Origin of the sequence: Microbacterium sp. MMO-113 (assembly GCF_037148555.1) — a bacterium.
Lineage (GTDB): Bacteria > Actinomycetota > Actinomycetes > Actinomycetales > Microbacteriaceae > Microbacterium.
On the sequence record NZ_JBBCTD010000003.1, the window covers coordinates 1 to 55,291 of the forward strand.

57 protein-coding genes and 1 riboswitch (1 of these 58 cut by a window edge) are annotated in these 55,291 nt (G+C 70.7%); of the genes, 9 read left to right on the top strand and 48 right to left on the bottom strand.

The window, feature by feature from the left end; genetic code table 11:
• Positions 1–447 precede the first annotated feature (447 nt).
• Entirely contained in the window at positions 448–1,782 is a 1,335-nt protein-coding gene (locus WFJ36_RS10535; protein ID WP_336643259.1) for a CoA transferase, read from the top strand.
• 39 nt (positions 1,783–1,821) lie between these two features.
• On the opposite strand, the gene WFJ36_RS10540 is transcribed toward WFJ36_RS10535, so the two are convergent.
• From WFJ36_RS10540 to WFJ36_RS10555, 4 genes are read right to left on the bottom strand one after another with little or no spacing between them, the layout of a single operon-like run.
• Positions 1,822–2,634 carry a DUF4184 family protein gene (locus WFJ36_RS10540; protein ID WP_292791864.1) on the bottom strand — a complete coding sequence of 271 codons (813 nt, stop codon included), beginning with the start codon at positions 2,632–2,634 and terminating at the stop codon, positions 1,822–1,824.
• Positions 2,635–2,646: 12 nt separating this feature from the next.
• Entirely contained in the window at positions 2,647–3,948 is a 1,302-nt protein-coding gene (tyrS, locus tag WFJ36_RS10545; protein ID WP_143049319.1) for a tyrosine--tRNA ligase, read from the bottom strand.
• Between the two features lie 52 nt (positions 3,949–4,000).
• The gene (locus tag WFJ36_RS10550) at positions 4,001–4,798 is read right to left on the bottom strand and encodes a hypothetical protein (RefSeq protein WP_071329726.1); all 798 of its coding nucleotides are present in this window, start codon (positions 4,796–4,798) and stop codon (positions 4,001–4,003) included.
• Positions 4,795–5,439 (bottom strand): SatD family protein, encoded by a 645-nt coding sequence (locus WFJ36_RS10555; RefSeq protein WP_292791874.1) that lies wholly within the window; start codon positions 5,437–5,439, stop codon positions 4,795–4,797. Before WFJ36_RS10555 ends, WFJ36_RS10550 begins: the two co-directional genes overlap by 4 nt.
• Before the next feature lie 74 nt (positions 5,440–5,513).
• On the opposite strand from WFJ36_RS10555, the gene WFJ36_RS10560 reads away from it, so the two are divergent.
• A complete protein-coding gene (locus WFJ36_RS10560) occupies positions 5,514–6,083 on the top strand; it encodes a DUF1349 domain-containing protein (RefSeq protein WP_336643260.1) in 570 nt (189 codons plus the stop codon).
• Between the two features lie 30 nt (positions 6,084–6,113).
• On the opposite strand, the gene argH is transcribed toward WFJ36_RS10560, so the two are convergent.
• From argH to infC, 22 genes are all read right to left on the bottom strand, one after another.
• Entirely contained in the window at positions 6,114–7,541 is a 1,428-nt protein-coding gene (argH, locus tag WFJ36_RS10565; RefSeq protein ID WP_336643261.1) for an argininosuccinate lyase, read from the bottom strand.
• Entirely contained in the window at positions 7,541–8,470 is a 930-nt protein-coding gene (argF, locus tag WFJ36_RS10570; protein ID WP_336643262.1) for an ornithine carbamoyltransferase, read from the bottom strand. Before argF ends, argH begins: the two co-directional genes overlap by 1 nt.
• On the bottom strand, positions 8,467–9,672 hold the full coding sequence (locus WFJ36_RS10575; protein WP_336643263.1) for an acetylornithine transaminase: 1,206 nt from the start codon (positions 9,670–9,672) through the stop codon (positions 8,467–8,469). Before WFJ36_RS10575 ends, argF begins: the two co-directional genes overlap by 4 nt.
• Entirely contained in the window at positions 9,669–10,586 is a 918-nt protein-coding gene (gene argB / locus WFJ36_RS10580; protein ID WP_292791888.1) for an acetylglutamate kinase, read from the bottom strand. Before argB ends, WFJ36_RS10575 begins: the two co-directional genes overlap by 4 nt.
• A complete protein-coding gene (argJ, locus tag WFJ36_RS10585) occupies positions 10,583–11,740 on the bottom strand; it encodes a bifunctional glutamate N-acetyltransferase/amino-acid acetyltransferase ArgJ (protein ID WP_336643264.1) in 1,158 nt (385 codons plus the stop codon). Before argJ ends, argB begins: the two co-directional genes overlap by 4 nt.
• Positions 11,737–12,798, bottom strand: coding sequence for an N-acetyl-gamma-glutamyl-phosphate reductase (gene argC / locus WFJ36_RS10590; protein ID WP_336643265.1), 1,062 nt, complete (start codon positions 12,796–12,798; stop codon positions 11,737–11,739). The genes argJ and argC overlap by 4 nt, the downstream gene beginning before the upstream one ends.
• 240 nt (positions 12,799–13,038) lie before the next feature.
• Positions 13,039–15,186, bottom strand: a complete 2,148-nt coding sequence (locus WFJ36_RS10595) for a bifunctional hydroxymethylpyrimidine kinase/phosphomethylpyrimidine kinase (RefSeq protein ID WP_336643266.1) — start codon at positions 15,184–15,186, stop codon at positions 13,039–13,041.
• Entirely contained in the window at positions 15,183–16,031 is an 849-nt protein-coding gene (gene thiM, locus WFJ36_RS10600; RefSeq protein WP_336643267.1) for a hydroxyethylthiazole kinase, read from the bottom strand. Before thiM ends, WFJ36_RS10595 begins: the two co-directional genes overlap by 4 nt.
• Positions 16,023–16,116: riboswitch (TPP riboswitch) on the bottom strand. (Overlaps the previous gene by 9 nt.)
• A 7-nt stretch (positions 16,117–16,123) precedes the next feature.
• Positions 16,124–17,095: an NAD-dependent epimerase/dehydratase family protein gene (locus WFJ36_RS10605; protein ID WP_336643268.1), complete on the bottom strand. Its 972-nt coding sequence runs from the start codon at positions 17,093–17,095 to the stop codon at positions 16,124–16,126.
• 237 nt (positions 17,096–17,332) lie between these two features.
• A complete protein-coding gene (gene pheT / locus WFJ36_RS10610; RefSeq protein ID WP_336643269.1) occupies positions 17,333–19,837 on the bottom strand; it encodes a phenylalanine--tRNA ligase subunit beta in 2,505 nt (834 codons plus the stop codon).
• Complete coding sequence (pheS, locus tag WFJ36_RS10615; protein WP_025105270.1) at positions 19,837–20,877, bottom strand: phenylalanine--tRNA ligase subunit alpha; 1,041 nt, start codon at positions 20,875–20,877, stop codon at positions 19,837–19,839. Before pheS ends, pheT begins: the two co-directional genes overlap by 1 nt.
• 49 nt (positions 20,878–20,926) lie before the next feature.
• Positions 20,927–21,853, bottom strand: coding sequence for an amino acid ABC transporter permease (locus WFJ36_RS10620; RefSeq protein ID WP_071329715.1), 927 nt, complete (start codon positions 21,851–21,853; stop codon positions 20,927–20,929).
• Complete coding sequence (locus WFJ36_RS10625) at positions 21,850–22,497, bottom strand: amino acid ABC transporter permease (RefSeq protein WP_336643270.1); 648 nt, start codon at positions 22,495–22,497, stop codon at positions 21,850–21,852. The genes WFJ36_RS10620 and WFJ36_RS10625 overlap by 4 nt, the downstream gene beginning before the upstream one ends.
• A gap of 84 nt (positions 22,498–22,581) precedes the next feature.
• Positions 22,582–23,496, bottom strand: a complete 915-nt coding sequence (locus tag WFJ36_RS10630) for a glutamate ABC transporter substrate-binding protein (RefSeq protein WP_025105273.1) — start codon at positions 23,494–23,496, stop codon at positions 22,582–22,584.
• A 46-nt stretch (positions 23,497–23,542) separates the two neighbouring features.
• Complete coding sequence (locus WFJ36_RS10635; RefSeq protein WP_025105274.1) at positions 23,543–24,289, bottom strand: amino acid ABC transporter ATP-binding protein; 747 nt, start codon at positions 24,287–24,289, stop codon at positions 23,543–23,545.
• A 261-nt stretch (positions 24,290–24,550) separates the two neighbouring features.
• Positions 24,551–25,516 carry a TAXI family TRAP transporter solute-binding subunit gene (locus WFJ36_RS10640; RefSeq protein ID WP_256209482.1) on the bottom strand — a complete coding sequence of 322 codons (966 nt, stop codon included), beginning with the start codon at positions 25,514–25,516 and terminating at the stop codon, positions 24,551–24,553.
• Complete coding sequence (locus WFJ36_RS10645) at positions 25,513–26,886, bottom strand: ATP-binding protein (protein WP_336643271.1); 1,374 nt, start codon at positions 26,884–26,886, stop codon at positions 25,513–25,515. Before WFJ36_RS10645 ends, WFJ36_RS10640 begins: the two co-directional genes overlap by 4 nt.
• Before the next feature lie 3 nt (positions 26,887–26,889).
• Entirely contained in the window at positions 26,890–27,561 is a 672-nt protein-coding gene (locus WFJ36_RS10650) for a response regulator transcription factor (protein ID WP_071329712.1), read from the bottom strand.
• 22 nt (positions 27,562–27,583) lie between these two features.
• Positions 27,584–28,396 (bottom strand): TrmH family RNA methyltransferase, encoded by an 813-nt coding sequence (locus tag WFJ36_RS10655; RefSeq protein WP_071329711.1) that lies wholly within the window; start codon positions 28,394–28,396, stop codon positions 27,584–27,586.
• An 88-nt stretch (positions 28,397–28,484) separates the two neighbouring features.
• A complete protein-coding gene (gene rplT, locus WFJ36_RS10660; protein WP_017202428.1) occupies positions 28,485–28,871 on the bottom strand; it encodes a 50S ribosomal protein L20 in 387 nt (128 codons plus the stop codon).
• Between the two features lie 32 nt (positions 28,872–28,903).
• Complete coding sequence (gene rpmI, locus WFJ36_RS10665) at positions 28,904–29,098, bottom strand: 50S ribosomal protein L35 (RefSeq protein ID WP_025105280.1); 195 nt, start codon at positions 29,096–29,098, stop codon at positions 28,904–28,906.
• A 72-nt stretch (positions 29,099–29,170) separates the two neighbouring features.
• Complete coding sequence (gene infC / locus WFJ36_RS10670) at positions 29,171–29,797, bottom strand: translation initiation factor IF-3 (RefSeq protein ID WP_292790134.1); 627 nt, start codon at positions 29,795–29,797, stop codon at positions 29,171–29,173.
• 232 nt (positions 29,798–30,029) lie between these two features.
• Between infC and WFJ36_RS10675 the strand changes: the two genes are divergently transcribed.
• Positions 30,030–30,428, top strand: coding sequence for a DUF1844 domain-containing protein (locus WFJ36_RS10675; RefSeq protein WP_025105282.1), 399 nt, complete (start codon positions 30,030–30,032; stop codon positions 30,426–30,428).
• An 18-nt stretch (positions 30,429–30,446) separates the two neighbouring features.
• On the opposite strand, the gene WFJ36_RS10680 is transcribed toward WFJ36_RS10675, so the two are convergent.
• The 6 genes from WFJ36_RS10680 to WFJ36_RS10705 form a co-directional block, all read right to left on the bottom strand.
• Positions 30,447–31,244, bottom strand: coding sequence for an SseB family protein (locus WFJ36_RS10680; RefSeq protein WP_071329709.1), 798 nt, complete (start codon positions 31,242–31,244; stop codon positions 30,447–30,449).
• Positions 31,228–31,974, bottom strand: a complete 747-nt coding sequence (priA, locus tag WFJ36_RS10685; protein WP_025105284.1) for a bifunctional 1-(5-phosphoribosyl)-5-((5-phosphoribosylamino)methylideneamino)imidazole-4-carboxamide isomerase/phosphoribosylanthranilate isomerase PriA — start codon at positions 31,972–31,974, stop codon at positions 31,228–31,230. The genes WFJ36_RS10680 and priA overlap by 17 nt, the downstream gene beginning before the upstream one ends.
• Before the next feature lie 112 nt (positions 31,975–32,086).
• Positions 32,087–32,722: an imidazole glycerol phosphate synthase subunit HisH gene (gene hisH, locus WFJ36_RS10690; protein ID WP_071329708.1), complete on the bottom strand. Its 636-nt coding sequence runs from the start codon at positions 32,720–32,722 to the stop codon at positions 32,087–32,089.
• The gene (gene hisB / locus WFJ36_RS10695; RefSeq protein ID WP_071329707.1) at positions 32,719–33,336 is read right to left on the bottom strand and encodes an imidazoleglycerol-phosphate dehydratase HisB; all 618 of its coding nucleotides are present in this window, start codon (positions 33,334–33,336) and stop codon (positions 32,719–32,721) included. Before hisB ends, hisH begins: the two co-directional genes overlap by 4 nt.
• Positions 33,333–34,427 (bottom strand): histidinol-phosphate transaminase, encoded by a 1,095-nt coding sequence (locus WFJ36_RS10700; protein WP_177173848.1) that lies wholly within the window; start codon positions 34,425–34,427, stop codon positions 33,333–33,335. Before WFJ36_RS10700 ends, hisB begins: the two co-directional genes overlap by 4 nt.
• Positions 34,428–34,506: 79 nt before the next feature.
• Positions 34,507–34,875, bottom strand: coding sequence for a LysM peptidoglycan-binding domain-containing protein (locus WFJ36_RS10705; RefSeq protein ID WP_071329705.1), 369 nt, complete (start codon positions 34,873–34,875; stop codon positions 34,507–34,509).
• Between the two features lie 283 nt (positions 34,876–35,158).
• Between WFJ36_RS10705 and lexA the strand changes: the two genes are divergently transcribed.
• Complete coding sequence (lexA, locus tag WFJ36_RS10710) at positions 35,159–35,845, top strand: transcriptional repressor LexA (RefSeq protein WP_025105289.1); 687 nt, start codon at positions 35,159–35,161, stop codon at positions 35,843–35,845.
• 79 nt (positions 35,846–35,924) lie between these two features.
• Here the strand turns inward: lexA and metE are convergent, their stop codons facing one another.
• Together metE and WFJ36_RS10720 are read right to left on the bottom strand one after the other, a co-directional pair.
• Positions 35,925–38,234, bottom strand: a complete 2,310-nt coding sequence (gene metE, locus WFJ36_RS10715; RefSeq protein WP_071329704.1) for a 5-methyltetrahydropteroyltriglutamate--homocysteine S-methyltransferase — start codon at positions 38,232–38,234, stop codon at positions 35,925–35,927.
• A gap of 21 nt (positions 38,235–38,255) precedes the next feature.
• Complete coding sequence (locus WFJ36_RS10720; RefSeq protein ID WP_336643272.1) at positions 38,256–39,203, bottom strand: methylenetetrahydrofolate reductase; 948 nt, start codon at positions 39,201–39,203, stop codon at positions 38,256–38,258.
• Positions 39,204–39,387: 184 nt separating this feature from the next.
• On the opposite strand from WFJ36_RS10720, the gene WFJ36_RS10725 reads away from it, so the two are divergent.
• Positions 39,388–41,250, top strand: coding sequence for a S9 family peptidase (locus WFJ36_RS10725; protein WP_336643273.1), 1,863 nt, complete (start codon positions 39,388–39,390; stop codon positions 41,248–41,250).
• A gap of 10 nt (positions 41,251–41,260) precedes the next feature.
• Here the strand turns inward: WFJ36_RS10725 and smpB are convergent, their stop codons facing one another.
• The 3 genes from smpB to ftsE all read right to left on the bottom strand — a co-directional run bounded on the left by smpB (position 41,261) and on the right by ftsE (position 43,811).
• Complete coding sequence (smpB, locus tag WFJ36_RS10730) at positions 41,261–41,737, bottom strand: SsrA-binding protein SmpB (protein WP_062636644.1); 477 nt, start codon at positions 41,735–41,737, stop codon at positions 41,261–41,263.
• Positions 41,738–41,805: 68 nt separating this feature from the next.
• On the bottom strand, positions 41,806–42,720 hold the full coding sequence (gene ftsX / locus WFJ36_RS10735; protein WP_071329701.1) for a permease-like cell division protein FtsX: 915 nt from the start codon (positions 42,718–42,720) through the stop codon (positions 41,806–41,808).
• Positions 42,717–43,811, bottom strand: coding sequence for a cell division ATP-binding protein FtsE (gene ftsE / locus WFJ36_RS10740; RefSeq protein WP_292789900.1), 1,095 nt, complete (start codon positions 43,809–43,811; stop codon positions 42,717–42,719). The genes ftsX and ftsE overlap by 4 nt, the downstream gene beginning before the upstream one ends.
• Before the next feature lie 176 nt (positions 43,812–43,987).
• Here ftsE and WFJ36_RS10745 point away from each other — a divergent pair, with 176 nt between their 5' ends.
• Positions 43,988–45,310, top strand: coding sequence for a DUF2510 domain-containing protein (locus WFJ36_RS10745; protein WP_336643274.1), 1,323 nt, complete (start codon positions 43,988–43,990; stop codon positions 45,308–45,310).
• 66 nt (positions 45,311–45,376) lie between these two features.
• Here the strand turns inward: WFJ36_RS10745 and prfB are convergent, their stop codons facing one another.
• A complete protein-coding gene (gene prfB / locus WFJ36_RS10750) occupies positions 45,377–46,486 on the bottom strand; it encodes a peptide chain release factor 2 (protein ID WP_025105296.1) in 1,110 nt (369 codons plus the stop codon).
• Between the two features lie 122 nt (positions 46,487–46,608).
• Here prfB and WFJ36_RS10755 point away from each other — a divergent pair, with 122 nt between their 5' ends.
• The gene (locus tag WFJ36_RS10755) at positions 46,609–47,850 is read left to right on the top strand and encodes an MFS transporter (RefSeq protein ID WP_336643484.1); all 1,242 of its coding nucleotides are present in this window, start codon (positions 46,609–46,611) and stop codon (positions 47,848–47,850) included.
• A 28-nt stretch (positions 47,851–47,878) separates the two neighbouring features.
• Here WFJ36_RS10755 and WFJ36_RS10760 read toward each other — a convergent pair whose 3' ends face one another.
• The 6 genes from WFJ36_RS10760 to WFJ36_RS10785 form a co-directional block, all read right to left on the bottom strand.
• Positions 47,879–48,277: a hypothetical protein gene (locus WFJ36_RS10760; protein WP_336643275.1), complete on the bottom strand. Its 399-nt coding sequence runs from the start codon at positions 48,275–48,277 to the stop codon at positions 47,879–47,881.
• Entirely contained in the window at positions 48,277–48,876 is a 600-nt protein-coding gene (locus WFJ36_RS10765) for a hypothetical protein (protein ID WP_292789904.1), read from the bottom strand. The genes WFJ36_RS10760 and WFJ36_RS10765 overlap by 1 nt, the downstream gene beginning before the upstream one ends.
• 682 nt (positions 48,877–49,558) lie before the next feature.
• A complete protein-coding gene (locus WFJ36_RS10770; RefSeq protein ID WP_336643276.1) occupies positions 49,559–49,987 on the bottom strand; it encodes a pilus assembly protein TadG-related protein in 429 nt (142 codons plus the stop codon).
• Between the two features lie 8 nt (positions 49,988–49,995).
• Complete coding sequence (locus WFJ36_RS10775) at positions 49,996–50,430, bottom strand: TadE family protein (RefSeq protein ID WP_336643277.1); 435 nt, start codon at positions 50,428–50,430, stop codon at positions 49,996–49,998.
• Entirely contained in the window at positions 50,420–50,803 is a 384-nt protein-coding gene (locus WFJ36_RS10780) for a TadE/TadG family type IV pilus assembly protein (protein WP_256209480.1), read from the bottom strand. The genes WFJ36_RS10775 and WFJ36_RS10780 overlap by 11 nt, the downstream gene beginning before the upstream one ends.
• 19 nt (positions 50,804–50,822) lie before the next feature.
• Positions 50,823–51,002: a hypothetical protein gene (locus WFJ36_RS10785; protein WP_071329738.1), complete on the bottom strand. Its 180-nt coding sequence runs from the start codon at positions 51,000–51,002 to the stop codon at positions 50,823–50,825.
• Positions 51,003–51,789: 787 nt separating this feature from the next.
• On the opposite strand from WFJ36_RS10785, the gene WFJ36_RS10790 reads away from it, so the two are divergent.
• On the top strand, positions 51,790–51,972 hold the full coding sequence (locus tag WFJ36_RS10790) for a hypothetical protein (protein ID WP_071329695.1): 183 nt from the start codon (positions 51,790–51,792) through the stop codon (positions 51,970–51,972).
• Positions 51,973–51,982: 10 nt separating this feature from the next.
• The gene (locus WFJ36_RS10795) at positions 51,983–52,255 is read left to right on the top strand and encodes a hypothetical protein (RefSeq protein WP_292789914.1); all 273 of its coding nucleotides are present in this window, start codon (positions 51,983–51,985) and stop codon (positions 52,253–52,255) included.
• A gap of 24 nt (positions 52,256–52,279) precedes the next feature.
• On the opposite strand, the gene WFJ36_RS10800 is transcribed toward WFJ36_RS10795, so the two are convergent.
• The 4 genes in view from WFJ36_RS10800 to WFJ36_RS10815 are tightly spaced (at most 40 nt apart) and all read right to left on the bottom strand, a layout consistent with a single transcriptional unit that may run on beyond the window.
• On the bottom strand, positions 52,280–52,576 hold the full coding sequence (locus WFJ36_RS10800) for a DUF7882 family protein (RefSeq protein WP_336643278.1): 297 nt from the start codon (positions 52,574–52,576) through the stop codon (positions 52,280–52,282).
• Between the two features lie 40 nt (positions 52,577–52,616).
• Positions 52,617–53,555, bottom strand: coding sequence for a type II secretion system F family protein (locus tag WFJ36_RS10805; protein ID WP_336643279.1), 939 nt, complete (start codon positions 53,553–53,555; stop codon positions 52,617–52,619).
• A complete protein-coding gene (locus WFJ36_RS10810) occupies positions 53,552–54,409 on the bottom strand; it encodes a type II secretion system F family protein (RefSeq protein WP_336643280.1) in 858 nt (285 codons plus the stop codon). The genes WFJ36_RS10805 and WFJ36_RS10810 overlap by 4 nt, the downstream gene beginning before the upstream one ends.
• Positions 54,406–55,291 carry the 3' portion of a CpaF family protein gene (locus WFJ36_RS10815; RefSeq protein ID WP_336643281.1) on the bottom strand. The gene runs 293 nt beyond the window's last position, so the window shows 886 of its 1,179 coding nt (coding positions 294–1,179); the start codon falls outside the window, past its right edge; the stop codon is at positions 54,406–54,408. The genes WFJ36_RS10810 and WFJ36_RS10815 overlap by 4 nt, the downstream gene beginning before the upstream one ends.

The following is a 55,291-nucleotide window of genomic DNA, read 5'->3' on the forward strand; positions in this document are numbered from 1 at the left end:
GACGAGGATAATTTGGCATTTGACAAGTGCACGCTGTTGAGTTCTCAAGGATCGGATGCTCCCACGACCCAGCCATCACAACCAGGCCCGCAGGGCAACTTCTCTATCTTAGCCATCCCGACCCGCTTGTCAAATCGGCGCGCCGTGCGGATCGTGGATCCGCTGCGCAGCCGGTGACAGCCGCAGAAGGGGTGGATCTCCCATCCTAGGGGCAAGCGCCGGATCTCTCAAGTGAGAGTGGATCGGGAGTGGTTCTCCGCTTGAGGGGGGTGAAGCTCGGGGCTTCTCCGCTTCCCTGTGGGGCGAACAAGTGATAAATTACGTGGATTCCGGGGGTCTGGCAAATCGGGCGCACCACCCCGGGCGTGTCGCATGTGCCGCTCGACGGGATTCTCCCGGGTCAGCCGTCGTTTCCGCCCGGATCGGTGCCGGAGTAGCATCGCGCCCATGCCCCCGCACGCTTCCTCTCACCCTGCCGACCTGCTGGCCAGTGTCTGGCGGGAGCTGGGCGCGGAGTCCTCATCCGCCCCCGCCCTCGCCGCCCTGCGCACCCTGGATGCCGTGCCGCTCCCGTCCCGCACCGCGACCGCAGAGCTGGCTCTCGCCAGCGTGGCCTCGGTCGTGCTCGCCGCCGGACTCGACCCGGCATCCATCGATCCCCGTCGAGTGGCCGTCGCCTATCGGAGCGACCGGTACCTGCGGGTCGACGGTGCTCCCCCGCCGGTGTGGGCGCCCCTCTCCGGATTCTGGGAAAGCGCAGACGGCTGGATCCGGACGCACGGCAACTACCCGCACCATGCTCGCGCGCTTCGCCGCGCGCTCGGCCTGACCGACACGGCGGGTCCGGAAGCGGTCGCCCGCGGGGTGGCGGCCCTGTCGAGCGAGGCGGCCGTCGACCGGATCTCCGAAGCCGGTGGTCTCGCCGTCACCGTGCGCCGCGAGGACCCGGACGTCGATCTCGCCCTGCGGAGCACTCCCCTCCTCGACGTCACGACCATCGAGCCCGCGGACGGACGGCGGGGCGAGCGACGCAGCCCGTCCCGCGGCGCCTCGGCGCGTATGCCCCTCGCCGGCCTCCGCGTCCTGGACCTCACGCGAGTGATCGCGGGGCCGGTGTGCACACGGACTCTCGCTCTTCTAGGTGCCGACGTGCTGCGTCTCGATCCGCCGCAGCTCCCCGAGCTCCCGTGGCAGCACCTCGACACCGGCCATGGCAAGCGCACGGCTCTTCTCGACGCCCGCTCCCCCGAACTGCACGCCCTCCTGGAGTCAGCGGATGCGATCGTGCTCGGATATCGTCCCGCTGCGCTGGATCGGCTGGGCCTCTCGCCCGACGCTCTCGTCGAGCAGCACCCTGGTCTCGTCGTCGCACAGCTCAGCGCGTGGGGCACCGATCACCCCGGCCGCGCCGGCTTCGACAGCCTCGTCCAGGCGGAGAGCGGAATCGCGATGATCGAGGGCGACGACGGACGGCCGGGCGCCCTCCCCGCCCAGGCGCTGGATCACAGCAGCGGATACCTCCTCGCCGCCGCTCTCACCCGGCTGCTCCGTTCGCGCGACGGGCGCTCGCGTATCGTGCGCACCTCGCTGCGCCGCGTCGCCGCCGAGCTGCTCGGGTTGCCGCGCACGACCGATGTCGTGCGCGCTCCGGAGATCGACGCGTCGGCGCATCTCGCGCGATTCGACGTGGACGGGGTCCCGGTCGTGACGGCGGCACCTGCGCTTCCCGGGCTGACCTTCGACGCCCCGCACGCCTGGGGTTCCGACGCACCGCGCTGGTGAACCGGGGCCCGCGCCGCGGGAGGCATCCGGGATACGGGATCAGCCGGCGGGGCGCGGCCGTCGCACGGCGAGGACCACGCAGAGGACCAGGGTGAGGACGCCCCACACCGCGCAGGCGGGCGGCAGCACGCGGTACGCGAGATGCTGCAGCGTGAAGTCGGCGGAGAGCGGACCGAACGCGAGCAGACCGCCGACCCACGCGACCACGAGGATCACCGGCAGCGAGAGCCACCAGGCGACCCGCACGAACGTCGGAAGGATCCGCGGCGCACCCGCTCGCGGTGTCGCACGCCGCAGCCACAGCGCCGCCCAGATCGCCAGGCCCAGCAGACCGAGGGCGCTGGAGGCATACTGCAGCCACTTGTATCCGTCGAACGGACCCCACGAGTCCGCGAGCGCGGGCACCAGATCGACGCCCCACCGCGACTCGTGCGTGAACGCATCCCAGAGGATGTGCGAGAGCACCCCCAGCATCGCCGAGACCAGGAGGAGGAACGGATACAGCGGTCGCGCGGCACGGTACCGCGAGCGGTCGTCACGGCTCAGGGCTTCGACCGCAGCCCGGACTCCGTTCGCCTCCCACCCGGCGGGCAACCGCACGGTCACCCATCCCGGCAGCAGTTCGAGGGTCGCCGGGCGCAGCAGGACGCGCCACAGCAGGAACAGCGCCAGCGCGAGCAACGACGTCCACACGACATTGACCGGATCGTGCAGGAACCCGTAGTTGAGGCCGACGTTGCGCAGGAACAGCGAGATGTCCGGTGTCATCGCTCCGATCGCGATCGCCGCGGGGACGAGCGGCGTGCGCATGAACGGCAGCGCGACGATCGCGTGACTCGGAGTGAACGGCATGCGCGGCCGGGGTCAGCCGAGGAAGACGCCGGCGAGCGTCTTCTTCCCGCGGCGGAGCACCGAGACGCCGCCGGGAAGCGTACCCTGCACGATCGCGGTGTCGTCCTCCACCCGCTCGCCGTCGAGGGAGACGCCGCCCTGCGCGATGGCGCGACGCGCCTCCGACAGACTCGACACCAGCCCGGTCGCGACGAGCGCGTCGACGACCGGGGTACCGGCGGCGACGGTCGCGTGGGGAAGCTCATCCAGGGCCGTGCGCAGGGTCGCCGCGTCGAGAGCGGTGAGGTCGCCCTGACCGAAGAGAGCCTCGGACGCCGCGATCACCGCCGCCGTCGCCTCCACGCCGTGCACCGTCGCGACGACCTCGAGCGCGAGGCGCTTCTGGGCGGCGCGGCGGAACGGCTCCGTCGCGACGAGCTCGGCGTACTCCTCGATCTCGGCCCTGGTCAGGAACGTGAACACCTTGAGGCGTTCGATCACGTCGGCATCGGCCGTGCTGAGCCAGAACTGGTAGAACGCGTACGGGCTCGTGAGCTCCGCGTCGATCCAGATCGCATTGCCCTCACTCTTGCCGAACTTCGTGCCGTCGCTGTTGGTGATCAACGGCGTGCCGATCGCGTGGACCGACGCCCCTTCGACCCGGTGGATGAGGTCGGTGCCGCTGGTGAGGTTGCCCCACTGGTCGGAGCCACCCGTCTGCAGCACGCAGTCGTACTGGCGGTAGAGCTCGAGGAAGTCGAGCCCCTGCAGGATCTGGTAGCTGAACTCGGTGTAGCTGATGCCGGCGTCGGAGTTCAGGCGCGCGGCCACCGCGTCCTTCTTCAGCATCGTGCCGACGCGGTAGTGCTTGCCGATCTCCCGCAGGAAGTCGATCGCCGAGAGCGGTGCGGTCCAGTCGAGGTTGTTCACCATGCGGGCGGCGTTGTCGCCCTCGAAGCTGAGGTACCGCTCGACCTGGCCGCGCAGACGATCGACCCATTCCGCCACCGTCTCGCGGGTGTTCAGCGTGCGCTCCGCAGTGGGCCGGGGATCGCCGATCAGGCCGGTGGAGCCGCCCACGAGACCGAGCGGCTTGTGCCCGGCGAGCTGAAGACGGCGGAGCAGGAGCAGCTGGACCAGGTGCCCGAGATGCAGACTCGGTGCCGTCGGGTCGAAGCCGCAGTAATACGTGACGGAGTCTCCCGCGAGCAGGGCGCGCAGCGCCTCTTGGTCGGTGGACACGTGGACGAGGCCACGCCACACGATCTCGTCCCACACGTTCTCGAACGTGGGGTCGATCGCCTGCGGCGCGGTCGTCAGAGCGGGAGTTGACACGCGCTCCAGGCTAGCAGCGCGCGACCGTCCCGCTGCGTCGCCGGCAGGGGTGTCAGCTGTGCGCCGCCCACCAGACGAGGAACGCGGCACCGAGACCGATCACCCAGCTCACGAGACTGCCGACGAGGAAGTACTCGGCACGGGCGCCGGTCTCCCCGTCGCGCGAGATCTCCGGGAACCGGACGATGCCCTTGGCGGCGAGCATGGCCGCGAGCACCGGGTACGCCGCGGCGAGCGTGAGGATCATCACGAGCACACGTTCCAGCGGGCCGATGAGTCTCCCGCCCTTGAAGCCGTGGCGCGGATCGGCCGGGGTGACCGCGGACACCGTGGCGGTCTCGCTGGCGTTCACTGCGGCGGACACGCGGTCCGACGACGCGTCGGGAAGAGACTCCGGAGCCGAGACCTCCGTCGGGCGCCAGGTGTGCTCGCCGTCGAGAGCAGCGCGGACGACGAGGTTGGCGGATTCGAGCAGGAAGACGCCGGCTCCGAGCGCGAGCACGACGAGGTCGAATGGGACCTCCCCGAAGGGCGAGCGGAGCGTCCAGATCTCACCGATGAGACCGCCGGTGTCGCGGGCTCCGCCCCAGAGCACGGCGCCGATGCTGAGCGCGGCCAACGCGACCGCGGGCCAGAATCCGGCCCTGGACGGCCCCACCTCCGGCATGCTCCAGACCCACAGTGCTCCGACGCCGAGCCCCAGGAGCGCGGGCAGCAGCGCGTCTCCGCCGATGCCGAGGAGGAGGATCACGGCCGCGGCGACGACGTACCCGACCCACCGTCGCGGCACGAACTGCCGGACGAGGTCGGTCGCGCCGACGGCGAGGAGGACGAAGCCCGCGAGGATCATGCGGACTCCCCCCGGAGCGCGGCCACTCCTTCGATGAGCGCGGCGGCTCCGGCGCTCCGCAGCGACTTGGACACGCTGGGCTGCGAGATGCCCTCCTCGGCAGCGAGCTCCTGCTGGGACCGGCCGATCAGCCGCCCGTACGTGAGGTGGCGCTCGCGCTCGCTCATCGCCCCGACGAGCTCGTCGCGCGCGAGCACGTAGGCGTTGGACACGGCGATCACGGTCTCCATGACCTCATCCTGACCCGGGGCTCCGACAATCCAGGTGCGGGTCCTCGGCACGGCGCGCTGTTCCCGTGCATGCACGGTCTCGATCGCCGCGCGGGCCGCGTACCAGCCGGGACCGTCGGCGAGCTCTCCGTGCACGGACGGCACGGGACGGACCTCGCCGATCCCGATGCCGAAGCGGAAGGCGAGCCCCTCGGGGAGCCGGAGCTGGACCATGAGGAGCGAGAGGAGCGCGTCGGGAAGCTCCCGGTAGACGCCCTGCTGCTCGTCCCCTACCGTGGGCGTGAGCGGCTGGACCGCCAGCGGGCGGTCCCGTTCGACCTGAGCGATGGTCTCGTCCAGCGCACGCTGTGCGGCGCTCCGGTCTCCGAGTTCTCGGGAACCCACGATGTCGGCGATCACGGCGATGACCATGGGATAACCGTAACACGAATATTCGTGAGTTATGCCTTTTATAGCTATAGATAGGAAATATGCTCGATTTACGCATGATCCCCTGGACCGACGGCACGTGGACCCACGCGCCCGCCACGACCCGCATCGACGGGCACCTCGACGCCACCGCCGTCGAAGGCAGCGACGCCTGGCGACACACCGCCTACGGCTTCGTCCACGACACCGAGCACGCGCTGCTCGCGCCGCTCGCGGTCGGCGAGGCCATCGAGGTGGCCTTCCGCGCGCCGTGGGAGGGGCAGTTCGACCAGGCGGGACTCTTCGTCCGCGCGGACGACGAGCACTGGATCAAAGCCGGGGTGGAGTTCGCCGACGGGCACCTCGGTCTGGGCGCCGTCGTGACCGCCGGCCGCTCGGACTGGTCGGTCGGCTACGTCGACGACTGGCGCGACAGCGAGATCACGGTCCGGGTCAGCCGCTGGTCGGACGCGATGATCGTGCGCGCCCGCGCGGACGACGGCCCCTGGCGCCTGGTCAGGGTCGCCCCCTTCGACGGCGACGCCGCCGTCTCCGCCGGGCCCTTCCTGGCCGCCCCCACCCGCGCCGGCCTCACCGTGCGCTTCCTCCGATGGGAGCGGTCGGCCGCCGACAGCGACCTGCACTGAGGTCGCACGCCCGGGCCGGCCGCCCCACGGCTACAGACCGAGCGCGTGTGCGGCCGCCTGGGCACGGGCGACGAGCTCGGCGCGCTGCTCGGCGACCCGCTCCGGAGCGGTTCCGCCGACACCCGTGCGCGACGCGACAGAGCCCTCGATCGTGAGCACCTCGCGGACCTCGGGGACGAGGTGCGGCGACACCGACAGCAGCAGCTCGTCGGAGGCGTCCTCCAGCCCGATCCCCTGCTCCTCGCAGGCACGGACGAGCGCGCCGGAGATCTCGTGGGCGTCGCGGAACGGCACGCGCCGCTTCACCAACCACTCGGCGACATCGGTGGCCAGTGAGAACCCCTGGGGGGCGAGCTCGGCCATGCGCTCCGTGTGGAAACGCAGCGTCGCGATCATCCCGGCGAACGCCGGCAGCACGACCTCGAGCGTCTGCACCGAATCGAAGACCGGCTCCTTGTCCTCCTGCAGATCACGGTTGTACGCGAGGGGCAGGCCCTTGAGGGTCGCCAGCAGGCCGGACAGGTTGCCGATGAGACGCCCGGACTTGCCGCGCGCGAGCTCGGCGATGTCCGGATTCTTCTTCTGCGGCATGATGCTGGAACCCGTGGAGTAGCCGTCGTCGAGGGTGACGAAGCCGAACTCGCGGGTGTTCCAGAGGATGATCTCCTCGGACAGGCGGGAGAGGTCGACCCCCGTCATCGCCGCGATGAACGCGAACTCCGCCACGACGTCCCGCGCGGCGGTGCCGTCGAGGGAGTTCTCCGCGGGACGGTCGAGACCCAGTTCGGTCGCGACGAGCGCGGGATCCAGGCCCAGGGTCGACCCCGCGAGCGCTCCCCCGCCGTACGGCGAGACGCCTGCGCGACGACGCCAGTCGACGAGGCGCTCGAGCTCGCGCACCAGCGGCCAGGCGTGGGCCTGGAGGTGATGGGCGAGCAGCACCGGCTGCGCGTGCTGGAGGTGCGTGCGACCGGGCAGGATCGCGTCGGGATGCGCCTCCGCCTGCGCCACGAGGGCATCGATCACGCGCAGCAGGTCGCGGGCGATCACCCGGGCGTGGTCGATCAGGTACATCCGCACGAGTGTGGCGATCTGGTCGTTCCGGCTGCGGCCGGCGCGGAGACGTCCGCCCAGCTCCGGCCCCAGCTCGGCGATCAGCGCCTGCTCGAGCGCGCCGTGCACGTCCTCGTCGGTGGGCTGCGGCTGCAGGGTGCCGTCGGCGACCTTGCGCGCCACGGCGTCGAGGCCCTCATGCATCCGGGAGGCCTCATCCGGTTCCAGGTAGCCCGCGGCGGCCAGCGCCGTGGCATGCGCGTGCGAACCGGCGATGTCGTACGGCGCGAGGATCCAGTCGAAGTGCGTCGAGCGGCTCAGCTCGACGAGCTCCGGCGACGGACCGGTGGCGAACCGCGCGCCCCAGAGCGCGCCCTCGTTGGTACCTTCGTGCGAGCCGGCCATCACGCGTCCTTCTTCCCGAGGAGCCAGACCAGCAGGGCTTTCTGGGCGTGCAGGCGGTTCTCCGCCTCGTCCCAGACCACGCTCTGCGGGCCGTCGATGACGGCGGAATCCACCTCGTAGCCGCGATCGGCGGGGAGGCAGTGGATGAAGATCGCGTCGTCGTGCGCGAGCTCCATGGTCTCGGGCGTGACCTTGTAGCCCCCGAGATCGCGGATCCGCGCGAGCTTCTCCTCCTCCTTGCCCATCGAGACCCAGGTGTCGGTGACGACGACGTCAGCGCCTGCGGCCGCCGCGACCGGGTCGGTGAAGAGCGTGATCGATCCCCCGGTCTCCCCGGCGCGACGGTCGGCCGCCTCGATGACGTCGGCGCGCGGTGCGTAGTCCTCCGGCGAGGCGATGCGCACGTGCATGCCGGCCGTGACGCCCGCGAGCGCGTAGGAGTGCGCCATGTTGCTCTGGCCGTCGCCGAAGAACGTCAGCGTGAGGCCCTTCAGGTCGCCCTTGTGCTCACGGATCGTCAGCAGATCGGCGAGGAGCTGGCAAGGGTGGAAGTCGTCGGACAGCGCGTTGATCACGGGGACCCGGGTGCCGGCGGCCATCTCCTCCAGGCCCGACTGCGCGTAGGTGCGCCACACGATCGCCGCGACCTGGCGCTCGAGAACCCGGGCCGTGTCGGACGGCGTCTCCTTCCCGCCGAGCTGGCTGCTCGCCGTGGAGATGATGAGCGGCGTACCGCCGAGGTCGGCGATCCCCACCGCGAACGAGACGCGCGTCCGGGTGGACGACTTGTCGAAGATCACGGCGACGGTCTGCGGTCCGGCGAGGCTCTTGTCCGCCCAGCGGTCCTTCTTGAGTTCGAGCGCGAGATCGAGGATCTCCGCCTGCTCGGCGGGCGTCAGATCGTCGTCGCGCAGCAGGTGGCGGGTCATGCGGGGACCTTTCCGGTGGCGGAGGAGTGGACGTCGGAGAGAGCGGCGGCGAATAGCTCGCGGAACTCCGCCAGCTCGGCATCGCCGATCGTCAGAGCCGGCGCGACGCGCACGGTCTCCGGGTTGGCGGCGTTGACGATGAGACCGCGCCCCTGGGCGGCGGCGACGACCGCACCCGCCACCGGCTCCGTGAGCGCGACACCGACGAGCAGTCCACGGCCGCGGACCCCGGCGATCAGCGGGGAGTCGATGCCGAGGATGATGTTCCGCAACTCAGCACCGCGTCGCGCGGCGTTGTCGACGAGGTCGGCACGCTCGATCTCGGCCAGCACCGCGTCCGCCACGGCCGTCGCGAGGGGGTTGCCGCCGAACGTGGAGCCGTGCGAGCCCGGCGTGAACAGGGCACTCGCAGCGCCGTAGGTGACGAGGGCGCCGATCGGGAATCCGCCGCCGATGCCCTTGGCGAGCGTGATCGCGTCAGGCGTGATGCCCTCGTGGCTGAACCCGAACCAGGCGCCGGTGCGGCCCGCGCCCGTCTGGATCTCGTCGACGATGAGCAGGGCGCCGTGCGCGAGGGTCAGCGAGCGCGCCGCGGCGAGGTAGCCCTCGGGGAGCTCGACGACGCCGGCCTCACCCTGGATCGGCTCCACGATGACCGCGGCGACACGGTCGTCCATCGCGGCCTCCAGCGCTTCGATCGTGGCCGGGATGTGCTCCACGCCTCCCGGCATCGGCGCGAACGGCGCGCGCATCGACTCCTTGGCGGTGAGGGCGAGCGAGCCCATCGTCCGGCCGTGGAAGCCGTTCTCCAGCGCGAGGATGCGCGGACGCTCCGCCCCGCCGTGCAGCCGGGCGAGCTTGAACGCGGCCTCGTTGGCCTCGGCACCGGAGTTCGAGAAGAAGACCCGACCGTCCAGCCCCGCTCCGGCCAGGCGCTTGAGCCGGGCGGCGAGCGCGAGCTGCGGCGGGGTCGCGAAGTAGTTGGAGACGTGCGCGAGGGTGGCGGCCTGCCGCGACACCGCCTCGACGAACACCGGGTGCGCGTGTCCGAGGGAGGTCACGGCGATGCCTGCGAGGAAGTCGAGGTAGCGTCGGTCTTCGGCGTCCCACAGGTACGAGCCCTCACCGCGGGTCAGCAGCGCGAGGCGCTCCCCCGCGTTGAGCACGAGATCACGTGCCGCGTCGTCCTGCCAGACGGTCATGCCGTCGCCCCTTTCTCTGCCAGGACCACTTCGGTCCCGATGCCCTTGCTGGTGAACAGTTCGACGAGCACCGAGTGCGGCACCCGTCCGTCGATGATCGCCGCCGCGTCGACGCCGCCCTCGACCGCATCGAGGCACGCGCGCATCTTCGGGATCATCCCCGACTCCAGCCGCGGCAGCATCTCGACGAGCGCGTCCGAGGTGAGGTGCGACACGAGCGAATCGCGGTTGGGCCAGTCGGCGTAGAGCCCCGGCACATCGGTGAGGATGACGAGCTTGCGCGCCCCGAGGGCCACGGCCAGGGCGGCCGCAGCGGCATCCGCGTTGACGTTGAGCGACTGACCCGGGTGGTCGAGGTCGGGCGCGATGCTCGACACGACGGGGATCCGTCCGGCTGCGAGGTGGTCGAGCACCGGCGTCGGGTCGACCTGGACCACGTCGCCCACGCGGCCGAGGTCCACCTCCTCGCCGTCGATCATGACACCGCGACGACGCCCGCCGAAGAGCCCGGCGTCCTCGCCGCTGAGCCCGGTGGCGATGGGGCCGTGCGAGTTGATCTTCGACACGAGCTGCGGGTTGACCTGACCGGTGAGCACCATCCGCACGACGCCGATCGCCTCGGTGTTGGTGACGCGGTACCCGCCCTTGAACTCGCTGGGGATCTCCAGCCGCTGCAGCATGTCGGAGATCTGCGGCCCGCCGCCGTGCACGACGACCGGCTGCACGCCGACATAGCGGAGGTACGCGATGTCCTGGGCGAAGGCCTCCTGCAGCTCGTCCGAGACCATGGCGTTCCCGCCGTACTTGACGACGACGATCTGGTCGCGGAACTTCTTCAGCCATGGCAGCGACTCGATGAGGGTGGTCGCCTTCTGCGCCGCGATGTCCGGCGTGGTGTCCTGGATGTCGGTCATGAGGCGTAGGCGCTGTTCTCGTGCACGTAGTCGTGGGTGAGGTCGTTCGTCAGCACCGTGGCGGTGGCCTCTCCGACCTTGAGGTCGATCATCAGGTGCGTAGCCCGCGGGGTCAGGTCGACCTCCTCGCGGGGGCGGTCCGGTCCGCCGGCGGTGCAGACGCAGACGCCGTTCATCCACACGTCGACGTCGTAGGGGTCGAACTGCGCGGCCGTCGTGCCGATCGCCGCAAGGACGCGGCCCCAGTTCGGGTCGTTGCCGAAGATGGCCGCCTTGAACAGGTTGTTGCGGGCGACCGAGCGGCCGACCTCGACGGCGTCCTGCTCGGAGACGGCGTGCTGCACCTCGATCGTGATGTCGTGGCTCGCCCCCTCCGCGTCGCCCTGCAGCTTGACCGCGAGCTCCTGGCAGAGCTCGGTGAGCGCCTCGGCGAAGTCGTCGAGATCGGGGACGACCTCGGAGGCGCCGTTGGCGAGCAGCGTCACCTGGTCGTTGGTCGACATGCAGCCGTCGGAGTCGAGGCGGTCGAACGTGCGTCCCGTCGCCCGGCGCAGGGCCTCATCGGCCTGGAGCGGTTCGAGCACGGCGTCGGTGGTGAGCACCACGAGCATCGTCGCCAGACCGGGGGCGAGCATGCCCGCGCCCTTCGCCATGCCGCCGATCGTCCAGCCGTCGCGGGTCACCACAGCGGTCTTCGCGACGGTGTCCGTGGTCATGATGGCGTGCGCGGCGCTCTCGCCGCCGTCGGCGCTCAGCTCGGCGATCGCCTGCGCGGTGCCCGCGAGGACCTTCTCGCGGAAGACCTCGTCGCCCGTCCCGATGAGCCCGGTGGAGCAGACGAGAACGTCGCCCGCGCTGATGCCGAGCAGCTCGGCCGCCTTCTCCGCGGTCTGGTGGGTGGTCTGGAACCCGAAGCTGCCGGTGAAGCAGTTCGCCCCGCCCGAGTTGAGGACGACGGCCTCGACCACGCGGTCCGCGACCGCCTGCTGGGACCAGATGATGGGGTTGGCCTTGGCGCGGTTGCTCGTGAAGACCGCGGCGCCGACCTTGCGGGGGCCGCGGTTGACCACGACGGCGACATCGGGCTTGCCGGTCGACTTGAGTCCGGCGGCGACCCCGGCCGCCTCGAATCCTGCGGGGGCGGTGACGCTCACGGGGCGACTCCGTTCACTGAGAGGGCGCGGGTCTCGGGAAGCCCCCGCGCGATGTTCATGGACTGGACGGCAGCTCCGGCGGTGCCCTTGACGAGGTTGTCGACGGCGGTGACCACCGTCACGCGGTTCGCGGCGCGGTCGATCGCGAGGCCCATGAGGGCCGTGTTCGCCCCGAGCACGTCGGCGGTGCGCGGGAAGCTCCCCTCCGGCAGCAGCTGGACGAAGGTCTCGTCGCCGTAGGCGCTCTCCCACGCCTGACGGATCTCGGCGTCGCTCACACCCTCGGCGATCGGCGCCGTGCACGTGGCGAGGATGCCACGCGACATCGGCACGAGGACCGGAGTGAACGAGATCCGGATGTCCTGGGCCCCTGAGTCTGTCGACGGGCGGGCGGCGGCGAGCGCCTGACGGATCTCCGGGATATGGCGGTGCGTGCCGCCGACGGCATAGGGGTTCGCGGAGCCGAGGATCTCGCTGGCGAGGAGGTTCGTCTTCAGGCTCTTGCCGGCCCCGGACGGGCCGACGGCCAGGACGGAGACGATGTCGCCCGGGTCGATCACACCGGCCGCGACACCGGGAGCGAGGCTCAGGCTCACCGTGGAGGCGTTGCACCCGGGCGCGGCGATCCGGGTCGCGCTGCGGAGCACCTCCCGCTGCTTGTCGCCTCCGACGAGGAGCTCGGGCACGCCGTACGTCCACGGCTCGTGGAACGCCCCGCCGTAGAACGCGTCCCACTCCGCGGACGAGGTGAGCCGGTGGTCGGCTCCTGCGTCGATCACCAGCGGGGTGTCGCCGAGGGCGTCGGTGTACTGCCCGGACTGGCCGTGCGGGAGGGCCAGGAACACGATGTCGTGTCCGGCGAGGACCTCCGGCGTGGTGTCCTGCAGCGTGAGGTGGGCGAGCGAGCGGAGGTGCGGCTGGTGGGCGACGAGAGGCTGTCCGGCATTCGAGTGCGCCGTGACGGTGCGGATCTCGACGTCGGGGTGAGCGGCCAGGAGGCGCAGGATCTCGCCGCCTGCGTAGCCGGAGGCGCCGGAGACGGCGACGGAATACGTCATGCTTCTACCTTAACGGTCGGGTCCTCGACGATCTCGGGACCGGGGGGCGGGGCCGGAGGCGGCGACACCGGCACTCGACCGCCGCGCGGACGCAGGCAGAAGGGCGGGGTCGCCTAGAATCGGCGGCCGCGACGTCGGCGCACGGCGATGACGCTCGGGACGAGCGTCGAAGGAGCGGTGGCGACCGAAGGCATGCGGCGACGATAGCGCGGGCGCGTTCGGCACCGCAAATCCGGGGCGTCACACGACAGCGCGGGCGACCGGTGCGGCGAAGAAGGCACGTTCGTGGGCGCTCGAGGCGAGGAAGGCGCGCCGCATCCGCTCCCGGCCGGCGTCGTCGGCCCTCGCGGCCGCGGCGGCGACGTGCGCGACGGCCTGCCGGGTGGCCTCCGCGAAGGCCGGATCCGCGTAGGTGGCGAGCCACGACGCGTAGGGATGCCGGGGGTCGCGGGGCGCCGCGCCGAACGCTCCGGCATGGAGCCGCTCCCCCAGGTCGGTGTAGAGCCAGAAGCACGGCAGCACGGCCGCGATCAGTGCGGCGTAGTCGCCGCCGAAGCCGACGGCCCGCAGATGGTCGAGGTAGGCGACCGTCGCCGGCGCGGGGTCCGTCGCGAAGGTGGCGCCACTCACGCCGGTCTCCGGTGTCAGCCACGACGCGTGCAGCTCCAGCTCGCCGCGGATCGCGCCGTGGGCGGCCTCAGCCCAGAACGCCTGCTCGTCGGGGGTCGGGGCGAGGCGCGTCGCCTCCGCGAGCACCCGGGCGTACTCGCGGAGGTAGAGGGCGTCCTGCGCGAGGTAGAAGACGAAGGCATCGCGGTCGAGAGTCCCCTCGGCGAGCGCGCGCACGAAGGGCAGCGCATCGATGTCGCGGCGGATCGCGGCGGTCTCCTCCCACCAGGCCGCAGCCACCTCCTCCGGCGTCGGCCGGGTCTCGGCCCCGCCGCGCGCCCAGAGCCCCGCGAGATGATGGATCGGGCCGTGTCCTCGCCCGACGTCCAGGTCGTCCGCCGCGCGGAGGGCCTCCCGCAGCCAGGCGCGCGCGGCGCGGACCGCGGACGCCGGATCGTCGCCCCTCGCCAGTCGTGTGGCCAGAGCCGCGGACAGCGAGCAGCCGGTCCCGTGGGTGTTCTCCGTCATGATGCGTGCCCCGGGGAACTCCGCGTGCTCTCCCGCCGCGGCATCGATCAGGGCGTCCGGCGCCTCGTCCCCCGGCAGGTGACCGCCCTTCACGAGCACCGCGGTCCCCGTGGCCGCCGACAGCTCCTGCGCCGCGGCGAGCGCGTCCGTCCAGTCGGCCACCTCGTGACCGACGAGCACCGCCAGCTCGGCGAGGTTCGGGGTGACCACGGTCGCCAGAGGCAGCAGGTCCCGGAGCTCCCGCTCGGCATCGGCCTGGAGCAGCCGGTCCCCCGAGGTCGCGATCATGACCGGGTCGAGCACGACGATCGGGGGCTGGGTGTCCCGGAGCCACGCGGCGACCGTCCGGATCACGTCGACGTCCGCGAGCATGCCGATCTTCACGGCGTCGATGCGGATGTCGTCGGCGACGGCGTCGAGCTGCGCGCGCAGGAACTCCGCGGGAGGGACGTGCACGGCACGGACGCCCTGCGTGTTCTGGGCGGTCAGGGCCGTGAGGGCGGCCATGCCGTAGCCCCCGTGCGCGGCGATCGCCTTGAGGTCGGCCTGGATGCCTGCGCCGCCGGACGGATCGCTGCCGGCGATGCTGAGCACATGCGGCACCGCCCGTCCGAGCCACCGCCGACGGAAGGCCGCGGCGGCGGCCCGCGGGTCGTCCGCCGCGCACAGCGCCGAGACCACCGCGATCCCGGCGGCACCGGCCGCGCGCAACGCCCCCGTGTCGTCGAGGTCCACCCCGCCGATCGCGACGCACGGCAGCGCACTGCGCGCGGCGAAGGCGGCGAAGCCGGCGATGCCGAGCGGGGCCGGGTGGTCGGGCTTCGTGCGCGTGGGGCGGATCACGCCGACCCCGAGGTAGTCGACCGTCCCCGGCGGCAGCGCGTTCACGGCATCGAGATGGGCAGGGGTGTTCGCGGTCAGCCCGATCAGGGCCTCCGAGCCGAGGAGCTCGCGCGCGCGGAGCACCGAGGCGTCCGCCTGGCCGAGGTGCACCCCGTCCACCCTGGCACCGCGGCGACGGGCCTCGACGGCCGCATCGAGGCGATCGTTCACGACGAGCAGCGCGCGACCGTCGATGGCAGCGGACAGAGCAAGGAGCTGGTCGACGGTCTCCTCGTCCGTCGCCTCCTTGTCGCGGAGCTGCACGATGCGGACCCCACCCGCCACGGCCTCGCGGACCGTCTCGACCACCCCGCGTACGCCGCACAGCGACCGATCGGTGACGAGGTAGAGGGACAGGTCGACGGTCATCGGGCCTCCTCCTCGACGCGGGCGCGGGCACGGAGGTCCCCCGGCGTCACGGCGGACAGGGCGTCGAGCAGTCCGACGGCGAAGCTGCCTGGTCCGCGGGAGGTCTCCGCCGCCTGCTCGGCCGCGACCGTGTAGACGAGGGTGGCTGCGGCCACCGCCGTCAGCGCGTCGGTCCCGGTACTGCGGGCCGCCCCGAGGAAGGCCGCCATCACGGCCCCCAGCGCGCAGCCGCCGCCGGTCACCCGCGTGAGCAGCTCGTGCCCGTTGGCGATGCGGATCACCCGTTCCCCGTCGGTGAGGAGGTCGACCGGACCGGAGACGGCGACCACGGAGCTGTGCCGGTCGGCGAGCTCCCGCGCCGCCGCTGCCGCCGCCTCGGTCCCGTACGTCGCGTCGACACCCCGGCCGCCGCTGCTGTGTCCGGCCAGCGCGAGGATCTCCGACGCGTTGCCGCGGAGGGCGGTGGGGCGCAGCGCGGCCAGCTCGTGGGCCAAGGCCGTCCGCACCGGGAGGGTGCCGATCGCGACGGGATCGAGCACCCACGGCGTGCCGGCGGCGCGCGCTCCCGCCACGGCCTCCCTGCTCGCCTCCCGCTGCTCGGGGGTCGGCGTCCCGAGATTGACGAGGAGCCCCGAGGCGGCAGCGGCGAACGGCTCGGCCTCGCCGACGATGTCGACCATGGCCGGCGCCGCCCCGAGCGCCAGCAGCACGTTGGCGGTGAACCCCGTCACCACGGCGTTCGTGACGCAGTGCGTCAACGGTGGCGTAGCCCTGACCTCCTCCCGCAGCCTTCCCGCCGTGACGGCGAGGTCGAGGACGGATTGCGGACGCACAGGATCGCTCATGGGCGACATCCCTTCGCTAGTACGAACTAGATCAGGTTCGACGGGTGTGATCTCAGCCGCGGATGCGGCACCCCGTGTCACTGCCTCGCAGTCTAGCGAGCGAGGGCGTCGAGCAACGCCCGCTCCTCCGTCCGTGTGAGCCCGGCGCGGCGCTCCCGGTCCACGCCCCGTTCGCGCTCGTCCGCCACGACGCGTTCCACCGTCTCGTCGAGGGGCCGGAGCCTGCCTCCGCCGCGCCGGTACCGCGCGTTCGAGCGGGTCATGAATCCGCTCATCTCGGGCGGCAGCCACAGCGGGAGCGAGCGCGGCCCCGCCCAGTACGCGACACCCTCCGCGACGAGATGCTCCTCCGTGCCGACGACGACCGGACCGGTGTGCCCGGTGGAAGCGCGCACCGTACGCAGCACGTCCTCCAGGTCGCGCACGTCGCCGATCGCGTTGACGGCACCGGTGACGGTGGCGGACACGACGAAGGCGGCGACGTCCTCGACATCGATGATCTGCGCCATGCGCCCGTCGAGCGGCGGGAGCAGAACCGGCTCGTCCAGGGCCCGGAGGAACGCCGCGGCCCAGTAGCCGAAGCGATCGCTGGGGTCGCCGTCGCCGACGATGAGGCCGGGACGGACGAGGAGCGCACGGTCGCCGAGGCTCTCCTGCACGGCGTCCTCCGCCGCGACCTTCTGCCGCGCGTAGTCGTCGTCCTCACCGGCCTGCGCCGCCGGGTGCCGCGGGGCCGACTCGTCGGTCCCGACCGTCTCGTCGTCGCGGTATACCGACATCGACGAGATGTACGTCCACCGGGCGGCACGGTCGCCGAGTGCGCGGACCGCCCCGGAGACGTGATCGACGCGGGAGGAGACGTCGACGACATGGTCCCAGTCGGTGCGCGAGACGACGTCATAGGCGTCCTCGTCGTCGCGGTCGGCGAGCACGAGGGTCGCTCCCGGTGGCGACGGCCGCCCGCCGCGGGCCAGGCAGGTCACGGTCGCCCCCGCCCCGAGCGCCTGCGCGGCGATGCGCCCCGACAGCCATCCGGTTCCCCCCAAGATCAGCACATCCGTCATGTGCCCATGTCATCAGGATCGACGACTCGGGGAAAGGGCCTCCGCTCAGAGCGGAGCGGCAGGACAGGCCATCACGCGAGCACAGGCCCTCACGCGAGCACAGGCCACCCCGCAATACAGCCCACCCCGCGAACACAGGCCATGACGCGAGCACAGGCCCCCGGCACTGCTGTCACCTGATGCCACGCGAACGCCTAATGCCGCGCGACCTCCCGAGGAACCCGCGCGGCATCAGGATCAGTCGCGGAGGGCGGCGCCGAAGCTCTCCGCGGCGACGGCGACGCCCGCCATCTTCGCCTCGGAGGCCTCCGCGGCGGTCAGCGTGCGGTCGTCGGCGCGGAAGCGCAGGGCGAACGTCAGCGACTTCGATCCCTCGGGCACGCCCTCGCCGCGGTAGTCGTCCACGAGCCGGACGGACTCCAGCAGCGCGCCAGCGCCCTCGGCGAGAGCCGCGCGGACCTCGCCCGCCGGCACCTCGGCCGGGAGCGTGAGCGAGACGTCCTGCGTCGCGGCCGGGAACGTGGAGAGCGTTGCTGCCACGATGCGTCCTCCGGCGAGCGCGAGCAGCCGGTCGAGGTCCAGCTCCAGCACGGTGGCGCGACCCGGCAGATCGGCATCCTCGGCGACGGCCGGATGAAGCTCGCCGACGTAGCCGACCTCCTCGCCCCCGGCGACCAGCGCACCGGTGCGTCCGGGGTGGAGTGCGGCGCGCTGTGTCTGCACGACGTCGATCTCGATGCCCGCGGCGGCCCCGATCACGCGGACCGCGTCGAGCGCCTCGACGAGCCCGGCGGCTTCGGCGGCACGACCCGGCTGACGCGGCGACACATTGCCGGTCAGCAGCACCGCGACGTGGCGCTCCTGCGGGGGGATGGAGGCGTCGAGCTCGGCGAGCACCTCATCGGACGGCCGGACACCCAGCGGCGGAACCTCGGCGGTGCCGTACTCCACGCCGGGCTCCGGGACGAACACGGCGCCTGTCTCGAACAGCGCAAGATCCGTGAGCCCGCGCGAGATGTTGCGGTGCGCGGTCTGCAGCAGACCGGGGATGAGCGAGCGCCGCAGGAACGGCACCTGCCCGTCGAGCGGGTTCGCGAGGCGGATGCTGGGCAGGTGCTCACCGGACGCGGAACCGTGCAGATCGTTCTGCGCCTCGGTCGTGAACGGGAACGCCGGAGTCTCGACGAACCCCGCGGCCGCGAGAGCGTTCGCCACGCGGCGACGCCCCTGCTGGTGGGCCGTGAGGCCGCGACCGGACGGCGGAGTCGGCAGCACCGCGGGGATGCGGTCGAGCCCGTGGATGCGGGCGACCTCCTCGGCGAGCGTCCACTTGTCGGTGAGGTCGGGGCGCCAGGTCGGCGGGATGACCGTCCAGCCGTTCTCCGCCGCGGTGACCTCCGCGCCGATCGTCGTGAGCGCGCCGGTGATCTCGTCGTCGGTGTAGTCGACGCCGATCAGCCCCTGCACGAAGCCGCGCGGGAGCTCGATCTCGGCGACGAAGACCTCGGCGAAGAGCGCGCCACCTTCCTCCGTGAGCGTGCCACCGGCGAGCTCGACCATGAGGTCGGCTGCGCGCCGGGCCGCGACGAAGGGGATCAGCGGGTCGACGCCCCGCTCGAAGCGCTTGGACGCCTCGCTCGGGAGCTTGTGCCGGCGGGCCGTGCGGGCGATGGTCGTCGCGTCGAAGGTCGCCGCCTCGATGAGCACGTTCCGCGTGGTGTCGCTCATCTCGGTGGTGCCGCCGCCCATGACACCGGCGAGGCCGATGGGACCGGAGTCGTCGGTGATGAGGAGGTCTTCGACGTGCAGCTTCCGCTCCACGCCGTCGAGCGTGGTCATCTTCTCCCCCGGCGTCGCGCGCCGGACGGTGATGCCGCCCGTGAGCTTGTCGAGGTCGTAGCCGTGCAGCGGCTGCCCGAGCTCGAGCATGACGTAGTTCGTGATGTCGATGAGCACACCCAGCGACCGCATGCCCGCGAGGCTCAGGCGCGCGATCATCCACGGCGGGGTGGGCCGCGACGGATCGACGTCGCGCACGACCCTGGTGACGAACTCGCTTGCGCCGACCCGGCCGCGCACCGGCGCCTGGTCGTCGACCACGGCCGTGTGTCCGGAACCGGGCTGCAGCTCGGCGAAGTCGCGCTCGGCGGGGTCGCGGAAGGCCGCCCCCGTGGCGTGGGAGTACTCACGGGCGACGCCGCGCACCGAGAAGGCGTAGCCGCGGTCCGGCGTGACGTTGATCTCCACCGCGACGTCGTCGAGACCGAGGAGCGCGATCGCGTCCGTGCCGACGGGGGCATCGATCCCGAGGTCGCTCAGCACGACGATGCCGTTGTGCTCGTCGCCGAGCCCCAGCTCGCGCGCGGAGGCGATCATGCCGTCGGAGACGTGACCGTAGGTCTTGCGGGCGGCGATGGGGAACGGCCCGGGAAGGACAGCGCCGGGCAGGGTCACGACGACCTTGTCGCCGACGCCGAAGTTGTGCGCGCCGCAGACGATCCCACGGACGCCGCCGTGCTCGGGACCGACGTCGACCTGGCACCAGTTGATGGTCTTGCCGTTCGACTGGGGCTCCGGCTCGACCGAGACGACCTGGCCGACCACCACGGGACCCGTGATGTCGAAGCGGTGCACGTCCTCCTCTTCGAAGCCGACGGTCACCAGCGCCGCGAGGACGTCCTCGGGCGTGGCCTCCGCTGCCAGATCGACGTACTCACGCAGCCACGAAAGCGGGACGCGCATCACACCACCATCCCGTACTGCTCGCTGAAACGGACGTCGCCCTCGGCCATGTCGCGCATGTCCTGCACATCGCTGCGGAACATCAGGCCCCGCTCGATGCCCATGCCGAACGCGAAGCCGCTGTACACCTCCGGGTCGATCCCGGCCGCGCGCAGCACGTTCGGGTTGACCATGCCGCAGCCGCCCCACTCGATCCAGCGCGCGCCGCCCTTGAAGGTCGGGTGCCACAGGTCGAGCTCGGCGGAGGGCTCGGTGAAGGGGAAGTAGTTCGTGCGGAAGCGGGTCTTGGCCTCCGGACCGAAGAGCTGCTTCGCGAAGTGGTCGAGCGTGCCCTTGAGGTGCGCCATCGTGATGCCCTTGTCGACGACCAGTCCCTCGAACTGCGTGAAGACCGGGAGGTGCGTGGCGTCGAACTCGTCCGTGCGGTACACGCGGCCCGGGCACAGCACGTAGATGGGGACCTCGCGGTTCAGCATCGACCGCACCTGCACCGGGCTCGTGTGCGTCCGCATGACGAGGTGGCGCGAGGTCGGGTCGACGTAGAAGGTGTCCTGCTCCTGGCGGGCGGGGTGATCGACGTCGAAGTTCAGGGCGTCGAAGTTGAACCACTCGTGCTCGAGCTCCGGCCCCTCTGCGATCTCCCACCCCATGCCGACGAAGATGTCCTCGACGTGGTCCTGCAGGAGAGCGAGCGGGTGCCGGGCGCCGACGCGCGTCCGCGACGGGACGGCGGTGATGTCGACGCGCTCGGCCTCCAGGCGCGCGGCGACCTCGGCGGCGGCCAGCTCGGCCTCCTTCGCCGCGAGCGCCTGGTTCACACGACCGCGGCCCTGGCCGACGAGCTTGCCGAATGCGGCCTTGTTCTCGGGGGCGACCTGGCGCATCGAGGCGTTCAGGACCGCGAGCGGCGATCCCTCCGCGACGTGCGCCGCACGGGCGGCTTTCAGCGCGGCGGTGTCGGCGGCCGCGTCGATCGCCGCGAGGGCGTCGGCGACAGCGGCTTCGACCGCTTCGGGGGTGATTTCCGGAGACTCTGACACGGGAGTCGAGTCTACCGGCGCGGGACGGGCGTCCCGCGCCGGTGGCGGCTCAGAGGCCGGAAGCGCCGGAGCTGTTGGCGTCGAACTTGCCCAGCCCGCGCTGCGCCACGATGAGCGACGTGTTCGTCTCCCCGTCGTGCTGGCGAGGGTCCGCCTCGTCCGGCCCGGCCTTGGCCGAGCGCTTCGCCCGACGCTGCATGCGGTAGGCGATGTAGGAGAGCACCAGACAGACCGCGACGTACATCGAGCCGCCGACGATCGCGGCGGGGATCAGCGGCGACCCGTAGGGCGCCTGGTTGCCGATCTGGTTGATGACGTACAGCAGCTCCTTGTACGTGATGATGAAGCCGAGCGCGGTGTCCTTCAGGGCCACCACGAGCTGCGCGATGATCACGGGCATCATCGCCCGGACGGCCTGCGGGATGAGGATGAAGTACATGACCCCGGTCTTGCGCAGACCGATCGCGTAACCGGCCTCCTTCTGTCCGCGCGGCAGCGACTCGATCCCCGCGCGCAGCACCTCCGCGAGCACGGAGCCGTTGTAGACGATGAGCGCGATGACCACCGCGTAGTACGGGGGCATCCTGATGCCGATCACGGGGAGGCCGTAGTACAGCAGCATCATGAGGATCAGGACGGGGATCGCCCGCATGATCTCGATGATCCACCGCACCGGCTCACGCACCCAGACGTGCTCGGAGAGGCGGCCGATGCCGAGGATGAAACCGAGGACCAGAGAGCCGACACCGGCGACGGCGAACGCGGAGAGCGTGCTGAGCAGCCCCTCCCCGAACCGCACCCAGACCGCCGAGTACGTGAAGATGTTCCACTTCTCCGCGGAGAACTGGCCGGTGGCGTAGAGGCGCCAGACCACCCAGCCGAGCACGGCGAGCACGACCAGGATCGTGACGGCACCGATGATCCGGTTGCGGGCGACCGCGCGGGGGCCCGGGACGTCGAACAGGACGGAACTCATCGCGCGATCCTCCACTTGTTCTCGAGTACGCGCTGCACCCAGCTCAGGAGCAGCACGAGCACGACGAAGATGACCATGACCCAGAGCAGCACGATGAGGGCGTTCTCGCCCCGCTCGCTGAGTGCCGCCCGGATCGTGCCGAGGTTCACCACCGAGAAGCCGGCGGCCACCGTGGTGTTCTTCATGAGGGCGATCAGGACGCTCATGAGCGGCGGGACCACGGACCGCGTGGCCTGGGGCAGCACGACGAAGCGCATGACCTGGCCGAAGTTGAGGCCGATCGCGCGTGCCGCCTCCGCCTGTCCGACCGGCACCGTGTTGATGCCGGCGCGGATCGCCTCCGCGACGTACGTGGCGGTGTAGATACCGAGCGCGATCGTCGCCAGCAGCAGGGAGTTGACCCGCTCCCCCATCAGGATCGGAAGGCAGAACGCGAAGAAGAACATCACCAGCGTGAGCGGGGTGTTCCGGATCCAGTTCACGTACACGGCGCCGACGCCGCGCGCGATCGGGACCGGGGACACGCGGGCCGCTCCGACGATGAGTCCGAGCACCACGGCGATGAGGCCACCGCCGAGGAACAGCGCGATGGTTCCCCACAGCGCTTCACCCCAGAGGTCGAGGTGGTCAGAGATCACTCCCACTGCTGTGCCTTTCGGTTCGTTTCCGCGTCAGGTCGACGCCGAGGAGGACGGGGGCGGCCGGTCGGACCGGCCGCCCCCGGGAGATCAACCGACCGGGTCGACCTCGGGCTGCTCGGCCTTCACACCGGAGGCGCCGAGATTGTTGTCGAAGATCTGCTGCCAGATGTCGCCACCGTCGGTGAGCTGCGTGTTGAAGTACTCGACGAGCGCGTCGTCGCCCTTCGCCACACCGATGCCGTAGCGCTCCTCGCTGAACGGCTCGCCCACGACCTTGAGGTTGTCGGGGTCCTGCGCGGCGTAGCCGATGAGGATGGCCTCGTCGGTGGTGACCGCGTCGACCTGACCGTTCTTGAGGTCCTCGACGCACTTGGAGTACGTGTCGTACTCCTTCGTCTTCACCTCGGGGTAGTTCTCCTTGATGTTCTGGATCGGCGTCGAACCCGTCGCCGAGCAGACCGTCGTCGAGGAGTCGAGGTCGTCGACGCTCGCGATGTCGCTGTCGGCGGCAACGAGGAGGCCCTGGCCGGTGACGAAGTAGGGACCGGCGAAGGCGATCTGCTCTTTGCGCTTGTCCGTGATGGAGTAGGTGCCGACGTAGTAGTCGATGTCACCGTTGACGATGGCCTGCTCGCGGTTCGCGGAGGCGATCGCCTGGAACTCGATCTTCTCCGGGTCGACGCCGAGGGATGCCGCCATCCAGCGGGCGATGTCGACGTCGAAGCCGGTCCGCTCGCCGGTCACGGGGTCGAGGTAGCCGAGACCGGGCTGGTCCTCCTTGACGCCCACCTTGACGGTGCCCGACGAGGAGATGCGGTCGAACGTGGGGCTCCCCTCGATCGTGACGTCCTCCTCGACGGTCCAGGGCGTGCTGCTCGAGGTGTCGCCCTCGTCGCTCCCCGAGGTGCCGGTGCTCGACGGCGTGCCGCTGTTGCAGGCCGTGAGCGCGAGCAGCGCCACCGTGGCGATCCCGAATCCGGCCAGTGTCCGTGTGCGTCGCATGTGCGTCTCCTTCGTGTGCTGTGCTGTGGGTGCTGGGTCTGGGAAGTCAGTGCGTGAGGAGCTTCGAGAGGAAGTCCTTGGCGCGGTCGCTCTTCGGGTTCGTGAAGAACTCCTCGGGCTTGGCCTCCTCGACGATCCGACCGTCCGCCATGAAGACGACGCGATCGGCCGCCTTGCGGGCGAAGCCCATCTCGTGGGTGACGACGATCATCGTCATGCCCTCCTGGGCGAGCTCGACCATGACGTCGAGGACCTCGTTGATCATCTCCGGGTCGAGGGCGCTCGTGGGCTCGTCGAAGAGCATCACCTTCGGCTGCATGGCGAGGGCCCGTGCGATCGCGACGCGCTGCTGCTGGCCGCCGGAGAGCTGCGCGGGAAGCTTGTTCGCCTGCTGGGCGACGCCGACGCGCTTGAGGAGCATCATCGCCTCGGCCTCAGCATCGGACTTCTTGAGTCCCCGGACCTTGATCGGGCCGAGCGTCACGTTCTCGAGGATCGTGAGGTGCGCGAAGAGGTTGAAGGACTGGAAGACCATGCCGACGTCGGCGCGCAGGTGCGCGAGTGCCTTGCCCTCCGCGGGCAGCTCCTTGCCGTCGATGCGGATCGAGCCGCTGGTGATGGTCTCCAGGCGGTTGATCGTGCGGCAGAGCGTCGACTTGCCCGAGCCGGAGGGGCCGATCACGACGACGACCTCCCCCGCGTTGACGGTGAGGTCGATGTCGCTGAGCGCCTGGAACTCGCCGTAGTGCTTCTGGACGTTCTCGACGACGACGAGCGGGGTTTCAGAGGTCATCATTTCTCCAAACTAGCCACGCGATGCGCGCGGTTCCAGGCACCACGGTGAGGTTTACATGTTCGTAATCACCTGATCGCGGGGCCAATGCATCTTCGCAAGGGCACCCCACGGCCCGCCCCCTCGGGCCGCGGGATCGCCCTGCTGCCACGCTCCCAGCGACAGCAGGCAGCAGGTGTCCGATCGTGTGCGATCGACCTCACCCTGGCAGAGCGCGCCGACGGCTGTCAGAGATCTTGAGGATTTCTTGAGGGGCGCAGGTCACCGGCGCAGATCGCGGTAGTACTGCTCCGCGCCCGGGTGCAGGGGGACCGGCCCGGTGAAGATCGCAGATCGTCGGTCCAGCAGGGCCGCCGCCGGGACGTCGGCGGCCAGCGTGGTGCGCGCGGCAAACAGGCCGGCGACGAGGTCATGCACCACGCCGGGCGGGGTGCTGCCGGCGGTGACGAGGTAGTTCGGCACCGCCAACGTCGTCACCGCGGCATCGAGGCCGTAGGTGCCTGCGGGCACATCGGCGGGTCGATACGCATGCGAGTAGCGCTCGTTGACCGCGTTCACCCAGTCCTGCTCGACCGGGAGCAGGCGCACGTCGATGGTCTCCGCGAGGTCCGCGATGCCGGGCGTCGGCAGCCCTCCCACCCAGAAGAAGCCGTCGATCTCGCCGCGCTCCATCGCGGCGATCGACCCGCCGAGGTCGAGCTGCGGATCGTCGATCACGTCGGCCGCGACGCCGGCCGCGTGGAGCACGCGGGTGGCGATCACGTTCACCCCCGAGTTCTCGGCCCCGAGAGAGATCGTCCGTCCGGAGAGGTCCGCGAGGTCTTCGACGGCCGAGTCGTCCCGCACGACGATCTGCAGGTACTCGTCGTAGAGACGGGCGACCGCCTGCACGTCCAGCGGCTCGGTGAACGCTCCCGTCCCCGCCACGGCATCGGCAGCCGCGTCGCCCTGCGCGAAGCCGAGGAGCGCCTCCCCCGCGCTCACGCGCAGCAGGTTGTCCACCGATCCCGCCGTCACCTCCGCCGTGAGGTCGACGTCGAGCCCACGCGACAGCTCTGTCGCGAGGTGGCTGCCGTAGTCGTGGTAGACACCGGTGGGGCTGCCCGCGGCGAGCACGGCGGCGGTCTCCGTCCAGTCCTCGGAACGCGGACTGCACGCGCTCACCGCGACCGCCGCCGTCACGAGCGCGAGCATCCCGGCGACGACGCGCCGCCCCCGCCGGCTCACGCTGCCGCCTCCGCGGGGAGGACGAGGGCCACGAGGAGCCCGCCGCCGTCGGCGCCGCACACCCTCAACTCGCCCCCGACCGTCGCGAGGAGGTCGGTCGCGATCGCCAGCCCGAGCCCGGTTCCCGGCATGTCACCGCTGTCCGCGCTCCGCCAGAAGCGGTCCGCCGCCGACGACGCGTCCTCCGGCGACAGCCCGGGACCGTGGTCGCGCACGGTGAGCTGGTATTCGTCGCCCTCGCGCTGCGCACCGACCTCGATAGACGAGCCCTCCGGCGAGTACTTCACCGCGTTGTCGATCGCGGCGTCGAGAGCACTCTCGACGATGGTGCGGTCGGTGATCGTCATGACCGACGGCTCCCCCGTCCGGCGCAGCACGATGGCCCGCTGGGCGGCCACCTCCTGCCATGCCTCGACTCGGCGGGCGGCCACGGCGGCGAGATCGACCGCCGACATGGTGGAGTCGGTGCGACCGCCGCGCGCGAGCCCGAGGAGCGTCTCTAGGATGCGGGTCATCCGCCGGCCCTCCTCCCTGGTCTCCTCCACGTCGTGGTCCCACTCGTGCCCCAGCCCTGTCGCGAGGTGCTCGACGCGCAGCAACAGCGCGTTGAGCGGATTCCGCAGCTCGTGCGAGGCGTTCAGCGCGAACTCCTGCTGCCGGGTCATGACGCGCTCGATCTCGTCGGCCATGCCGTTGAACACCCGCGTCATGCGCCGCAGCTCGGGCGGCCCGGTCCCCTCGGCCACCCGGGCGTCCATCTCCCCCCGCTCGATCGCCGCCATCGCCTCGTCGAGACGGCGCACCGGCGAGAGCACCCAGCGCGCGAGCCCCGCGACCAGGAGGATGCCGAGCGCGCTGAGCAGCACGACGATGAGAGCGAGCACGAGCGTCTGCCGCAGGATGACCGTCTGCGGCGTGTCCGTGCCACCCGTGACGAGCACCGCGCCGATCACATCCCCGTCGTCGAACACGGGTTCCACCAGTGCCGCATCGGACACGACCCACGGGGAGGACGTCGGTTGCTCGGCGCGGCGACCGGAGAGCGCCAACCGCACCCGCTGCGCATCCTCCTCCGACAGCACCGTGTCTCCGTGGTCACCGGCCGCCCAGGGGCTGCCGGTGAGATCGAACACGGTCACCTCGATCCCGTAGACCTCTTGGAAGCGGCGGACCTCGGCGTCCATCACCGCCGGACTCCCGGAGCGCAGCGCCTGTCGGGCGCTCGTCGCGAAGTACCCGAGGTCGCCGAGCTGCTCGGCGTAGAACGACTGCTGGACGCTGCGTGCCGCGCTCCACCCGGTCACGCCGCCGAGTGCGACGAGCACGATGATCAACGGCACGAGGAAGACGACGGTCAGGCGGCGGCGCACGCGTCAGGACCCCGCGAGCCGGTAGCCGACGCCACGCACGGTCTCGATGAACGCGCGATCGCCGCTCTTCTTCCGGATGGCGGCCACGTGCACCTCGAGGGAGTGGCCGAAGCCACGCCAATCGGTGTTCCAGACCTCGCGGATGAGGCGCTCCTTCGGCACCGCGACGCCCGGATACCGCGCGAGCACGCCCACGATGTCGAACTCCTTGCGGGTGAGCGCGAGCGGCACCCCGCCGACCTGCACCTCCCGCGCGACGAGGTCGATCTGCACCGCCCCGTCATGCAGCAGCACCCGGGTGTCCGGTTCCGTGCGCAGCGGCCGTGATCGCCGGGTGACTGCCTCGATCCGCGCCAGGAGCTCGTGCACGTCGTAGGGCTTCACCACGAAGTCGTCGGCACCGGCGCGCAGTCCCTTGATCCGCTCGGCGACCTGGTTGCGCGCGGTGACGATCACGATCGGGACGTCGGAGCGCCCGCGGATGCGGCGGCACAGATCGATCCCGTCGACGTCGGGCAGCCCGAGATCCAGCAGCACCACCTCGGTGTCCGCATCGAGGTGCTCCAGCGCCGCGGCCCCGTCGGCCGCATGCACGGTGGCGTAGCCCGAGCGCGCGAGGAAGGCCTGCAAGGCCCCCGCCACCCGCTCGTCATCCTCGACGATCAGTATCTGCATCCCGCGTCCCGTTCTTCGCCGGTCAGCCGGTGGAGGCCGCGCGTTGGGCGAACGCGCTCTCGTACAGGCAGACACTCGCCGCGGTGGCCAGGTTGAGCGATTCGGCGCGGCCGAAGATCGGCAACCGGAGGACACGGTCGGCCTGCGTCAGCGCCTCATCTTCGAGCCCGCGCGCCTCGTTGCCGAACAGCCAGGCGGTCGGCTCGCCCAGCACGCCGTCGGCGCGTGCCGCGAGGAGGTCGTCCCCCTTCACGTCCGCCGCGAGGATCTGCAGGCCCGCATCGTGTGCACGCCGGACGACCTCGTCGAGCTCACTGCCCACCGAGACCGGAAGGTGGAAGAGCGAGCCGGTCGTCGCCCGCACCACCTTGGGGTTGTATGGATCGACCGTGCGACCAGTGAGCACGACGGCATCGGCGCCGGCGGCGTCGGCGGCCCGGATGATGGTGCCGAGGTTGCCCGGGTCGCGCACCTCCTCGCAGATCGCGACGAGACGCGGTGCCGCATCGAAGATGTCCCGCACCGAGGTCGGCGTCTGACGGACGACCGCGACGAGCCCCTGCGGGGTCACCGTGTCGGCCATCGCGTGGAGGACGTCCTCGCTCACGTACTCGACGTCGACATCCGCCTCCGCGGCGACGGCTCGGATGTCCGCGTGCTTCTCCCACCCGTGCGGGGTCGCGAACAGCTCGACGATCGCTTCGGGACGGTACGTCAGCGCCTCACGGACGGACTGCGGACCTTCGAGCAGAAAAAGACCGGTCTCGGTGCGCGCGCTGCGCTTGGTCAGCTTGGCGACGGCACGGACTCGGGGGGAACGGGGGTTCTCCAGCACGAACTCAGTCTACGGTCAGCCCGACGCCGCCCGGATACGCGGAACGGGCGCCTTCCCGGAGGAAAGCGCCCGTTCGGAAGCGAGATGCTTACGCGGCCGACTTCGGCGCGTTGACGTCGGAGGGCAGAGCCTTCTTCGCCGTCTCGACCAGCGTCGTGAACGTCGCGGCGTCGTTCACCGCGAGGTCGGCGAGCATGCGACGGTCGACCGTGACACCCGCGAGGCCCAGCCCCTGGATGAAGCGGTTGTACGTCATGCCGTTCTGGCGGGCCGCAGCGTTGATGCGCTGGATCCACAGACGACGGAAGTCGCCCTTGCGCTTGCGGCGGTCCCGGTACGAGTAGACCAGGGAGTGGATGACCTGCTCCTTGGCCTTCCGGTAGAGGCGCGAACGCTGACCGCGGTAGCCGGAGGCGCGCTCGAGGATGACCCGACGCTTCTTGTGGGCGTTGACCGCCCGCTTGACTCTTGCCATTTTCCTGTGTTCCTATCCTGCGATCGGGCGCGTCAGCGACCGAGAAGCTTCTTCGCGACCTTGAAGTCCGCCTTCGCGAGCACCTGGTCCTGGTTCAGACGACGGGTGCGACGGCTCGACTTGTGCTCGAGGTTGTGGCGCATCCCGGCCTGCTGCTTCTTCAGCTTGCCGCTGCCGGTGATCTTGAAGCGCTTCTTAGCACCCGAGTGGGTCTTCTGCTTCGGCATCTTCTCTTCCTTCGTATGGCGCCTTCTCAGGCGACGGTGTCAACCCGCGGTGCGGGAGTTCTGGGGGCGGACCTACTCCGCCTTGGCGTCCGCGTCGTTCTTCGCCTCGCGCGCGGCCTGCTTGTTCGCGGCGCGCACGGCGTTCTGCTCCTGCTTCGCCTCGGACTTGCTCTTGTGCGGCGCGACGACCATCACCATGTTGCGGCCGTCGATGGTCGGGTTCGACTCGACCGTGCCGAACTCGGCGACGTCCTCGGCGAACTTGCGCAGCAGACGGACACCCTGCTCCGGGCGCGACTGCTCGCGACCGCGGAAGAGGATCATGGCCTTGACCTTGTCGCCGGCCTTGAGGAAGCCCTCGGCGCGCTTGAGCTTCGTCGTGTAGTCGTGCGCCTCGATCTTCAGACGGAAGCGGACTTCCTTGAGGATCGTGTTCGCCTGGTTGCGACGCGCTTCCTTTTCCTTCTGCGCGGCCTCGTACTTGAACTTGCCGTAGTCCATGATCTTGACGACGGGCGGCTTCGAGTTCGGGGCGACCTCGACGAGGTCGAGATCGGCTTCCTGGGCGAGACGCAGCGCTGCCTCGATGCGGACAACGCCGATCTGCTCACCCGCGGGGCCGACGAGGCGGACCTCGGGGACGCGGATGCGCTCATTGGTACGGGGATCGCTGATGCGGAGCTCCTTAGACGATGTGATTCGGCCACCGTGATGCGGTCTGCATCCCGGGCGAAATCGGAGTCGTCCCCCACCCGCCGGCGTTCAGATGCCGGCTTCGCACCCTGTCTACCGGCCTCTCATGACGAGCGGAGCCGGCGGAGCGCAAGACCCGGTAGCCTGGAACGGCAAGCGCGGGTGGGAAGTGAATCCTCTTTCGATCCGGAGCATGACGCTCCGGAGCCCGCCAAAGTCTAACAGAAAGCAAGGCGAAGTGACGAACCAGGCATCGGACGAGGCGGCCCGCGAGCGCGAGGAGCGATGGGCTCGGCAGGAGGAGGCAGCCTCCTCGGCCGTCCGTGACATCGCCGACGTCCCGGCCGTCGAGGTGATCACGACCGCCGCCGTGCACCTCATGAGCGCCGCGGCCGTGAAGCTCGGCCTGGCGGACGACCCCGACGCCGCGGCCCAGCTCGACCTCGATGAGGCGCGCAAGCTCATCAACGCCCTGGCAGGGCTCATCACCGCCGGCGCCCCGGAGATCAGCGACATGCACGCACGCTCACTGCGCGACGGCCTCCGTTCGCTGCAGCTCGCCTTCCGCGAGGCCTCGACCATCCCCGACCCGATCGGCAAGGGGCCGGGCGAGAAGTGGACCGGCCCCGTCACCTGATCCGGCCGAAGCTCCGCCTCAGCTGCTGCGGCGGAGTTTGACCGCCAGAGAGTCGGCGAGGACGGCGATGCGGTCGTCCGCGGCCCAGCGCTGGGCGAGCCGGGCGAGCACGGCATCCAGCACCTCGCGCTCCAGTCCGTCGACGAGCTCCAGCACCACGATGAGCTCGGGTCCGCGGAGCCGGGCGTCCGGGTCTCCCGACGCGACCGCAATGTCGATCACGGCGAGTTCGTGGGCGATGCTCTCCCGGAGGGCGGTGACGACCTCCGGAGAGAGGAAGCTCGGCTCCCACGCGTGCCCCTGCGCCACGGCCCAGACGGCGGGGCGGCGGATCACGAACTCGGTGTCGGACGTGGGGTCCAGCACGATGAGGTCGGTGTCCTCCGACGACGCGGCCAGGGCCGCGCGGACGGCCTCGACCGGGATCGGGCGTGCCGACGGATCCCAGCGCTGCATCGTCTCGACCGACGAGAACACCGGCTGGACGCGGCGTCCGTCCGGGGCGGCGACGGTGACGATCGAGAGCTCCTGCGTCTTGTCCACCGCCAGACCGCTGGGGGCCACCCCCTCCTCGCCCTTCTCGGCGATCAGGGGGACGAGCACCCGGGCGGAGCGGAACGCGTCGACGACCTCGGCCTGGCTTCCCTCCCCCGCGCGGAAACGGTGAAGCGCAGCGAGCAGAGCCGGGTCCGCCGAGCCGTCGTCCGCCGCATGCGGGTTCGACTCGAAGCTGCGGCCCTCCCAGGGCACCCCGGCGGAATCGGCCCGGTTGTGCGACTCGGGGCCGCAGGCGTGGGGGTCAGTCTCCGGCGACATCCAGGGCCTCCGCGAGCGTGAAGGCGCCCGCGTACAGAGCCTTGCCGACGATGGCTCCCTCGACGCCCAGGGGCACGAGGTCGCGCAGCGCGGCGATGTCGTCGAGGTTCGAGATGCCACCCGAGGCGACGACCGGCTTCGGCGTGCGCGAGGTCACCTCGCGCAGCAGCTCCAGGTTCGGGCCGCGCAGCGTGCCGTCCTTGGTCACATCGGTCACGACGTAGCGGCTGCAGCCGGCGTCCTCGAGGCGCTCGAGCACCTCCCAGAGGTCGCCGCCCTCCTTCGTCCAGCCGCGCGCGGCGAGCGTCGTGCCACGGACGTCGAGGCCGACGGCGATCGCCTCCCCGAAGCGGCTGATCACGTCGGCCGCCCACTCCGGGTTCTCCAGCGCGGCGGTGCCGAGGTTGATGCGGGCGGCACCGCTCTCCAGAGCTGCCTCCAGGCTCGCGTCGTCCCGGATGCCGCCGGAGAGCTCGACATTGACGTTCTTGAACTGCTTGATGACCTTGCGCAGGATCGGCGCGTTGCTCCCGCGACCGAACGCCGCGTCCAGATCGACGAGGTGGATCCAGGAGGCTCCCTGCGAGACCCACTCCCCGGCGGCGTCCAGCGGGTCGCCGTAGCTCGTCTCGGTCCCGGCCTCCCCCTGCGTGAGACGGACCGCCTTGCCGCCGGCGACGTCGACCGCGGGAAGGAGCGTGAGCGAAGGGGACTGCGCGAAGTCGTTCATGGGGTCCTTGGTTCGGGTGGGTCTGCGGCCCGAGAGGGCACGAGAGACGAGGGTAGTCCGCCGCGAGGCGCGGGACAAACCGCGTGACGCCGGGCGCCGACGCGGCTCGGGGTCAGAGGCTCTGCACCCAGTTCCGGAGCAGCCGGATGCCGGCGTCCCCGGACTTCTCCGGGTGGAACTGCGTCGCCGAGAGCGGGCCGTTCTCGACGGCCGCGAGGAAGGGGCCGCCGTAGTCCGCCCACGTGAGCACGGGCTGCGGGAACGGCGGGATCACGTCGAGCTCCCAGGACTGCGCGGCATAGGAGTGCACGAAGTAGAAGCGCTCCTGCTCGATGCCGCGGAACAGGACCGTGTCCTTCCCCGGCTCGACGGTGTTCCAGCCCATGTGCGGCAGCACGGACGCGTTGAGCTCCGTCACGGCGCCCGGCCACTCGCCGAGGCCCGCGGTGTCGTGCCCCCGCTCGACGCCGTGCTCGAAGAGCACCTGCATGCCGACGCAGATGCCGAGCACCGGTCGGCCGCCCGCGAGACGACGGCCGATGATCTCGTCGCCGCCGTGGGCGTGCAGAGCATCCCGCACCGCCTGGAAGGCCCCGACACCGGGCACCACGAACCCGTCTGCCTCAAGCGCCTCGGCGCGGTCGCGCGTGAGGACGGCGTCGGCTCCCGCGGCGACGAGGGCCTTGACCGCGGAGTGGACGTTGCCGGACTCGTAGTCGAAGACGGCGACCCGGGGCGCGGCACTCACAGCGCGCCCTTGGTGGACGGGATGCCGTCGACGAGGGGATCCAGGGCCTTCGCCTGCCGGAACGCCCGCGCGAACGCCTTGAACTCGGCCTCGGCGATGTGGTGCGGGTCGCGCCCGCTCAGCACCCGCACGTGCACGGTCAGCGCGGCGTTGACGGTGATGGCCTCGAAGACGTGCCGTACGAGCGATCCGGTGAAGTGCCCGCCGATCAGGTGGTGCTCGAAGCCTGCGGGCTCCCCCTCGTGCACGAGGTACGGGCGACCGGAGATGTCGACGACCGCCTGTGCGAGCGCCTCGTCCAGGGGCACGAGGGCGTCGCCGTACCGCGAGATGCCGGACTTGTCCCCCAGCGCTGCGAGGATCGCCTGGCCAAGCACGATCGAGACGTCCTCCACGGTGTGGTGGGCATCGATGTGGGTGTCCCCTGAGGCCCGCACGGTGAGATCCGTCAGCGAGTGCTTCGCGAACGCCGTGAGCATGTGGTCGAAGAACGGCACCGACGTGTCGATGCGGCTCGCACCGGTGCCGTCGAGGTTCAGCTCGACCTCGACGGTGGACTCCGACGTGCTGCGCACGCGGCTCGCGGTGCGTGCGGTGGGCGCGGGGATGGTCATGATGCCGATCCTATCGAGGCCAGGGCGTCCAGGAACGCCGTCGTCTCCGCCTCCGTGCCGGCGCTGACGCGCAGGTGGCCGGGGATGCCCACGTCGCGGACGAGCACGCCGCGATCGTACAGCTGCTGCCAGGTCGCCTGCGGATCCGCGACGCCTCCGAACAGCACGAAGTTGGACCACGAGAGGTGCGGCGTGTAGCCGAGCGCTTCGAGCGTCGCCGTGATGCGGTCCCGCTGCTCCACGATCTCCTGCACCATGCCGAGCATGACGTCGGCGTTGCGGAGAGCGGCGACGGCGGCCGCCTGCGTCAAGGCGCTCAGGTGGTACGGCAGCCGGACGAGGCGCAGCGCGTCGATGAACGCCGGATCGGCCGCGAGGTAGCCGACGCGGGCACCGGCGAAGGCGAACGCCTTGCTCATAGTGCGGGAGACGGCGAGCCGCGGCCGTCCTTCCAGGAGGGTGAGGGCCGACGCCGCATCCCGCGGCGCGAACTCCTGGTAGGCCTCGTCGACGATCACGACGCCGCGGGCCGCCTGGTACACGGCCTCCACCACGTCGAGCCCCAGCGGGGTGCCGGTCGGGTTGTTCGGCGAGCAGAGGATCACGATGTCGGGGTCCGCCGCGCGCACCTGCTCCGCCGCCTCCTCCGGGGTGACCGTGTAGTCGGGCTGACGGGTACCGGCGATCCAGGACGCGCCGGTCCCCTTCGCGATGAGCGGGTACATCGAGTACGTGGGAGCGAAGCCGAAGGCCGTGCGCCCCGGTCCGCCGAAGGCCTGGAAGATGTGCTGCAGCACCTCGTTGGATCCGTTGCCCGCCCAGATCTGCTCCGGCGTGAGGCCGTGACCCAGGTAGTCGGCGAACGCCTCCCGCAGCGTCGTGAACTCACGGTCCGGGTACCGGTTCACGTCTCGGATCGCCACGGCGATGTCGTCGAGGATGTCACTGGCGACGTCGTCGGGAACAGGATGCGTGTTCTCGTTGACGTTGAGGGCGACCGGCAGCGGGGCCTGAGGTGCGCCGTACGGGGTGAGTCCGCGCAGATCGTCGCGGAGCGGGAGATCGTTGAGGGAGAAGGTCACCCTTCCCATCTTAAGAGGAGCACGGAGCGCCGAGGTCATCGTGACGATCGGATGGTCACGGACCGGAGGCAGGACCTCGGGCTCCGCGTCAGTCGGTGTACCGTGCCGGGAGCGCGAGCTCCTGACCGACCTGGAGTTCACCGCCGCGCAGGAGGTTCATCCGGCTGATCTCGCCGATGACATCCCGCGGGTCGGCGTCGGGAGCGATGCTGCTCGCGATCGACCAGAGCGTGTCACCGGGCATGACCGTGACGGTCTCGACGGAGACGGCCGGTGCGTCTACACCGGAGGCGATCGCGCTGCCCCCGCCGATGGCGGCGAAGGCAATGCCCGCAGCGAGCGGGACGGAGGCGAGCGCGAGCAGGGTGCGGCGGCCGCGGGCCGTGATCCGCAGCCGGGTGGCCGGACGGGCCGGCGCCGGAAGGGCGGTCGCGGTGCTGAGGCTCATGCTGCTCATGTCTGCTCCTTACTGTCCCGGCGCCGGAGCCCGGGGAGGTTGGCGTAGCTTTCGCATCCGCGACTCGGCCGGGAGCCGTGGATGCGAAGCTACGTTCCGAAGATATCTTCGAGTTCGAACATCTGTCAAGCTGTCTTCGAAACCACGCCCCGCGAATCGGCCGACACGCTCGAACAGATCTTCCAGATCGGCGCTTTTCTCGGATACGGTTTCGATAAGGACACCCCACCACGGGCCACCGACATTCGAAGCGGCACGTCGGATCACGCAGTGAAGGAGCACCATGAGCGACACCTCAGCCCTCGAGTCCGAGGCGCCGCGCACCCGCCGTCGCAAGAGCCTCAGCCCGAAGCAGATGGCGATCCTCGAGGTCATCCAGGCCTCGATCGCGCAGAACGGCTATCCGCCGAGCATGCGCGAGATCGGCGACGCCGTCGGGCTCAAGTCGCTGTCCAGCGTCACCCACCAGCTCGGTCAGCTCGAGCTCAGCGGCTACCTGCGACGCGACCCGGGCAAGACGCGCGCCATGGAGGTCCTCATCGACCTGCCCGGCACCGGCGCGGAGAACCCGGCGGACGTGGCGACCCCCGTGGGCGATGCCGCCCTGGTCCCCCTGGTCGGGCGTATCGCCGCGGGCGTGCCGATCACGGCGGACCAGCAGGTCGAGGAGATCTTCCCGCTCCCCCGGCAGCTCGTCGGCAAGGGCGACCTCTTCATGCTCAAGGTCTCCGGGGAGTCGATGATCGACGCCGCCATCTGCGACGGCGACTGGGTCGTCGTGCGTTCGCAGAACACGGCGGAGAACGGCGAGATCGTGGCCGCCATGCTCGACGGCGAGGCGACCGTCAAGGTGCTGCGCCGTCGCGACGGCCACACGTGGCTGCTGCCCCGCAACTCCGCGTTCGAGCCGATCCTGGGCGACGAGGCGGTCGTGCTCGGCAAGGTCGTCGCGGTCATGCGCGCGGTCTGAGACGCCGTATCGTCGGAGACGACGACGAAGGCCCTCCCGGTGCGCCGGGAGGGCCTTCGTGTGTCCGGGGACGACCGCGTCAGGCGGTGACCACCACGTCCTCGCGCACCCGTCGGGTCGCCTCGACGATGTTCCGCAGCGACGCCGTGGTCTCGGCGTAGCCGCGGGTCTTCAGACCGCAGTCCGGGTTCACCCAGAGCTGCCGGAGCGGGATCTCGTCGACCGCACGCCGGAGCAGGGACTCGACCTCCTCCACGGTGGGCACGCGCGGCGAGTGGATGTCGTACACGCCGGGGCCGATGCCGTGGTCGAAGCCCACCTCGGCGATGTCCGCGACGACCTCCATGCGGCTCCGGGCCGCCTCGATGGAGGTCACGTCCGCGTCGAGCGCACGGATCGCGTCGATCACGACGCCGAACTCCGAGTAACAGAGGTGGGTGTGCACCTGCGTGGCCGGTGCCGCGCCGCCCGTGGCCAGTCGGAACGAGGCGACCGACCAGTCGAGGTACGCCGGCTGGTCGGCCTGCTTCAGCGGGAGCAGCTCCCGGAGCGCCGGCTCGTCGACCTGGATCACCTGGATGCCCGCGGCCTCCAGGTCGGCGATCTCATCGCGGAGCGCGAGCGCCACCTGGTTCGCGGTCACGCCCAGCGGCTGGTCGTCGCGGACGAAGGACCACGCGAGGATCGTGACGGGGCCCGTGAGCATCCCCTTCATGTGCTTCGCCGTGAGCGACTGGGCGTACGCCGACCAGGCGACCGTGATGGGCGCGGGACGCGAGACGTCGCCCCAGAGGATCGACGGGCGCGTGGCTCGCGAGCCGTACGACTGCACCCAGCCGTGCTGCGTGACCGCGAAGCCGTCGAGGTGCTCCGCGAAGTACTGCACCATGTCATTGCGCTCCGGCTCACCGTGCACGAGGACGTCGAGACCGAGGTCCTCCTGCAGGGAGACGACCGCGGCGACCTCACGGCGCAGGAACTCCTCGTAGTCGTCCTCGGGGATCTCGCCACGGAGGAACTGGGCGCGCGCGCGACGGATGTCGCCGGTCTGCGGGAAGGAGCCGATCGTCGTCAGGGGCAGCGCCGGCAGGCCGAGGGCGTTCTGCGCCTCCTCCCGCTCCTGGTACGGGGCTCGGGCGAAGTCGGCGTCGCTCAACGCACGGGCACGCACCTCGCCGTCGCGCACGCCGGGAGCGGTCAGGCGGTCCTGCAGCGCGGCGGTCGCGGCGTCCAGCTCGGCCGCGATCGCCGTGCGCCCTGCGGACAGGCCGCGGGCGAGAGTCACGACCTGCTGCACCTTCTGGTCCGCGAACGCGAGCCACGAGACGAGACGCTCGTCGAGCGCGGTCTCGTCGTCCACATCGTGCGGCACGTGCAGCAGCGAGGTCGAGGTCGATGCCGACACCGGGGCCCCGAGCGCACGGAGCGCCTCCAGAGAGTCGAACGCCGCGGAGAGGTCGCCACGCCAGATGTTGTGACCGTCGATCACACCGCCGACGAGGGTCTTGCCCTCGAGGCCCGGCACCGCGTCGGGCACGGTGCCGCGCACGAGATCCACGGCGATGGCCTCGACGGGGGCGGCGGCCACGGTCGCGAACGTCGCGCCGAGGCTCGCGTACGGCGCCGCGACGAGGATCGAGGGCCGCTCTTCGGCGTTCCCGAGCACCGCGAGCGCGCGCTCCGCGGCGGAGGCGAGCTGCGCGGGCGTCGCCGGCAGCGACTCACTCACGAGGGCGGGCTCGTCGAGCTGCACCCACTCGGCGCCCGCGGCGCGCAGACGGACGAGCAGATCGACGTAGACCGGCAGCACGTCCTCCAGCCGCGAGAGCGGCTCGAAGCCCTCCGGAGCGTCGTCCGACGCCTTCGCGAGCGCCAGCAGGGTGACCGGCCCGACGACCACGGGACGCGTGACGAAGCCGGCGGCGACGGCCTCGGCGACCTCGCGCACCAGGCGGTCGCTGGCGAGGGAGAACACCGTCTCCGGCCCGATCTCCGGCACGAGGTAGTGGTAGTTCGAGTCGAACCACTTCGTCATCTCCAGCGGCGCGCGCTCGCCCTCGCCCCGGGCGACGGTGAACAGCGCGGGCAGGCCGATCGTGCCGTCCGCCTCGCGGAGGTCGTCGAAGCGGGCGGGGATCGCGCCGACCGTGACGGCGGCGTCGAGGACCTGGTCGTAGAAGGAGAAGGACTCCGGGATGGACGAGTCCGTGCGGCCGAGGCCGAGCTCCGCCAGGCGCTCGCGGGTCGCCGCGCGCAGCTCCGCGGCCGTCCGCTCCAGCTCCTGCTCGTCGATGCGGCCGGCCCAGAACGCCTCGACGGCCTTCTTGAGCTCGCGGCGACGGCCGATGCGGGGGTAGCCGAGGATGGTGCCCTCGGGGAATGCGGTCATGGTGTTTCCTTTCGGCGGGGACTAGTGCCGGAGCGCCGGGACGATGCCGGCTTCGGCGAGGACGGTCAGGACGGTCTCGTGCTGGTTGAAGGCGTACAGATGCACGCCGGGGGCCCCGCCGGCGACGACGTCGGCGGCGAGGCGCGCGGCCCAGGAGATCCCGATCTCCCGGCGCCCTTCGGCGGTCGGCTCGACGTCGAGGGCGATTGCGAGCTCGCTGGGCAGGTCCTCCCCTGTCAGCTCCAGGACCCGAGCCAGCCGCGCCGGCGACGTGATCGGCATGATGCCGGGGAGGATCGGGATGGTGACGCCTCCGGCGCGGGCGCGCTCCACGAAGGCGAGGTAGTCATCGGGGTGGAAGAAGAGCTGCGTGATGGCGAAGGTCGCCCCCGCGGCCTGCTTGGCGAGCAGCGCCTCGACATCCTGCGTGCGGTGCGTGGCCCGGGGGTGTCCCTTCGGGAACGCGGCGACCGCGATGTCGACCTTCTGCCGCGGGGCCACGAGTGCGGCTCCGGGGAGACCGGGGACCGGAGACTCCTGGTACGGCGCACGCTCGGCCTGCACGCGATCGATGAGCTGCACGAGCTGGGCGGCGCTCTCCAGGTCGCCCAGGAAGGGCTCGCTCTGCCCCGCGGGCGGGTCGCCCCGCAGAGCGAGGAAGCGGAGGATCCCGGCGTCGAGGAACTCCCGGATGAGCGCCGTGGCACCCGCGTAGGTGTTGCCGACGCAGGTGAGATGGGCGAGGGGTTCGACGTCGGTGTGCTCCCGGATGAAGCGGAGCACATCGAGCGAGCGGCCGCCGGTCGACCCGCCCGCGCCGTAGGTCACCGAGAGGAACTCGGGTCCGGCCGCGGCGAGGCGACGGACCGTCTCGTGCAGGGCTTCCTGGCTCGACTCCGAGCGCGGCGGGTAGAGCTCGAACGAGAACGGCACGCGGGAGGCGCGAGCGGTGTCGAACGTGGAAGACATCTTCTCTCCAGGGGACAGGGGCCGGGGTCCGCGCACGACGAAGAGCACGTCGTTCGCGGGCGGGTGCCGGGCTCGGCTGTCGCTCCACGCCCGGGACGAACCGGGCGTTTCCAGAAACCTAAAACACGGCCTCGGCCCGCCGCACGAGTGTGACGTCGTGTGTCACCGCCCCTAGGCTCGAGGCATGTCCTCACCGTTCGGCTCCTGGTCCTCCCCCTTCACCGCCGCCGCCGTCGCGGGAGCAGCACCGCGCATCGACGGGGCCCGCTTCGTGGGCGACGAGGTGTGGTGGGCCGAGTCCGTGCCCGCCGAGGGCGGACGCGTCACGGTGCGCAGCTCGACGGGCGCGCAGATCCTCCCGGCCCCCTGGAACGCCCGCTCCCGCGTGCACGAGTACGGGGGCGGTGCCTGGACCGTCGATGGCGACACCCTGTACTTCGTCTCCGGCGCCGACCAGCGCGTGCACCGGATGGATCGGGGTTCCGAGCCGAGCCCCCTCACCGCCGCCGGCCCGTCGTACGGCGGGCTGCGCGTGCAGAGCGGCCGGCTGCTGGCCGTCCGGGAAGACCTCTCGACAGACCCGCACCGCCGCGCGATCGTGGAGATCCCCGCTGACGGTTCAGCCGCCGAGGATGCCTCCGCCATCCGGGTGATCGTCGAGGGTCCCGGCTTCTTCGCCCACCCCGCGCTCTCGCCCGACGGCAGCCGCGTCGCCTGGGTCGAATGGCAGGCGGACAGCATGCCCTGGGAGAGCGCCACGCTCGCGATCGGATCAGCGGCCGGCGGGGCGATCACCCGGGTCCCCACCTCCGCCGCCCTCCAGCCGGAATGGGCCGGCGACGACGCGCTCGTGTTCGCCGATGATTCCTCGGGACGCTGGCAGCTCCAGCACCTCGCGCTCGACGGACTCCAGCCCGGTGCCTCCCGCCCGCTCACCTCCTCCGACGCGGACACCGGCTACGGCCTGTGGGTGCTCGGCAACCGCTGGTTCCAGCCGCTGGCGGACAGCCGCCTCGTGGCCGTCCGCACCGACGGCCGCGACGAGGTGCAGCTCGTGTCCCCGGACGGCGAGACGCGCGTGATCGCGGTCCCGGCCGACGGGCACCTCAGCGTGGACGACGTCTCGGGCTCACGCGTCCTGCTCAGCGGAGACGGCTCGCGCGTGACCTCGGGCATCTGGTGCGTCGACGTGGACAGCGGTGCCGTCGAGACCGTCACCGGCGGCGCTCCGGTCGACGAGGACTGGATGCCGGCGGCCCAGCAGCTCGTCGTGGAAGGTGCGCACGGGCCCGTGCACGCCTTCGTCTATCCGCCTGCCGCGCCCGGAGAGCCCCGGGGCGCCGACGGCGAGCTCCCGCCCTACATCGTGCTCGTGCACGGCGGGCCGACCGCCCACGTCACGGGAGCGGCCTCCGCCTCGATCGCGTTCTTCACGAGCCGGGGAATCGGGGTCCTCGACGTGAACTACGGCGGGTCCACCGGTTACGGCCGGGCGTACCGCGACCGCCTGCAGGGGCAGTGGGGCGTCGTCGACGTGGACGACGTGATCGCGGCCGCCCGCGGGCTCGCCGACGCCGGGCTCGCCGACCCCGCGCGCATCGCCATCCGCGGCGGCTCGGCCGGCGGTTGGACGGTGCTCTCGGCGCTCGTGCGCGGCGGGACGTTCGCCGCCGGCATCAGTCGCTACGGCGTCGCGGATCTGCGGATGCTCGCCGCCGAGACCCATGACTTCGAGGCGTCGTACCTCGACGGCCTCGTCGGTCCGCTCCCCGCTGCCGAGCACGTATACATCGAGCGCTCGCCTCTGACGCACGCCGAGCGCATCGACGTGCCGGTGCTGCTGCTGCAGGGCGGGGAGGACCGCGTCGTGCCGCCGTCCCAGTCCGAGGCCATCCGCGACGCGCTGGCGGCGAACGGCATCGACCACGAGTACGTGCTGTACCCGGGCGAAGGTCACGGGTTCCGCAGCGCGGAGACCATCGTCGACGCGCTGGAACGCGAGCTCGCGTTCCTCGGCCGGGTGTTCGGCTTCACGCCGAGCCTCTGAGCCGGGGAGGCTACTCGCCCACCCGGTTGCGCAGCCGCATCGCCCGCTCGGCCTCACGGGTGTCCTGGCGTTCGCGGAGGGTCTGCCGCTTGTCGTACTCGCGCTTGCCCTTCGCGAGAGCGATCTCGACCTTGGCGCGGCCGTCGGAAAAGTACAGCTTGAGCGGGATCAGCGTGTACCCGCCTGCGGAGACGGCGTGGGCGAGCTTCGCGATCTCCTCCCGATGGAGCAGGAGCTTGCGGATGCGCTTGGCCGAGTGGTTCGTCCAGTGCCCCTGCGAGTACTCCGGGATGTGCACGGCGTCGAGGAAGACCTCGTTGCCCTTCACGAAAGCGTAGCCGTCGCTGAGGTTCGCGCGCCCCTGACGGAGCGACTTCACCTCGGTGCCCGTGAGCACCATGCCCGCCTCGTACGACTTCTCGATGGTGTAGTCGTGACGCGCGCGACGATTGGTCGCGATGACCTTCTCCCCGCGTTCCCTGGGCATGATGATCTCCTGTGCTGTGGTGCCGTGGACGGCTCGGCGGCGGATCTGCCGAGCAGCCTTTCAGGGTATCAGGTGCGAAGCCACCGTCGGATCGCGAAGCCGGCCGACAGCGCCGCGAGCACGACACCGATCCCGACGAGGACCGGGACCACGAGGGCCGCGTCCTGCATGGTCACCCAGGTGGTGATGAAGGGCACGCGCCCGCGCAGGTAGCCGTTCACGCCGAAGTGCATGCCGGCGACGACCGCCGCGCTCGCGAGGGCCGAGCCCAGGAGCGCGGCGAACACGCCCTCCAGCACGAACGGCGTCTGGATGAAGCGGTTCGAGGCGCCGACGAGCCGCATGATCCCGATCTCCTTGCGCCGCGCATAGGCGGACAGGCGGATGGTCGTGGCGATCAGCAGCGTCGCGGCGATGAGCATGAGGACCGCGATGCCGACGGCGATGTACGTCGCCACCGTCAGCGCGGAGAAGAGCGGTTCGAGGTATTGGAGCTGGTCCTGCACCTGTTCCACTCCGGCCTGCCCGCTGAACGCCTCGGCGAGCACCTGCGACTGGCCCGGGTCCTTCATCGTGACGAAGAAGACCTCGAACGCCTGGTCGGGCGAGAGCACGCTGGCCTGCTCCTCTCCCACCTGCTCGACGAGCTTGGCGTACGTCTCCTCCTTCGTGTCGAAGGTCATGGAGCTGATGAGCGGCGACAGCGCGTCGCCCTCGAGCTGGGCACGCACCGCGGCGACCTGCTCCTCGCTCGCCGCGCCGTCCACGCAGGTGTCCGACTCCGACACCGCGGAGCACATGTACACCGCCACCTGGGCGCGCTCGGCCCAATAGCCGCGCATGACGCCGATCTGGGACTGCATGAGGATCGCGGCGCCGACGAACGTCAGCGACACGAAGGTGACGAGCACGACGGAGATCACCATCGAGATGTTGCGCCGCAGGCCGACGAGGGCCTCGGTCAGGATCAGGCCGATTCTCATGAGGTCGGGCCCACTTCCTCGTCGTCCTGGTCGGACAGTCCGAGGCGGTCCGCGACGCCGAGCTCGGCGACGTCCACCTCCGGGATCACGATCGGGTGCGTCCGCGGACCCGCGGGCGCCGGGCGCTCGGCGGCAGGCTGCGGCTGCACGACGTCCGGCGGTTCGACCACGCCAGGCTCCCGCACAGGCTCCGGGGGCTCGACCACCTGCGGGGTCGCGTCGGCAGCGGGCTTGGTGACCGCGGGAGATGCGGCGGCGGCGCGGCGCTGGGCATCCAGCTCCTCGGCCAGCGCGGCGCGGACCACGGAGAGGTCGGCGGTCTGGCGCTGCACCTCCTGTACGGCTGTGAGGGCGGCGGCTGCAGCGGCGCCGCGGACCTCTTCCGGCACCAGGCGCGGGATGTTCGAGGTGTCGCCGTATCCGCCGTGCACCTCGTCGCGGACCATCTCGCCGTCGCGGAGCTCGATCACGCGGCGGCGCATCTGATCGACGAAGCCGGCCTCGTGGGTGGCCATCAGCACCGTCGTGCCTCCCGCGTTGATCCGCGCGAGGAGCTGCATGATGTCGACCGAGGTCGCCGGGTCGAGGTTTCCGGTGGGCTCGTCCGCGAGCAGCACCTGCGGGCGGTTGACGAGCGCCCGGGCGATCGCGACACGCTGCTGCTCGCCGCCGGAGAGCTCGTGCGGCATGCGCTTCTCCTTGCCGTCGAGTCCGACGAGGGCGAGCGCCTCGGGAACGGCCTGCTGGATGAAGCCGCGGGACGAGCCGGTGACCTGCAGCGTGAAGGCGACGTTCTGGTAGACCGTCTTGGACGGCAGCAGCCGGAAGTCCTGGAACACCGAGCCGATGTGCCGACGGAAGTACGGCACCTTCCGGTTCGCCAGAGCCCGCAGATCGCGGCCGAGGACGGCGACGCGACCCGTCGTGGGCACATCCTCGCGCAGGATGAGGCGCAGACAGGAGGATTTGCCGGAGCCGGAGGCACCGACGAGGAAGACGAACTCCCCACGCTGCACCTCGAAGTCGACACCGGACAGGGCGGGCTTCGACGTCCCGCGGTAGCGTTTCGTGACGTTCTCGAACCGAATCATGGCGATTCGAGCCTAAGCGCGCCACGGGCCCCGCCTCGGCACGACACCCCGCCGCGCAGGAGGCCGCTCCGCTCCTCCGCCGTGGTCGCAGGCCCACCGATGTCGTCGCCCGCTGCTATACATGGAGTGTCGATTCGCGTCCACCGCGCGCGAGCGCACACACGGAGGGGACCCCCATGACGACACCTGCCGGCTGGTACGACGACGGTTCCGGGCGCCTGCGCTGGTGGGACGGCCAGCAGTGGACGGAGCACTTCGCGCCGGAGACGTCCGCGACGACAGAGCCGACCGCTGCGACGACCGACGAAGCGGTCGCAGAGGACCTCTCCCCCGACACCACAGCCGAGGCGCCCCACAGTGCGCCCCTGGCGGAGGAGGCGGCTTCGTCCGCCGAGCCCTCCGCCACCGTCGCGGCCGAGCGCGAGATCGCCCCGGACGAGCCCGCGACCGACTTCGTCGTCTCCCCCGAGCCCGCACAGGACTGGACGGCACCCGCCTCCGGCGCGCACGATCTCCCCGGTGCGGCACCGGTCGTCCCGCCGGTGGGCGCCGATGGCGGAGCCGCGACCTATCCTCCCGCCGCTCCCGGCGCGAATGCGTACCAGGCTCATGGCGGGTACCCGGCCCCGGGCGCATACCCGAGCACGCAGGGCGTCGGCGGCTACCCGGGGCAGGCCCCCGCTGGTCAGGGTGCATATCCCGGACAGAACGCCTACCCCGGACAGGCGCCGTACCCTGGCCAGGCGCCGGCCCCCGTCGGGCCGAAGAAGACGTCGGTGCTCGGCCTCGTCGGCCTCGGGATCGCCGCGCTCGGCCTCATCCTCGCCTTCATCCCCCTGACGCTCCCGTTCGCCTGGGTCCTCCTGGCGGCCGGATTCATCGTCTCCCTCATCTCGCTGTTCCTGAAGGGCACCAAGTGGCCGGGGATCACCGGTCTCGGGGTTTCCGTGCTCGGCGGGATCGTCGCGATCGTCGTGAGCATCCTCTTCGTCGTGTCCGTCGCGAACAACGTGCGCCCGGTCCCGCTTCCCGACTACGACGAGGGCACGAGCCAGAGCCCGGCGCCGGAGACCGATGACACCGGCGACACGGGCACGGGGGAGGTCGCCGAGGGCACGCTCGGCGAGCCGGTCGCCGTGCCGCAGATCGAGGGCACAGCCGAGGTCACGATCCGCTCGGCCACGTACGGACCGAGCAACGGCTCGGACTTCGAGGCGAACAACGGCGGCTACCTGGTGATCGACGTCGCCTGGGAGACGCTCGACGGGACGACGTACGTCAACCCGCTCTACTTCTCCGTCGAGACGGCCGATGGTACCGAGGGCGACTACGACATCTTCGGCGACGCGACGCTGGAGTCCAGCGAGCAGAAGGCCGGCTCCACGACGGAGGGCACGGTGTCGTTCGACGTCGCCGAGAGCCCGTCCTACGTGATCGTCATCACGGACGAGATGCTGCAGGAGGTCGCCAGGGTGACCGTCGAGGCGTCGGCACGCTGACCCAGCCTCACCACACGACGAAGGCCCCGGGAGCTCCCGGGGCCTTCGTCGTGTGGGTGTGAGCCCTCAGTCCTCGTCTTTGCGCTTGCGCCAGCGGATGCCCGCCGAGATGAAGTCGTCGAGATCGCCGTCGAACACGGCGGCCGGGTTGCCGGATTCCTGGCCCGTGCGGAGGTCCTTCACGAGCTGCTGGCCGTAGAGGAAGTAGGAGCGCATCTGGTCGCCCCAGCTCGCGGTGATGTTGCCCGCGAGCTCCTTCTTCTTGGCGGCCTCCTGCTCCTTCTGCAGCAGGAGGAGGCGGTTCTGCAGCACGCGCATGGCCGCGGCGCGGTTCTGGATCTGCGACTTCTCGTTCTGCATCGACACGACGATGCCGGTCGGCAGGTGGGTGATGCGCACGGCGGAGTCGGTCGTGTTGACGGACTGGCCGCCGGGGCCGGAGGAGCGGAAGACGTCGACCCGGATGTCGCTCTCGGGGATGTCGACCTCGGTCGCCTCCTCCATGAGCGGGATGACCTCGACGGCGGCGAACGACGTCTGGCGCTTGTCCGCGGAGCCGAACGGGCTGATGCGGGCGAGGCGGTGCGTGCCCGCCTCGACCGAGATCGTGCCGAAGGCGTAGGGCGCGTCGATCTCGAAGGTCGCCGACTTGATGCCCGCGCCCTCCGCATACGAGGTGTCCATGACCTTCACGGGGTACTTGTGACGCTCCGCCCAACGCAGGTACATACGCATGAGCATCTCGGCGAAGTCGGTGGCGTCGTCGCCGCCCGCGCCGGAGCGGATGGTGACGATGGCGCTGCGCTCGTCGTACTCGCCGTCGAGCAGCGTCTGCACCTCGAGCTGGTTGATGAGGTCGGTGAGCGTCTGGAGCTCCTTGCGCGCCTCGATCGCCGACTCCTCGTCACCCATCTCGTTCGCCAGATCGACGAGCACCTCGAGATCGTCGAGGCGCTGGGCGATGCCGGTGATGCGGGCGAGCTCCGACTGACGGTGGCTCAGGGCACTGGTGACCTTCTGGGCGTTCTCGGTGTCGTCCCAGAGGTCGGGCGCGCCGGCCTCCTCGCTGAGACGCGCGATGTCCTCGCGGAGACGGTTGACATCGACGACCTCGCTGATGTCGCCGAAGGTGTGCCTGAGCGCCTGAATTTCGGCGGAGAGATCTAGTTCGAGCATGACACCTCAGCCTAACGTGCCGCCCGTGCGCGCGGGGACGGGCATGTCCAGGGCCGTGCGCCGACCGGAGTAGCGTGAAGGACGTGAGCAGCGCATCCACGGTCCTCCGCCAGTTCGGACCGATGGTGTACCTGCCGACCGTCCTCTTCTCCCTCGGCGAAGGTGCGGTCATCCCGCTGATCCCGGTCATCGCCGCGTCCATGGGCGCCGACGTCGCCTTCGCGGCCCTCGTCGCCTCGGCGCTCGTGGTCGGTCAACTCTGCGGCAACCTCCCGGCCGGCTGGGCCGTGGGCCGCATCGGCGAGCGCCTCACGATGGTGATCGCGGGCGTCATCGCCATCCTCGCCGCCGTCGGCATGGTGTTCGCGCCGTCGCTCGGGGTGCTCGCAGCGTCCGTATTCCTCCTGGGCCTGTGCGCCGCGGCGTTCGGGCTCGCTCGGCACGCGTTCATGACCACGCGGGTGGCGCTGGCGTTCCGCGCCCGCTCGCTCTCCCTGCTCGGCGGCAGCTTCCGTCTGGGCATCTTCATCGGCCCGTTCATCTCCGCCGGCCTCCTGCAGCTCTTCGGCACCGAGGCCGCGGCGATCTGGTTCTTCCTCGCCTGCCTCGTCGTCATGGTCGCGCTCGTGCTCTTCGGACCGGATCCGGAGAAGACGGTCGCCCCGCTGCGGACGACGATCCGGTTCGCCGAGGACAGCGGAGAGGCGGTGACCGGGTCGATCCCCACCGTCGAGCGGGCCGGCATCTTCCAGACGATGTGGCGGCAGCGCGGAGTGCTCGGTCGGCTCGGACTCGCTGCGGCCTCGCTGTCCGCGGTGCGGTCGGCACGGCAGGTCGTCCTGCCGCTGTGGGGCCTTTCGCTGGGTCTCGACGCATCGACCATCGCCCTCGTCGTCGGCGTGTCCGGAGCCATCGACTTCGCCCTCTTCTATGCCAGCGGCCAGGTGATGGACCGCTTCGGCCGGCTCTGGGCGGCGATGCCCGCGATGGTGCTGATGGGCGCCGGGTTCCTCGCCCTGTCGGTCACGCACGACCTCGACTCCGCCGTGCTCTGGTTCGGCATGTTCGCCGCGGTCCTCGGCGTCGGCAACGGACTGTCGAGCGGCATCCTCCTCACTCTCGGCGCGGACGTCGCCCCGAAGCACGACCCCGCCGCGTTCCTCGGGTCGTGGCGCACGCTGACCGATGCCGGCGGCGCGGTCGCTCCGCTCCTCGTCTCGGGCATCACCGCGGTCGCGTCCCTGTCGTTCGCCGCGGGAGCCATGGGCCTGATCGGACTCGTCGGCGCCGCCGGGTTCCTCCGCTGGATCCCCCGATTCGTCCCCCGGACGCCCCCGCGCATGCCGGACCCGGCCGACGACTGAGCAGTCGGGAAGACCCGCGCTTCGCGCCTTATGAAGACCGGTACACGTTTCGAGAGACCGGTGCTGCATCTGTCGGGACGGCGCCGCCGTCCGGGACTATCCAATACGTCTCCTCTCCGAGGGCATAGGTGCCGCCGCTCCCGCACGCGCTGAACCAGCGTTCGGTGGAGTAACTCAAGAAACAGACCGGATGCTCTTTGCCTTTCGCCAGCCATACGTCCGCATCAGCGCTCGTACCTACCCATCGTGCGCTGTTTATCTCGAACCCTTCGAGCGCGTTCTCAGGAAGATTCGTCGGCAGTTCTATGCCTGCCACATCCGGGGATGTGAGGTCGGAGAAGCCTCCGGCAGAGCCTGAACACCCGCTCGTCGCCACAACCATCAGCGCAGTCGCGGGAGCGAGAACGAGCCTCGAGATCTTCACCATCAGTCAGTCGACCTCTTCTCGAGCCTCTTGGTTGCCGGCACCGTCGATGGATCAAAGACGAAGGTGATGCCAACCGCATTGACGGCCGACTCATCCGATGGCTCGCTGAAAGGGATCACGTACTGCAGGCGGGGATCGAGGGCTGAAGCGTCCGCGATCAGCAAATTTGGGGACACCTCATCCCACACCCGCGTCGCTTCTGCTTCGGCGCGATCCGGAAGCTCCGCAGCGGTCTTCACGAGGTTTACTCGCATCTCGTCCGGCGCGGCGATGTCAGGCAACACCAATGCCACAATTGCCCGATAGCCGTCCGATGCGGGGTCCCCCGCGAGGGACCAGGCCATGCCCTTCTGCTGCAATCGCTCCGGACTGGTGCAGGCCACCGCCGACACGTCCTGTACGAAGTCCGTGATCAGACAGACATCGCCACCCTCTTTCGTACCCATCCAATATGAAGACACCTCGTCCTGACCTAGTAGACGGATACTCGTCGAATCGACGGTCTCATCCAGTTCCTCAAGGTCGATACCAGCCGGGAGCACGTCAGTGGGCCTCTCTACGCTCCCCAGCCTGTCGATCACCGCAGCAGCGGCTGCCATCCGTGGACCTCGCGCCACCGGGGCGCCGCCCTGGGTGGTGACGCCTAGTCCAACGCCGACGATCGCAGCTGCCGCTATCGCCGCTCCAGTGACCACTCGCACGCGACGTGACCCGGAGCTCAATTGGTGTACGCGCATGAAACGCCGATCTTCTGGCTCTTCGGGATGTTCCCTTCCGGGTAGTCCCACCAGCAGTTGCTGAAAGCTCTCGAGACCTTCGCATGACTGAAGCTTGTGGAGTGCCCGTCCACGACAGAACTAGCGATCTGGCCCTGCCAGGAGTAGGTATTGACCAGATGGAAGCGCATATAGTTCGATGCCGCCCCGCCGCGAGCGCCGTTGAGGGTCACCTGCCGGGAGAGTGCAGGCTGGCCTTCGGATCTCGCCACACCCGAGGCATGCCACCGGTCGGCCGCGGTCTCACTTCTCTTGCATTCACGTTCGGGACCTTTCGACAACGATGCATGCGCGCGCTGCGCTCCGGCTCATCTGAGCAGGCGCGACTTCTGATACCGAATGTTATGCACATGAAGTGTTTCACGCCTCACATGACCACAACTTTCGTCCGTTTCATATCAGTATTCCTCGTCTGCTGCACTGGTCCCTGACGCCTCCTCCGACGCAGACATCGCGGACGATCGAGAGGCCTCGTCGGGCAGACGGCGAACGCTCGGCGTGCGACTCAGCGCAGCGCCGTCCGGCTCGTGGCCGTCGCCTGCAGCGGCACCCCGTCCGGTACGAACGGCGAGAGCAGCGGCGGGTGCCAGGTCGCCGCGACGGTGACGCGCGCGCTCACGCCGTCCGGGGTGCCCGCATCGACGACGGTCGCCTCGAACCCCGCTCCGAGGACGAGCGGCGCCGCCTGCTCGGTCACCCCCGCGTCGGTGAGCGTCGCCCGGGGCACCTCCCCCTCCACCTGCAGCGTGAAGCCGTCCGCTCCGGCGAGCGCCGCCGCGTCCGCAAGCCCGTCCAGCCGCTTCTGGGCGATGTAGAGGTCGGTGGCGCAGACGCACACGAAGAGCACCGCGAGCGCAAGGACGAGGTAGCCGAGCACGAGCAGCAGCACGCTCCCGTCGTCGTCGTCCTCTCCGTGCTGCTTCAGGGCCGGCACGCGTCCCCTCATCCCGCGCCCCATCGCCGAGACACCTTCTGCACCGATACGGCCTCCACGGGGACGGACGTCGCCTTGTCGAGTCCGAGCACGCCCGGCACCAGCGGCAGCGGCACCCGCGTCGAGACCGTGACGACCACCGTCGTCCCCGCCGCCGGGCAGGGCGATGGACGGGGCCGACAGGAGACCTCGACGTCGACCGCGCCGGGGTCGATGCCGTACTCCTCGACGATCCCCTCCAGCACTCGCTCCTCGCGGCCGGCCGCCGCCGACAAGTCGGGTGCCGACGCGATGGCACGTGCGGCCTGCCGCGCCGCGGCCTCGACGCCCAGCGACTGCTCCTGCACCGACCCCACGGCGATCACGAGGTACAGCAGCGGCACGAGCATGATCACACCGACGGCGATGAACTCGAGCGAGCTCGACCCGGCGTCATCGCGCATCGAAGGACTCCGCCGGTGCGTGGGCCTCCACCTGCAAGGCCGCAGGGACGCCGACGAGGCCGAACACCGGGAGCATCGTCCGGATCCGGACCTCGACGGTCTCCTGTCCCGCTCGCCGCGCCGAGGCCACCGTGATGTCGTCCGCGTAGGAGGGGCCGACCGCGCGACGGATGACCTCGCGCGCCCGCTCCTCCCCTTCCGCGGCTGTCGTGTCTGCGAGAGCCGCGTAGTACGCCCCCTCGACCGCGGCGTCATGGACGACGTTGCGCACGTAGATCGCGAACGCCAGTTGCAGCACTGCGAGGGTGAGCGCGGTGAGCAGGGTGCCGACGAGGAGGAACTCCACCGGATTCGATCCGCGGTCTTCGGTCACCCCCGCAGGCGCACGCATGTCAGAGCCCCGACACCCGCTGGATGGCCTGCTCGAAGAGGGAGGTGAGCGCAGGCCCGGCGACCGCCCAGATGAGCACGACGAGGCCCGCGGTCATCAATGTGACGAGCACCCAGCCGGGCACGTCTCCCCGTTCGTCATCCTGGAGGGCACGGAGCATCGAGCGCGCACGAGAGATCATGCCGCCAGTGTGCATCGGAGAGCCGTCGCGGTGCGGACGTTATCCACAGGGCCGTGCGGGTGACCCGCGCCCTCACGCGGCGACACCAGTTCGAGGCGGTCTTTGTCCGAGCCGGAGCCGGCTTGCCAGATCGTGCCAGAAGTCACCGAGCGCATCCGTGATTCACGTGCACTTCGCGCCGTGCCGAAGCCCGTCTAGCCACGCAGGCACCACACGTCCGCAGCCGGACGCGATGACGTGCTCGCCGACAGATCCTCATGGACTGCCACTTATTGAGGGACTTATCACGGCATACTGTATGGGCGTCACGGTGTGTCCCCAGTGGGTCATTAACGTTGCGGGCTGAAGGGCAGCACTACGCATGGGTAGCGACGTGAATGCAGAGACCTTTCTCTCAGCGGTCCGCGAAGAATGGGATAAGGCGCACGGGACGATCGTGGTGCCGGCGGAACTCGAGTTGACGCATCTGGAAGCCGACGGCGAGTCGTTGACGCTGCAGGTTACAGACTCCGCCGGGTCGCGCTTCGGTTGGCGTACGCCACTTCCGACCCATATGCGCAGTGACAAGACACCAGGAGAAACGGGTACACCGCAGCATTGGGCGCTCTGGGAGGTCCTCATTCCCCTGGTAGAAGAGCTCGAGACGAACGCTGCAACTCGGTTACCGCCCGACATCGACGGTGTGAGGTGGATCTCGAGGTGAGGCCGCTCATGCCGAGACGGTGCATCCGGGCGGGCTGCGTCGCTGCCTGTCCGAAAGCGACGGAACGCAATAGGCTCCCACCTCATGGAACCCAACCCTCTGCTGCCGTCGATTCCGGTGCTGATCGCGATCGTCGTCGGCGTGGTGATCCTCGTCGCCGTCATCATCGTCATCGTCGTCGGCGCCCGGAGGGCGAAGCGGCGGGGTTCTGTACCCCCGTCGCGCGAATCGCACAACCCCGGGTCCGGACACCACGACGAGGGATAGCCTGTCACGCATGCGCCCCGGACCTGACGATGAGATGCGGGCGCGGGTCGAGATCGACGGGCTCACCTATCCTCTGCCTCGCGGCACCGATGTCGTCGCCCTCCGAGAACGGATCGAAGCCGCCGCACGTACCGAGCCGACATTCGTCTCGTTCGCCACGTCGGACGGCCTCGCGAGCGTCCTCGTCCACCCGACGTCGCGGGTGTTCCTCTTCCAGGTCAAGGTCTCCGGCGAGGGAAGCCTCGCCGCAGACCTCGGCGGATTGCCCGACTGGGACGTCTGAGCCCCGCGGGAAGCCGCCGCAGCGTCAGGAGGTGAACTCGTCGATGAGGAGCTCGCCGCGCGCGTTCAAGCGCTCCATCATGTGGCTGACCCGCGCCGGGTCGACCGCCGGGACCGGGTCGGCGTCGAACTCGAGCACCAGCGGGATGGCCGGGTGCATCCACGCGGAGAGCCGGCCGGGGCTCTTCTTCCCCGATGGCCACGTCATCATGAAGCTCTCCTGGCGACGGAGCTTGGTGGAGATCACGATCTTCAGATGCGCCAGCAGGGTGTCCTCGACGTCGATCGGCGGACGAGAGCTGTTGTACTCGAGACTTCCCATAGTCAAACGGTAAGCCCCCGGGACGCCTTCGGCCGACCACTCACCCGATGCCGAGGCGCAGGATGAACAGCCCGGGGTAGATCGCGAACACGACGGACAACGGCAGGATCAGGAACACCAGCGGCAGGAGCATGAAGATCTCCTTCCGTCCGGCCTGCTCGATGAGCGTGCGCTTGGCCTCCTCCCGCGTGTCATCGGCCTGCGCGCGCAGGACGGCGGCGAGCGGCGCTCCATGTTCGAGCGCGGCGACGATCTGGTCCACGGCCCGCGTGAGCCCCGGCAGCTCCAGCCGGGCCGCCATGGCACTCAGCGCGTCCGCCAGCGGCGACCCCGTCCCGACTTCCAGTACTACGCGACGCAGCTCGACCGTGAGCTCCCCGGATCCCACACCGGCCACGCGCTTCACAGCATCGAGAAACCCCTCTCCCGCCGAGAGACAGAGCGCCAGGAACTCCAGCGTCGTCGGCAACTCCTCCGTCAGACGCACCTTCCGCGCACGCACCCGCGCCGACAGTCGCAGGTCGTACGCCACACCAGCTGCCGCTCCCGCGAGGAGCGGGATCGACCCGACCGGAAGCGACCACCGACCGATCACGACGAGAACGATGACGGCGAGCGCCCCGGCGGCGATTCCGCCCACGATAACCACGAGCTGACGACCGCGGAAGGCGACGGGATCGAGTGTCGACCCGGCCTGCGCGAGCCGCCGTCGGAGAGCTTCCGTCCCACCGAGCAGACGGTCGAGCGCCTGCGCACCGCGCGCACCGAGGCGGAACCCTCCGGCGGACAGGGTGCCGGGCCGAGGGAAGGCCTCCCGCGGCAACACCTCGTCGTCGACGACGTCCCGCACGTACGGCGCGATCCGCGACGCGAGCGACGCCGCCCGCCACCGCGGGAGGCCCGCCAGAAGCGAGAGGACACCCGCGGCGAATCCCCCGCCGAGGAGCAGGGCCACCGCGAGCGCGGAGAGCCCGCTCACCCGAACCACCGACGCGGCTCGGGCAGCCGACCGATTCGGATCATGAGGCGGAACGCGACGACGGACACGACCGCGCCCACGACGATGACGGCGATCCCTTCCGGCGTGCCATAGGCCTTCGCCCCCTCCGGGCGCAGAATCAGGAGAGTGAGGATCACCCACGGCGCCACGGCCCCGAGGACGGCCGCCCCGCGGATCCAGGACTGCCGCGCCTCGACCTCGCCGCGGAGTGCCGCGTCGGCACGCACCGACGAGGAGAGCGCCCGCAACACGACGATGAGCTCGGTGCCGCCGACCTGCCGCGCCATCCGCAACGTCTCGATGATCCGGTCGCCGAGAGGATCAGCGAGGATGGCCTTCAGCCGGTCCAGGCTGGCGTCGAACCGTCCGCTGCTCCGCAGATCCCGTGCGAACGCGTCGAACGCGGGGCGGAGCGGCGGTGGAGCCGATTCCGCGAGGGTGGCCACCGCATCGGGGAGCGACAGGCCGACGCGGATCGCGGCAATCAGCAGGTCGCAGACGTCGGGCCAGAGCTGGCGCCGGAGACGTCGCAGCCGCAGACGGCGGCCACGCAGGTAGGCGATCGGCGCCGCGCCTCCGGCCAGCCCGGCGAGAATCGCGAGAGCGGCGCTTCCCGTGACGAGCCAGGCGAGGGAGGCGGCGCCGAGCGCGGAACCGGCGATGCCGATCAGGAGAGAGCGGGTCTGCACCGCCGGGAACCCCGCCTCGCCCGCGAGACGAGCCAGACGACCGCGATGCGGAGCAGTCGCGGAGCGTTCCCCCGCCGGCCACAGCCACGGTGACAGGATCAGGAGCACGCCGGCCGCGAGCGTCGTCCCGAGGAGGATCGTCATGCGAGAACCCCCGTCCCGGCCGCGGCCGCTCGGTCGAGGGGTCGCCCGGCTCCGAAGACCGGCGTGCTGAGCACCCGCCCCTCGACCACCTCACCCGTCGGGGCGACGATCTCCTCGACGTATCGACGCCCTGCCGCATCGCGCGTGCAGTGCACGACGAGATCGACGGACGACGCGATCGCCGGAGCGACGAAGCCGCGGTCGATGTTCCGGCCGGCGAGCAGGGGCAGCAGGCACAGCTTGTCGAGTGCCTCCGCGGCAGAGTTGGCGTGGACCGTGCAGGCCCCGGGCACCCCGGTGTTCAGCGCGAGCACGAGGTCGAGCGCCTCCGCATCCCGCACCTCCCCCACCACGAGCCGGTCCGGTCGCATCCGCAAGGCCTCCTTCACCAACCGCCGTAGCGTGATCTCGCCCGTGCCTTCCAGGCTCGGCTGACGCCCCTGCAGCGCGACAACATCGGGGCCGTCCACCGCGAGCTCGAACGTCTCCTCCGCCGTGATGATGCGCTGTTCGGCCGCGCAGGCGGCGAGCAGCGCTCCGAGCATCGTCGTCTTGCCCGCATGGGTCGCCCCTGACACGATCACGGATGCTCCCGTCCGCATCGCCTCACCGAGGGCCCGCGCGGCCTCGGGAGTCAGCGCGCCCTGTGCCGTGAGCGCATCGAGCGAGCGGTGCCCGGGAAGGAACTTGCGGATGTTGACCACCCACGACCCGCGCACGACGTCGGCGATCGCCACGTGCAGCCGCGAGCCGTCCGGGAGCGAGGCATCGACGAACGGCTGGCCGATGTCCACGCGCCGTCCCGTCGCCTGCAGCATCCTCTCCACCAGATCCCGCACCGTCGCCTCGTCCAGCCGCAACCCCGTCCGCTCCGCCACCCCA

Bases quoted from the DNA above. Each gene is read 5' to 3' on its own strand.
- WFJ36_RS10535 (WP_336643259.1), top strand. From the start codon at position 448: ATGCCCCCGCACGCTTCCTCTCACCCTGCCGACCTGCTGGCCAGTGTC.
- WFJ36_RS10540 (WP_292791864.1), bottom strand. From the start codon at position 2,634: ATGCCGTTCACTCCGAGTCACGCGATCGTCGCGCTGCCGTTCATGCGC.
- WFJ36_RS10550 (WP_071329726.1), bottom strand. From the start codon at position 4,798: ATGATCCTCGCGGGCTTCGTCCTCCTCGCCGTCGGCGCGACCGACCTC.
- WFJ36_RS10555 (WP_292791874.1), bottom strand. From the start codon at position 5,439: ATGGTCATCGCCGTGATCGCCGACATCGTGGGTTCCCGAGAACTCGGA.
- WFJ36_RS10560 (WP_336643260.1), top strand. From the start codon at position 5,514: ATGATCCCCTGGACCGACGGCACGTGGACCCACGCGCCCGCCACGACC.
- argH (WP_336643261.1), bottom strand. From the start codon at position 7,541: ATGGCCGGCTCGCACGAAGGTACCAACGAGGGCGCGCTCTGGGGCGCG.
- argF (WP_336643262.1), bottom strand. From the start codon at position 8,470: ATGACCCGCCACCTGCTGCGCGACGACGATCTGACGCCCGCCGAGCAG.
- WFJ36_RS10575 (WP_336643263.1), bottom strand. From the start codon at position 9,672: ATGACCGTCTGGCAGGACGACGCGGCACGTGATCTCGTGCTCAACGCG.
- argB (WP_292791888.1), bottom strand. From the start codon at position 10,586: ATGACCGACATCCAGGACACCACGCCGGACATCGCGGCGCAGAAGGCG.
- argC (WP_336643265.1), bottom strand. From the start codon at position 12,798: ATGACGTATTCCGTCGCCGTCTCCGGCGCCTCCGGCTACGCAGGCGGC.
- WFJ36_RS10595 (WP_336643266.1), bottom strand. From the start codon at position 15,186: ATGACCGTCGACCTGTCCCTCTACCTCGTCACCGATCGGTCGCTGTGC.
- thiM (WP_336643267.1), bottom strand. From the start codon at position 16,031: ATGAGCGATCCTGTGCGTCCGCAATCCGTCCTCGACCTCGCCGTCACG.
- WFJ36_RS10605 (WP_336643268.1), bottom strand. From the start codon at position 17,095: ATGACGGATGTGCTGATCTTGGGGGGAACCGGATGGCTGTCGGGGCGC.
- pheT (WP_336643269.1), bottom strand. From the start codon at position 19,837: ATGCGCGTCCCGCTTTCGTGGCTGCGTGAGTACGTCGATCTGGCAGCG.
- WFJ36_RS10620 (WP_071329715.1), bottom strand. From the start codon at position 21,853: ATGAGTTCCGTCCTGTTCGACGTCCCGGGCCCCCGCGCGGTCGCCCGC.
- WFJ36_RS10630 (WP_025105273.1), bottom strand. From the start codon at position 23,496: ATGCGACGCACACGGACACTGGCCGGATTCGGGATCGCCACGGTGGCG.
- WFJ36_RS10635 (WP_025105274.1), bottom strand. From the start codon at position 24,289: ATGACCTCTGAAACCCCGCTCGTCGTCGTCGAGAACGTCCAGAAGCAC.
- WFJ36_RS10650 (WP_071329712.1), bottom strand. From the start codon at position 27,561: ATGCAGATACTGATCGTCGAGGATGACGAGCGGGTGGCGGGGGCCTTG.
- rplT (WP_017202428.1), bottom strand. From the start codon at position 28,871: ATGGCAAGAGTCAAGCGGGCGGTCAACGCCCACAAGAAGCGTCGGGTC.
- rpmI (WP_025105280.1), bottom strand. From the start codon at position 29,098: ATGCCGAAGCAGAAGACCCACTCGGGTGCTAAGAAGCGCTTCAAGATC.
- WFJ36_RS10680 (WP_071329709.1), bottom strand. From the start codon at position 31,244: ATGTCGCCGGAGACTGACCCCCACGCCTGCGGCCCCGAGTCGCACAAC.
- priA (WP_025105284.1), bottom strand. From the start codon at position 31,974: ATGAACGACTTCGCGCAGTCCCCTTCGCTCACGCTCCTTCCCGCGGTC.
- hisB (WP_071329707.1), bottom strand. From the start codon at position 33,336: ATGACCATCCCCGCGCCCACCGCACGCACCGCGAGCCGCGTGCGCAGC.
- WFJ36_RS10700 (WP_177173848.1), bottom strand. From the start codon at position 34,427: ATGGGAAGGGTGACCTTCTCCCTCAACGATCTCCCGCTCCGCGACGAT.
- WFJ36_RS10705 (WP_071329705.1), bottom strand. From the start codon at position 34,875: ATGAGCAGCATGAGCCTCAGCACCGCGACCGCCCTTCCGGCGCCGGCC.
- lexA (WP_025105289.1), top strand. From the start codon at position 35,159: ATGAGCGACACCTCAGCCCTCGAGTCCGAGGCGCCGCGCACCCGCCGT.
- metE (WP_071329704.1), bottom strand. From the start codon at position 38,234: ATGACCGCATTCCCCGAGGGCACCATCCTCGGCTACCCCCGCATCGGC.
- WFJ36_RS10720 (WP_336643272.1), bottom strand. From the start codon at position 39,203: ATGTCTTCCACGTTCGACACCGCTCGCGCCTCCCGCGTGCCGTTCTCG.
- WFJ36_RS10725 (WP_336643273.1), top strand. From the start codon at position 39,388: ATGTCCTCACCGTTCGGCTCCTGGTCCTCCCCCTTCACCGCCGCCGCC.
- smpB (WP_062636644.1), bottom strand. From the start codon at position 41,737: ATGCCCAGGGAACGCGGGGAGAAGGTCATCGCGACCAATCGTCGCGCG.
- ftsX (WP_071329701.1), bottom strand. From the start codon at position 42,720: ATGAGAATCGGCCTGATCCTGACCGAGGCCCTCGTCGGCCTGCGGCGC.
- ftsE (WP_292789900.1), bottom strand. From the start codon at position 43,811: ATGATTCGGTTCGAGAACGTCACGAAACGCTACCGCGGGACGTCGAAG.
- WFJ36_RS10745 (WP_336643274.1), top strand. From the start codon at position 43,988: ATGACGACACCTGCCGGCTGGTACGACGACGGTTCCGGGCGCCTGCGC.
- prfB (WP_025105296.1), bottom strand. From the start codon at position 46,486: ATGCTCGAACTAGATCTCTCCGCCGAAATTCAGGCGCTCAGGCACACC.
- WFJ36_RS10755 (WP_336643484.1), top strand. From the start codon at position 46,609: ATGGTGTACCTGCCGACCGTCCTCTTCTCCCTCGGCGAAGGTGCGGTC.
- WFJ36_RS10760 (WP_336643275.1), bottom strand. From the start codon at position 48,277: ATGGTGAAGATCTCGAGGCTCGTTCTCGCTCCCGCGACTGCGCTGATG.
- WFJ36_RS10765 (WP_292789904.1), bottom strand. From the start codon at position 48,876: ATGGCAGCCGCTGCTGCGGTGATCGACAGGCTGGGGAGCGTAGAGAGG.
- WFJ36_RS10775 (WP_336643277.1), bottom strand. From the start codon at position 50,430: ATGCGCGATGACGCCGGGTCGAGCTCGCTCGAGTTCATCGCCGTCGGT.
- WFJ36_RS10785 (WP_071329738.1), bottom strand. From the start codon at position 51,002: ATGATCTCTCGTGCGCGCTCGATGCTCCGTGCCCTCCAGGATGACGAA.
- WFJ36_RS10790 (WP_071329695.1), top strand. From the start codon at position 51,790: ATGGAACCCAACCCTCTGCTGCCGTCGATTCCGGTGCTGATCGCGATC.
- WFJ36_RS10795 (WP_292789914.1), top strand. From the start codon at position 51,983: ATGCGCCCCGGACCTGACGATGAGATGCGGGCGCGGGTCGAGATCGAC.
- WFJ36_RS10800 (WP_336643278.1), bottom strand. From the start codon at position 52,576: ATGGGAAGTCTCGAGTACAACAGCTCTCGTCCGCCGATCGACGTCGAG.
- WFJ36_RS10810 (WP_336643280.1), bottom strand. From the start codon at position 54,409: ATGACGATCCTCCTCGGGACGACGCTCGCGGCCGGCGTGCTCCTGATC.